Source organism: Nocardia sp. NPDC020380, from assembly GCF_044386975.1.
Classification (GTDB): Bacteria; Actinomycetota; Actinomycetes; order Mycobacteriales; family Mycobacteriaceae; genus Nocardia.
The window spans coordinates 230,686-288,356 of record NZ_JBIRVQ010000006.1; the positions used below are offsets into that span (position 1 = coordinate 230,686).

The 57,671-nt window shown below is 68.0% G+C and carries 40 protein-coding genes (2 of these 40 only partly in view); 28 read left to right on the forward strand and 12 right to left on the reverse strand.

The genetic code is table 11. From position 1 onward, the window contains the following. The 4 genes from ACH438_RS17850 to ACH438_RS17865 all read right to left on the reverse strand — a co-directional run. A protein-coding gene (locus ACH438_RS17850; RefSeq protein ID WP_397006411.1) for a hypothetical protein crosses the window boundary here: on the reverse strand, positions 1 to 152 show its beginning. Its footprint begins 1,159 nt before the window's first position; the window shows 152 of its 1,311 coding nt (coding positions 1–152); its start codon is at positions 150 to 152; its stop codon lies beyond the left edge, outside the window. Beyond that, positions 149 to 451 (reverse strand): WXG100 family type VII secretion target, encoded by a 303-nt coding sequence (locus ACH438_RS17855; RefSeq protein WP_397006413.1) that lies wholly within the window; start codon positions 449 to 451, stop codon positions 149 to 151. The genes ACH438_RS17850 and ACH438_RS17855 overlap by 4 nt, the downstream gene beginning before the upstream one ends. Continuing rightward, on the reverse strand, positions 448 to 774 hold the full coding sequence (locus ACH438_RS17860) for a WXG100 family type VII secretion target (RefSeq protein ID WP_397006415.1): 327 nt from the start codon (positions 772 to 774) through the stop codon (positions 448 to 450). The genes ACH438_RS17855 and ACH438_RS17860 overlap by 4 nt, the downstream gene beginning before the upstream one ends. A gap of 85 nt (positions 775 to 859) precedes the next feature. Beyond that, the gene (locus ACH438_RS17865) at positions 860 to 1,450 is read right to left on the reverse strand and encodes a Uma2 family endonuclease (RefSeq protein ID WP_397006417.1); all 591 of its coding nucleotides are present in this window, start codon (positions 1,448 to 1,450) and stop codon (positions 860 to 862) included. Between the two features lie 268 nt (positions 1,451 to 1,718). On the opposite strand from ACH438_RS17865, the gene rpsH reads away from it, so the two are divergent. From rpsH to map, 9 genes are all read left to right on the forward strand, one after another. Beyond that, positions 1,719 to 2,117: a 30S ribosomal protein S8 gene (gene rpsH, locus ACH438_RS17870; protein ID WP_397006419.1), complete on the forward strand. Its 399-nt coding sequence runs from the start codon at positions 1,719 to 1,721 to the stop codon at positions 2,115 to 2,117. A 14-nt stretch (positions 2,118 to 2,131) separates the two neighbouring features. Beyond that, positions 2,132 to 2,671: a 50S ribosomal protein L6 gene (gene rplF, locus ACH438_RS17875; RefSeq protein ID WP_397006421.1), complete on the forward strand. Its 540-nt coding sequence runs from the start codon at positions 2,132 to 2,134 to the stop codon at positions 2,669 to 2,671. 3 nt (positions 2,672 to 2,674) lie between these two features. After that, on the forward strand, positions 2,675 to 3,082 hold the full coding sequence (gene rplR, locus ACH438_RS17880; protein WP_397006423.1) for a 50S ribosomal protein L18: 408 nt from the start codon (positions 2,675 to 2,677) through the stop codon (positions 3,080 to 3,082). 31 nt (positions 3,083 to 3,113) lie between these two features. Then, complete coding sequence (gene rpsE, locus ACH438_RS17885) at positions 3,114 to 3,773, forward strand: 30S ribosomal protein S5 (protein WP_397006425.1); 660 nt, start codon at positions 3,114 to 3,116, stop codon at positions 3,771 to 3,773. Position 3,774: 1 nt separating this feature from the next. Further along, positions 3,775 to 3,960 carry a 50S ribosomal protein L30 gene (gene rpmD, locus ACH438_RS17890; RefSeq protein ID WP_364605587.1) on the forward strand — a complete coding sequence of 62 codons (186 nt, stop codon included), beginning with the start codon at positions 3,775 to 3,777 and terminating at the stop codon, positions 3,958 to 3,960. Then, positions 3,957 to 4,400 (forward strand): 50S ribosomal protein L15, encoded by a 444-nt coding sequence (gene rplO, locus ACH438_RS17895; RefSeq protein ID WP_397006427.1) that lies wholly within the window; start codon positions 3,957 to 3,959, stop codon positions 4,398 to 4,400. The genes rpmD and rplO overlap by 4 nt, the downstream gene beginning before the upstream one ends. 156 nt (positions 4,401 to 4,556) lie before the next feature. Beyond that, a complete protein-coding gene (gene secY, locus ACH438_RS17900; RefSeq protein ID WP_397006429.1) occupies positions 4,557 to 5,876 on the forward strand; it encodes a preprotein translocase subunit SecY in 1,320 nt (439 codons plus the stop codon). After that, positions 5,873 to 6,418 carry an adenylate kinase gene (locus ACH438_RS17905; protein ID WP_397006431.1) on the forward strand — a complete coding sequence of 182 codons (546 nt, stop codon included), beginning with the start codon at positions 5,873 to 5,875 and terminating at the stop codon, positions 6,416 to 6,418. Before secY ends, ACH438_RS17905 begins: the two co-directional genes overlap by 4 nt. Beyond that, complete coding sequence (map, locus tag ACH438_RS17910; RefSeq protein WP_397006433.1) at positions 6,419 to 7,219, forward strand: type I methionyl aminopeptidase; 801 nt, start codon at positions 6,419 to 6,421, stop codon at positions 7,217 to 7,219. A gap of 80 nt (positions 7,220 to 7,299) precedes the next feature. On the opposite strand, the gene ACH438_RS17915 is transcribed toward map, so the two are convergent. Together ACH438_RS17915 and dtd are read right to left on the reverse strand one after the other, a co-directional pair. After that, positions 7,300 to 7,899, reverse strand: a complete 600-nt coding sequence (locus ACH438_RS17915) for an AAA family ATPase (RefSeq protein ID WP_397006435.1) — start codon at positions 7,897 to 7,899, stop codon at positions 7,300 to 7,302. A 10-nt stretch (positions 7,900 to 7,909) separates the two neighbouring features. Continuing rightward, on the reverse strand, positions 7,910 to 8,353 hold the full coding sequence (gene dtd / locus ACH438_RS17920) for a D-aminoacyl-tRNA deacylase (protein ID WP_397006437.1): 444 nt from the start codon (positions 8,351 to 8,353) through the stop codon (positions 7,910 to 7,912). A gap of 119 nt (positions 8,354 to 8,472) precedes the next feature. Here dtd and ACH438_RS17925 point away from each other — a divergent pair, with 119 nt between their 5' ends. The 14 genes from ACH438_RS17925 (at position 8,473) to ACH438_RS17990 (ending at position 41,337) form a co-directional block, all read left to right on the forward strand. Then, a complete protein-coding gene (locus tag ACH438_RS17925; RefSeq protein ID WP_397006439.1) occupies positions 8,473 to 8,745 on the forward strand; it encodes a PLD nuclease N-terminal domain-containing protein in 273 nt (90 codons plus the stop codon). 135 nt (positions 8,746 to 8,880) lie between these two features. Continuing rightward, positions 8,881 to 11,007 carry a hypothetical protein gene (locus tag ACH438_RS17930; protein ID WP_397006441.1) on the forward strand — a complete coding sequence of 709 codons (2,127 nt, stop codon included), beginning with the start codon at positions 8,881 to 8,883 and terminating at the stop codon, positions 11,005 to 11,007. Then, complete coding sequence (locus ACH438_RS17935; protein WP_397006443.1) at positions 11,004 to 11,789, forward strand: ESX secretion-associated protein EspG; 786 nt, start codon at positions 11,004 to 11,006, stop codon at positions 11,787 to 11,789. The genes ACH438_RS17930 and ACH438_RS17935 overlap by 4 nt, the downstream gene beginning before the upstream one ends. A 116-nt stretch (positions 11,790 to 11,905) precedes the next feature. Continuing rightward, positions 11,906 to 12,235 carry a hypothetical protein gene (locus ACH438_RS17940; protein ID WP_397006445.1) on the forward strand — a complete coding sequence of 110 codons (330 nt, stop codon included), beginning with the start codon at positions 11,906 to 11,908 and terminating at the stop codon, positions 12,233 to 12,235. Further along, positions 12,232 to 12,726, forward strand: coding sequence for a YbaB/EbfC family nucleoid-associated protein (locus ACH438_RS17945; RefSeq protein WP_397006447.1), 495 nt, complete (start codon positions 12,232 to 12,234; stop codon positions 12,724 to 12,726). The genes ACH438_RS17940 and ACH438_RS17945 overlap by 4 nt, the downstream gene beginning before the upstream one ends. Before the next feature lie 29 nt (positions 12,727 to 12,755). After that, a complete protein-coding gene (locus ACH438_RS17950; protein WP_397006449.1) occupies positions 12,756 to 34,145 on the forward strand; it encodes a toxin glutamine deamidase domain-containing protein in 21,390 nt (7,129 codons plus the stop codon). Positions 34,146 to 34,244: 99 nt separating this feature from the next. Then, a complete protein-coding gene (locus tag ACH438_RS17955; RefSeq protein WP_397006451.1) occupies positions 34,245 to 34,559 on the forward strand; it encodes a hypothetical protein in 315 nt (104 codons plus the stop codon). Between the two features lie 15 nt (positions 34,560 to 34,574). After that, complete coding sequence (locus tag ACH438_RS17960) at positions 34,575 to 36,134, forward strand: hypothetical protein (protein WP_397006453.1); 1,560 nt, start codon at positions 34,575 to 34,577, stop codon at positions 36,132 to 36,134. A 61-nt stretch (positions 36,135 to 36,195) separates the two neighbouring features. Beyond that, on the forward strand, positions 36,196 to 38,013 hold the full coding sequence (locus ACH438_RS17965) for a hypothetical protein (RefSeq protein WP_397006455.1): 1,818 nt from the start codon (positions 36,196 to 36,198) through the stop codon (positions 38,011 to 38,013). Between the two features lie 4 nt (positions 38,014 to 38,017). Next, complete coding sequence (locus ACH438_RS17970) at positions 38,018 to 38,794, forward strand: ESX secretion-associated protein EspG (protein WP_397006457.1); 777 nt, start codon at positions 38,018 to 38,020, stop codon at positions 38,792 to 38,794. Between the two features lie 10 nt (positions 38,795 to 38,804). Then, positions 38,805 to 39,149 carry a hypothetical protein gene (locus tag ACH438_RS17975; RefSeq protein WP_397006459.1) on the forward strand — a complete coding sequence of 115 codons (345 nt, stop codon included), beginning with the start codon at positions 38,805 to 38,807 and terminating at the stop codon, positions 39,147 to 39,149. Between the two features lie 190 nt (positions 39,150 to 39,339). Further along, a complete protein-coding gene (locus ACH438_RS17980; RefSeq protein WP_397006461.1) occupies positions 39,340 to 39,657 on the forward strand; it encodes a type VII secretion target in 318 nt (105 codons plus the stop codon). Next, complete coding sequence (locus tag ACH438_RS17985) at positions 39,654 to 40,874, forward strand: hypothetical protein (protein WP_397006463.1); 1,221 nt, start codon at positions 39,654 to 39,656, stop codon at positions 40,872 to 40,874. The genes ACH438_RS17980 and ACH438_RS17985 overlap by 4 nt, the downstream gene beginning before the upstream one ends. Before the next feature lie 145 nt (positions 40,875 to 41,019). Beyond that, positions 41,020 to 41,337: a PE domain-containing protein gene (locus tag ACH438_RS17990; protein WP_397006465.1), complete on the forward strand. Its 318-nt coding sequence runs from the start codon at positions 41,020 to 41,022 to the stop codon at positions 41,335 to 41,337. 16 nt (positions 41,338 to 41,353) lie between these two features. On the opposite strand, the gene ACH438_RS17995 is transcribed toward ACH438_RS17990, so the two are convergent. Together ACH438_RS17995 and ACH438_RS18000 are read right to left on the reverse strand one after the other, a co-directional pair. Then, a complete protein-coding gene (locus tag ACH438_RS17995) occupies positions 41,354 to 41,806 on the reverse strand; it encodes a hypothetical protein (protein WP_397006467.1) in 453 nt (150 codons plus the stop codon). A 32-nt stretch (positions 41,807 to 41,838) separates the two neighbouring features. Next, on the reverse strand, positions 41,839 to 50,409 hold the full coding sequence (locus tag ACH438_RS18000; protein WP_397006469.1) for an alpha/beta hydrolase: 8,571 nt from the start codon (positions 50,407 to 50,409) through the stop codon (positions 41,839 to 41,841). Positions 50,410 to 50,563: 154 nt separating this feature from the next. On the opposite strand from ACH438_RS18000, the gene ACH438_RS18005 reads away from it, so the two are divergent. Then, positions 50,564 to 51,241 carry a hypothetical protein gene (locus ACH438_RS18005; RefSeq protein WP_397006471.1) on the forward strand — a complete coding sequence of 226 codons (678 nt, stop codon included), beginning with the start codon at positions 50,564 to 50,566 and terminating at the stop codon, positions 51,239 to 51,241. Position 51,242: 1 nt separating this feature from the next. Here ACH438_RS18005 and ACH438_RS18010 read toward each other — a convergent pair whose 3' ends face one another. Together ACH438_RS18010 and ACH438_RS18015 are read right to left on the reverse strand one after the other, a co-directional pair. Next, positions 51,243 to 51,761 (reverse strand): YbaB/EbfC family nucleoid-associated protein, encoded by a 519-nt coding sequence (locus tag ACH438_RS18010; RefSeq protein WP_397006473.1) that lies wholly within the window; start codon positions 51,759 to 51,761, stop codon positions 51,243 to 51,245. 10 nt (positions 51,762 to 51,771) lie between these two features. Beyond that, complete coding sequence (locus ACH438_RS18015) at positions 51,772 to 52,086, reverse strand: hypothetical protein (protein WP_397006475.1); 315 nt, start codon at positions 52,084 to 52,086, stop codon at positions 51,772 to 51,774. A 165-nt stretch (positions 52,087 to 52,251) separates the two neighbouring features. Here ACH438_RS18015 and ACH438_RS18020 point away from each other — a divergent pair, with 165 nt between their 5' ends. From ACH438_RS18020 to ACH438_RS18035, 4 genes are all read left to right on the forward strand, one after another. After that, positions 52,252 to 52,806, forward strand: coding sequence for a hypothetical protein (locus tag ACH438_RS18020; RefSeq protein ID WP_397006477.1), 555 nt, complete (start codon positions 52,252 to 52,254; stop codon positions 52,804 to 52,806). A gap of 15 nt (positions 52,807 to 52,821) precedes the next feature. Then, on the forward strand, positions 52,822 to 53,547 hold the full coding sequence (locus tag ACH438_RS18025) for a DUF6882 domain-containing protein (protein ID WP_397006478.1): 726 nt from the start codon (positions 52,822 to 52,824) through the stop codon (positions 53,545 to 53,547). Positions 53,548 to 53,618: 71 nt separating this feature from the next. Further along, positions 53,619 to 55,187, forward strand: a complete 1,569-nt coding sequence (locus ACH438_RS18030) for a hypothetical protein (RefSeq protein ID WP_397006480.1) — start codon at positions 53,619 to 53,621, stop codon at positions 55,185 to 55,187. After that, positions 55,184 to 55,966 (forward strand): ESX secretion-associated protein EspG, encoded by a 783-nt coding sequence (locus ACH438_RS18035; RefSeq protein WP_397006482.1) that lies wholly within the window; start codon positions 55,184 to 55,186, stop codon positions 55,964 to 55,966. Before ACH438_RS18030 ends, ACH438_RS18035 begins: the two co-directional genes overlap by 4 nt. Here ACH438_RS18035 and ACH438_RS18040 read toward each other — a convergent pair whose 3' ends face one another. Together ACH438_RS18040 and ACH438_RS18045 are read right to left on the reverse strand one after the other, a co-directional pair. Further along, positions 55,967 to 57,316: a hypothetical protein gene (locus ACH438_RS18040; protein WP_397006484.1), complete on the reverse strand. Its 1,350-nt coding sequence runs from the start codon at positions 57,314 to 57,316 to the stop codon at positions 55,967 to 55,969. Continuing rightward, positions 57,313 to 57,671, reverse strand: the end of a protein-coding gene (locus ACH438_RS18045) for a DUF6585 family protein (RefSeq protein WP_397006486.1). Its footprint extends 703 nt past the window's final position; only the last 359 of its 1,062 coding nucleotides appear in the window; its start codon lies beyond the right edge, outside the window; the stop codon is at positions 57,313 to 57,315. Before ACH438_RS18045 ends, ACH438_RS18040 begins: the two co-directional genes overlap by 4 nt.

Consider the following 57,671-nt stretch of genomic DNA (forward strand, 5'->3'; position numbering starts at 1 on the left):
GTGTCGTCGGTTCCGGCGCAACCCCAGTTGTCGTCCAGCGATTTCGCCAGGGCGGTGATGAGGCCGGTTACCGTTTTGCGTGCTGTTCCGAAAGTTGTTGCGGCTGAATCGAAGGCGGCTGGAAGGACGTCGATCGTGCCGGTGGGGCTCATGCGGGCCACATCTTCTTATTGGTGTTCACGACACCGGCGTAGACCGTGCGCGCTCGATCCGTGCCGGTGCGCAGATCGGTGAGTGCTTGGTGCAGTTCGCGGGCTGCCCTCATCCACCGGGCGTGGGCGTCCGAGTGCGCGGCCGCGCCGATTCCGGTCCAGTCGACATGCAACGCCTCGACTCGCCGCTCGATGTCGTCCAGTCGTTGCTCGATGGTCGTCTCGATTTGTGCGGCCCGGTCGATCAGCCGCTGCATCTCCGTGAGATCGGTACGGTATCCGTCGGAATCCCCGCTCACAAGATCGATCCGTTCGTCACGGAGTTGAACGGCGCCGCCGAACCGGTATCGGTTGTCTGGAAAGTTTTCGCGGCACCCTGCAACGCGCTCGCGTCGTCGGTCAGGCCGCTGACGAGTTCGCGTGCGGCTGCGGCCCACTCGTCCCATGCGGTCTGGTGCGTGTCTGCGGCGCTGCCCCGCCATTTCTCCATCAGCGATCGGACATCACGCATGAGCGATTCGACATCGTCGTGAAAGTCCTGCGCCGTCGTTCGCACCCAATCCGCTGCCGCGGAAATGGTGTCTGGATCTGCGCTGAGGCGCTCCCCGCTGCTCCCCGTCATGGAGGTCACTATGGCTCACCACGGCTGCAACCCGCAATCGAACGCTTTGTGAGCAGTCACACTGCGGATCTTGCCAACCGGTTGTCTACCAAGCGTTTTCGGGGTCGATCAGGTCGGCGGGGTCGATGCTGAAGGCGAAGGGGGATTCGATCCGAAGTGTCTGCCCCGCTTGCACTTTGGTCGGTGGTGCGTATGCACCCTCGACGAGTGTGTGCATGGCGATCTGGGGATGGGGCTCGAGGTCGATGATCCAATACGCCGCGATACCCGCCGCGGCGTGATCGAGAAGTTTGTCGACTCGATCCACCGGTTCGCTGCCACTGCGGCGAGATACGACCTCCGCGACCAGCTGGACGTCGCGACCGTAGAACGTGCGCATGTTTGCTTCGTGAGCGGCGCGGGCGGAATCTCGATCGATGACAGCCACATCGGGTTTACGCACTCCGGCCGGAGTCGAGATATCCATGGGGCCTTGGATGTGGACCTTCGCTCCGGCGGCACGCGCCGCGGAGCGAAGTCGGTCGCGCAGAATATCGGCAGCCATATCGTGGCGTGGGCTCGGCGACAACGGAATCAGCCACCCATCAGCCAGCTCGTAACCCTTGCCTTCGTCCGGTAGCGAGTCGAGGTCGTAGATCGTGTAGGGCCCGAAGGCGTTGTCGTGGGCGACACTCACGGCGTCCTTCCTTCCCGGCCGGTTCGCGGACCCTCACAGGCTAGCGTTCTGACCCCGATTTGGTCGCTGATCTGCCCTTGTCTACACTAGACCGGTTGCCTGGGCACCACTGTGTCCGCATGCGTCTGCGTGCGGCGTGTTCCTGGCACGAGCGAATGATCCGGTCGGGCACTCCCGGCTGGACCGCCCCGAATTGTCGTAGGCCCACGACCGCCCGTTGTGACGGTGCTGAATGGGAACCGCGGCGAGAAAGGTAACGGTCAAACACATGACCATGACTGATCCCATCGCAGACTTCTTGACCCGTCTGCGCAACGCCAACTCGGCGTACCACGATCAGGTGAAGGCTCCGCACTCGAAGATCAAGGTGAACATCGCCGAGATCCTCAAGCGCGAGGGCTACATCGCCGACTACCGCGTCGAAGACGCCACCGTCGGCAAGAGCCTGATCGTCGACCTGAAGTACGGCCCCTCCCGTGAGCGCTCCCTGCAGGGCGTGCGCCGCGTGTCGAAGCCGGGTCTCCGGGTTTACGCGAAGTCCACCAACCTGCCCAAGGTGCTCGGCGGCCTCGGCGTGGCGATTATCTCCACGTCCACCGGCCTGCTCACTGATCGTCAGGCCAAGCAGCAAGGCGTGGGCGGAGAAGTCCTCGCCTACGTCTGGTAAGGGAGGTAGGAACAATGTCGCGTATCGGTAAGAAGCCGATCCCGGTTCCCGCCGGTGTCGAGGTGAACATCGATGGCCAGACCGTCACGGTGAAGGGTTCCAAGGGCACCCTGTCGCACGTGGTCGCGGAGCCGATCACCGTCACCAAGGCCGAGTCCGGTGAGCTGGAGGTGATTCGTCCGAACGACGAGCGCCAGAACCGTTCGCTGCACGGCCTGACCCGCACCCTGATCAACAACATGATCGTCGGTGTGACCCAGGGCTACGAGAAGAAGATGGAAATCTTCGGCGTCGGTTACCGCGTGCAGGCCAAGGGCTCGAACCTCGAGTTCGCCCTCGGCTACAGCCACCCGGTTCCGGTCGAGGCCCCGGAGGGCATCACCTTCGCGGTCGAGGCTCCGACCAAGTTCTCGGTGTCCGGCATCGACAAGCAGAAGGTCGGCCAGATCGCCGCGGTGATCCACGGCCTGCGTAAGCCCGACCCGTACAAGGGCAAGGGCATCCGCTACGCCGGCGAGGTCGTTCGCCGCAAGGTCGGGAAGACGGGTAAGTAAGCCATGGCACAAACCGAAAAGCAGAAGGCCGCTCGCAAGCCGATCGGCAAGGACGCCTCGACCGCGCGCCGCCTGTCCAAGACGCGCCGTCACTTCCGTCTGCGCAAGAAGGTCGTCGGCACCACCGAGCGTCCGCGCCTGGTGGTCAACCGTTCGTCGCGCCACATCCACGCTCAGCTGATCGACGATTCCGCCGGCAAGACCATTGCCGCCGCGTCGACCATCGAGGCCGATGTGCGTGCCGTCGACGGTGACAAGTCCGCCAAGGGCGCGAAGGTCGGCGAGCTGCTCGCCGCCCGCGCCAAGGCTGCCGGTGTCGAGGCGGTCGTGTTCGACCGTGGTGGTCACGACTACCACGGCCGTATCGCGGCCCTCGCCGATGCCGCCCGTGAAGGTGGGCTGAAGTTCTGATGATCAACTCTGCGAACGAAGGGAACGTCTGATGCCGGGACGTCAGCGGCGCGACGGCGGAAACAACGGTCCCGCCGGACAGAACAACAGTGGTAGCGGTGACAACAACCGCGATCAGCGTGGCGGCGGTCGTGACCGTCGTGGCGATCGTGGCGGTCGTGACAACGCTGCCGAGAAGAACCAGCTCGAGCGCGTCGTCGCGATCAACCGCGTCTCCAAGGTCGTGAAGGGTGGTCGTCGCTTCAGCTTCACCGCCCTCGTGATCGTCGGTGACGGCAACGGTCTGGTCGGCGTCGGCTACGGCAAGGCCAAGGAAGTTCCCGCGGCCATCCAGAAGGGTGTCGAGGAAGCTCGCAAGAACTTCTTCCGCGTCCCGATGATCGGCTCCACGGTCACCCACCCGGTTCAGGGTGAGGCGGCCGCCGGTGTGGTCATGCTGCGTCCGGCCTCGCCGGGTACCGGTGTGATCGCCGGTGGCGCGTGCCGTGCCGTGCTCGAATGTGCCGGCATTCATGATGTTCTGGCGAAGTCGCTCGGTAGCGACAACGCCATCAACGTTGTGCACGCCACCGTTGCTGCCCTGAAGATGCTGCAGCGTCCCGAAGAGGTTGCCGCGCGCCGCGGTCTGCCGATCGAGGATGTGGCTCCGGCGGGCATGCTGCGTGCGCGCGCAGGACAGGGAGCGCACTGATATGGCACAGCTGAAAGTGACCCAGATCAAGTCCAGCATTGGCGCCAAGGCGAATCAGCGGGAGTCGCTGCGCACCCTCGGGCTGCGCGGCATCCGCCAGACCGTGGTGCGTGAGGACAACTCGCAGAACCGTGGTCTGATCAACGTCGTGCGCCACCTCGTTGTTGTTGAGGAGGTTTCCGCATGACCATCAAGATTCACCACCTGCGTCCGGCCCCGGGATCCAAGACCGAGAAGACCCGTGTGGGTCGCGGTGAGGGTTCCAAGGGCAAGACCGCGGGCCGCGGTACCAAGGGTACGAAGGCTCGCAAGAATGTTCCGGTCCGCTTCGAGGGCGGGCAGATGCCGATCCACATGCGTCTGCCCAAGCTGAAGGGCTTCACCAACCCGTTCCGTACCGAGTACCAGGTCGTGAACGTGAGTGATATCGCCCGGGTGTTCCCCGAGGGTGGCACCGTTGGCAAGGCCGAACTGGTCGCCAAGGGTCTCGTTCGCAAGAACGAGCTCGTGAAGGTGCTCGGCGAGGGCGAAATCGGTGTGGCCGTTCAGGTTTCCGCCGACAAGTTCTCGGGATCCGCCAAGGAGAAGATCTCCGCGGCCGGTGGCACCGCCACCGAACTGGCCTGACGGTAACCTGAATACGCAGAGGCACCGGGCGCGTCGAGAGGCCGCCCGGTGCCGCTGTTACAGTTCAGGTGTTGTCTGCCAACACCGTCATGGGTATCGGCGTAATTCCCTCGCTGAATCCGTGGCTTGACCCATGTCGTTCGCCCAGGAGGATCTGTGCTTTCCGCCTTCGTGTCGGCTTTCCGGACCCCGGACTTACGGCGGAAGATTCTCTTCACGCTGGGGCTGATCGCGCTCTACCGACTGGGCGCTTCGCTGCCGTCCCCGGGCGTCGATTACAAGAACGTCCAGGATTGCATCAAGCTGGTCAACGGCGGCGATTCCGCCGGCATCTACCAGCTCATCAATCTGTTCTCCGGTGGCGCACTGCTGCAACTGTCCGTGTTCGCGATCGGCATCATGCCGTACATCACGGCGAGCATCATCATCCAGCTGTTGACGGTCGTCATTCCGCGGTTCGAGGAACTGCGTAAAGAAGGCCAATCGGGTCAGAACAAGATGACCCAGTACACCCGCTATCTCTCTGTTGCGCTGGCAGTGCTGCAGGCGACCGGTCTGGTCGCTCTCGCCTCGCGTGGACAGCTGTTGCGCGGGTGCCAGAAGGACATCCTGGCCGATACCTCGATCTTCGGCATGATCATCATCGTGCTGGTCATGACCGCCGGTGCGGCCGTGGTCATGTGGTTCGGTGAGCAGATCACCGAGCGCGGCATCGGTAACGGCATGTCGCTGTTGATCTTTGCTGGTATCGCCGCCCGAATTCCGGGCGAGGGCAAGATGATCTACGACAGCCGCGGCTGGACCATCGCCGCGATGGTCGGTGTGGCCGCGCTGGTGGTCATCGTGTTCGTCATCTTCATCGAGCAGGGCCAGCGCCGGATTCCGGTGCAGTACGCGAAACGTGTGGTCGGCCGGAAGATGTACGGCGGCTCGTCCACGTATCTGCCGTTGAAGGTGAACCAGGCGGGCGTCATCCCCGTCATCTTCGCGTCCTCGCTGCTGTATCTGCCGAACCTGTTGGCGCAGTTGACGCAGAAGAACACGGGCAATCCGGCGAAGTGGCAGGAGCTGATCCAGAAGTATCTGGTCAATCCGAGCAACCCGGTCTACGTCCTGATCTACTTCGCGTTGATCTTGTTCTTCACCTACTTCTATGTCGCGATCACCTTCAACCCGGAGGAACGCGCGGACGAGATGAAGAAGTTCGGCGGCTTCATCCCGGGCTACCGCCCCGGTAAGCCGACCGCGGACTACCTGAACTATGTCCTCAGCCGGATCACCCTGCCCGGCTCCATCTACCTCGGTGCTGTTGCTGTGCTGCCGAACCTGCTCCTCGGCATCGGCGGATCCGGCGGTATGCAATCGCTGCCGTTCGGTGGTACCTCGGTGTTGATCATTGTGAGCGTCGGCCTCGATACCGTGAAACAGATCGAGAGCCAGTTGATGAACCGTAACTACGAAGGGTTCCTGAAGTGAGACTCGTACTGCTCGGACCGCCCGGCGCCGGTAAAGGCACGCAGGCCGAACTGTTGTCGGAAAAGCTCGGTGTTCCGCACATCTCCACCGGGAATCTCTTCCGTACGAACATCTCGCAGCAGACCGCTCTCGGTCGTGAAGCGCAGAAGTACCTGGACGCCGGCGATCTGGTGCCGTCGGACGTGACCAACCGCATGGTCTCCGAGCGGATCGCCGAGCCGGACGCCGAGAACGGTTTCATCCTGGACGGCTACCCGCGCACCGTGGATCAGGCCGACGCGTTGGAGAAGATGCTGAAGGAGTCGGGCCGCGAGCTCGACGCCGTGCTGTGCTTCGTGGTCGACGAAGAGGTTGTGGTGCAGCGCATGCTGGCCCGCGGCCGCGGCGACGACAACGAAGAGGTCATCCGCAACCGCATGCGCGTGTACCGCGAGGAGACCGAGCCGCTGCTCGAGCACTACGACGGGCATGTGGTTTCGGTCGACGGCGTCGGCGAGATCGCCGATGTGAACGCGCGGGCGCTGCAGGCGCTGGGCCGCTGAATGGTCTTCGGCCGTAAGAGCAAGAAGGTGGTGCCGTTCCGCACCGCCGGTGAACTGGACGCCATGGCGGCGGCCGGCGCTATCGTCGGCCGTGCGCTGGTGGCGGTGCGCGCCGCCGCCAACCCCGGGGTCTCCACCCTGGAGCTGGACGAGGTCGCCGAGCAGCTCATCCGCGAGGCCGGGGCGATCCCGTCTTTCAAGGGCTACCACGGTTTCCCGGGTTCCATCTGCTCGTCGGTGAACGACCGTGTGGTGCACGGCATCCCGTCGAAGGACGATGTGCTCGCCGAGGGTGACCTGGTGTCCATCGACTGCGGCGCGATTCTCGAAGGCTGGCACGGCGATTCGGCGTGGACCTTCGGCGTCGGCAACATCATCGAAGCGGACCGCCTGCTCAGCGAGGCGACCAAGTTCTCGATGGAAGCCGGTATCGCGGCGATGCTGCCGGGCAACCGTCTGACGGACGTCTCGTACGCCATCGAACAGGGCACCCATGCCGCCGAGGCCGAGCACGGCCGCCACTACGGCATCGTCGACGGCTACGGCGGTCACGCCATCGGCCGCGAGATGCACATGGACCCGTTCCTCCCCAACGAGGGCGCGCCCGGCAAGGGCCCGCTGCTCCAGGTCGGTTCGGTCCTGGCCATCGAGCCCATGCTCACCCTCGGCACCACGGAAACCAAGACCCTGGAAGACGATTGGACCGTCGTGACCATCGACGGCTCCCGCGCCGCCCACTGGGAACACACGGTAGCCGTGACCGAAGACGGCCCCCGCATCCTGACTCTGCGTCCGGAGTAGCAAGGCTTTTCGAAGCGCCGTGCCCTTCTTTCGAAGGGGCACGGCGTTTTTCGTTATCCGTTCCGCTGTTGCCGGGTCGCTCAGCCGAATCGCATATGCTGGACACCGACTTTCAGCCGTCTCCACTGCCGCAGCATCGGCCCGTCGGTGTTCGGTGCGATCGTGAGTCCCGCCGAGGTGGCGATGCGATCCGCCACCGCCCTGGTCGGGATGTCGTCGGTATGGATGTGTTCGGCGAATTCCTTGTGCTGCAACGCATCCAGGCATCGATCGACCTGCTCGAGCGCCCAGCTGTCGTGTCGTAGTCCGTACAGGCCGCGTTCCTTCAGTCGGTCGCGGACGGTTTCGGGCCGTGCGAGCAACGCGAAATGCCTTACGTCGTGGCCCATTTCGCGCAATCTGCCGACGGTCTCGTCGAAGTAGGCGGGCACGACCACGGTCATGGGCGCGATGACCGGGTCCTCATGTTTACGCAGCACCAGGTCCAGGGATTCGACAACGCCCTGCCGCCAGGCGGTGAGTTCCTGGAAGTCCGGTCGCAATGGCCGCGGTATCACGCGGTGCAGTCCGAATCCCACTTCCTCGGGATCGCACACCACACTGCCGGGCAGGCGCCGGTGCAACTCGAATGCGGTCTGTGTCTTCCCGCCGCCGAACGGTCCGTTGATCCACAACAGCATGCCCGCCACCCTAACCCTCGAGCAGAATGGTCACCGGCCCGTCGTTGACGAGTTCCACGTGCATGTGCGCGCCGAATTGCCCGGTCGCGACGGTGGCGCCCAGTTCGCGCAGGGCGGCGGCGAAGGTATCGACGAGGGGTTCGGCCACCGGCCCGGGTGCGGCCGCCGACCATGAGGGCCGGCGTCCTTTGGCGGTGTCCGCGTAGAGGGTGAATTGGCTGATCACCAGGATCGGCGCATCCAGATCGGCCGCCGATCGTTCCCCGTCGAGAATGCGCAGCCGGAAGAGCTTGTCCGCCAGCGCCTTCGCCGTGGCCTCGGTATCGGTGTGGGTGACGCCGACCAGCGCGACCAGCCCGTGCGGCGCATTGTGCGCGCCGGGATCGATCCGCCCGACGATCTCCCCGTCGACCGTGACCTGCGCCGAACTCGCCCGCTGCACCAGTACTCGCACGGCACCGATCCTTCCAGACGGGTAATTCCTTCGATGTACGCCGGTCGAGCTACCGTCACCGGCTAACTCGAGGCTAAAGCCTGATGTGCCCCGCGATTCCGGCTCATAGTGTCGTATCCATGATCATTTCTACCCTCGCGCAAGCCGAATCCAGCACCGGCGAGTCGGTGGCGTCCGTAGCCTTGGCCGTCGGCGTGATCGGCTTCTTCGCCGGCTGCATTGTCCTGTTCATCGCGGGTGTCGTCAGCGTGCTGCGCTCCCGCAACTACCTCAGTGGCGGCAAGGCCATCTGGGTACTGCTGATGTTCGTGTTCCCGTTCCTGGGCCCGCTGGTGTGGTTCATCTGGGGTCGCCGGTCCGCCATTGTTTCCCCACCACAGATGGTCGGCTGAGCAACGAATCGGCAAGGTTTCCCGATCGCCGAGCCTCTCCGCCCCCGAATTTCCTTGCGCGCCATAGTCGGTTCATGAAAGTAGGCTGTGCTGGCACAGATAGCTGAGAACTGGGCGGAGTGACAGTAGTTAGCGATGGCACCTGACACAAGCAAAGACAACACAGCATGGCCTGGGCTGAAGCAGCAAGCGGACGCGGGCGCCCTGAAGTACGACCCCGGCGCAGCTGAACAGGGCGCACAGTACTGTTCGACGCTGATCGGCCAGCTGTTGTATCTGAAGAACATTGCCAAGGGCAACGGTCTCGACAGTCTTCCCGTGATCGGCAATCTCTCTTCCGGCAACCTGATGGCCAGCGAGTTCAACAAGTCCGGTACGGCGCTGATGAATGTCTTCGACATCCATGCCGCCATCCTCACCGACATGGGGAACACCTTCGAGGCGGCCGGTAAGGAGTACATCAAGCAGGACGGGGAGAATGCCGACAACTTCCAGGGGCTCAATGTCGCGATAACGCAGTCGGCGTCAACGCTGGTGGGAGTGAACCCACCGCCGGCGGCGAAGGCGACCACCGACTCCAGCGTCGACGTCAAGCTTCCCGATGACCTGAAGAAGTTCCAGGGTGATTCGGGGAAGACCAAAGTGGGCGTCAAGCCCGACTTCATTCCCGCGAAGTCGATGACCTGGGATGGGCTCTACAAACTCGGCAATACACTGCAGCCGGACCCGTACGCGGCGGCGTCCGGTGTGTGGAACTGGCTTGCCGATCAGGTCGACGCGTATATCGGTGACTTCTCGAACAATGTGCAGGCGTTGAGTGGAACGTGGCAGAGCCCGGCGGCCGGCGGAGCCGATGCCGCACAGGCTGCGGTACAGCGCTACTGCTCGGATCTCGGGCCGCTCACCGATGTCATGCGCACCATGGGCGAGCTGCTGGACTACACCTCTCGATGGATGGTGCAGACCCGGAACAACATGCCGTACACGGATACTCCGGACAACACGGTGGTCTTCAGTAGCAACTACTCCTGGAACACCTACGGCGGCCTCAACACGTACCCGACTCTGGGCGACGGTTCCTACGAGTTGCCCACGTACCAGCAGCATTACAGCGATTACTACGTCGGGCCGTTGACGGACACCGCGTCTACGCTGCCGGTGGTTCCGGGACCGACCGCGGTGCAGGCTCCCGTGGTCAACCCCAACGATCCGAACAACCCTAATAACCCGAACAATCCGAACAACCCCAATAACCCGAACAACCCCAACAACCCCAACAATCCGAACAACCCGAACAACACGGGTGGGTCGAACACCGGCGGTTCCAATACGGGAGGGTCGAACACCGGCGGATCGAACACCGGCGGCTCCAACTCCGGTGGCAGCCAGAGCCAGTACAAGGCTCCGAACGTTCCGCCACTGCAGAACACGACAGATCCGAACGCCGCCAACGCGAACGGCTCCAATCCCGCCGGCTCCAATCCCAACGCGGCCAACCCGAACGGGGCGAATCCCAACGGGCAGAATCCGTACACCAACCCGTCCGGCACCAATCCGGGTTTCCCGAATACGTCGGTGCCGCAGTCCTCGCCCATCTCGAGCTCCAGCGGCTCGGGCATGGATGGACTGTCCACCGCCGCCAGCACACTGAGCTCGCTGGCCGGCGTGGCGTCGAGCGGCATGCAGGGACTGTCCGCACTGAGCCCGGCTCTGCAGCAGGTTCAATCCGCGCTGAGCACAGGGGATATCGCCAAGTTGGCCGAGGCGCTCGGGGTACCGCAGGACACGGTGACGAACGCGCTCACTTCGATCGAGGGATCGCCGGACAAGCTGAATCAGCTGAAGCAGCTGCTCGGCTTGCCCACCGATCCCACTCCGGCCGTTACGCCCGACCAGCCGGCCACGCCGGTGACGACGCCGGTCACCACGCCGACGACACCTGTCGGTGGGGCCATCCCGGCGCCGGCGAGCGCGCAGGTGGCCGGTGTGCCGTCGTTCACCAACCTGTTCGGCGGCGACAGCCTGTTCGGCGCCGGTCTGCTGCCCGACGGCGGTGTCGTCCACGCCGATCTGGATCACGGCGGGCTCGTGCGTGCGGGTCTTGAGCCGGATGACACGGTGCAGACGGTGGGTCTGACCGCCGCGCCCGGGGTGGCGATTCCCACCGAAACCGTCACCGCCGGAGCCGATCCCGTGGAGCCCGACTTCATCGATGCGCTGGCGCAGACCTTCGAGGCGCACGTGCCGGTGATCGAGCCGTGAGCCGGTGGGAGTTCACCGACGACGAGTTCCAGGTGCTGTGTGACAAGTACCTGGAAGGGGTGCTGCCCGCGCCCCTGACCTACCTCAGCCGTTCCCTGCTGCTCGAGGATTATGAGCGTGAAGTCGCCGCGATCCGCGACCGGCTGGACTTCGAGCTGGGCACGGAGCCCCGGTTGGCGATGGAAGTGGTAGCGCAGCCGGAGGTGCGGATCGTGTTGCGCGCCTGCGTCGATGGCGATTTCGGTAACCCGGCGCAATGGATCCGGATGCACGGTGCGCGGTCGGGGCGGCGGGCGCTGCTGATCCGCCAGGAGGCGGGTGAGACATTCGAGCACGGCGGGAACGTCACTTTGCTGGAATGCGAGCCCGAGGAGTTGCCGGGCCTGCTGGTGGCGCAGTTGCCGCCGGCCAAGGCCGGTCGGCGGACCTCGATTCCGATCGTCCCGGAGCCGACCGCATCGGAGCCGCACACTGCGTCGGGGGCCTTCGATAGCTTCGAGGATTCGGATGGATCAGCCGCCGCCGCATTCCTTTCCGAGCCTGTCACGCTCAACGGGATCGTGCGGATATCGCAGGCGCGGTCCAAATACGGCCCGCGTGGGGTCAGCGCGGTGATGCTGAACTGGCGGGATGTCGTCGATGACGGGCGCTATCTCATCGAGCTGGGTCAGCCCGAGATGCTGGCCGTGGGGGTGGACACCCGGCAGTTCACCGACCGGCTCGCGCAATCCATCGCACAGATCATCGAACAGATGGAGTGGCGGGGCGAGTACGACGAGTGACGGCCGGACGGCGCGGGGTTCCCGCGCCGTCCGTATCGCTCTCACCGCTCGAATCGGCACCCTCCGTTAAGATTCCGGCTACTGAGTGGTTGCCCGGGGCTGACAAGGTCGACGCCATGAGTGATCGGCTGGAGTCCTACCATGATCTTCTGGTTACGGCCTCGCGTAAGACCGGTGTGGTTCGGGACGGAATCCAGGGTGTGGTGAACACCTTCGAGTCCAGCGCCGACGGGCTGGGGCAGCCGTGGGGCACCGACAGTCTGGGCAGCCAGTTCGCCAATGGCGCACAGGGATACCTGGCCAGTAAGCAGAACATTCTCGACGGCGCCAAGAACATGGCGGGCACGTTCGGGAACTTCTCCAGTTCGCAGCATGATTCGGCCGTCAAGCTCGAGCAGACCGAGCAGGCCAATGCCGACGCGTTCAAGGGGGCGGCGCAGGCATGAGCAACGAGCAGGCCAAGACCGATCTCGCGGAGATCCTGGACGGTTTCGCGGATCAGATGCGCACTATCACCCGGCTGCAGCAGGAGCGCGCCGCTCTGACCGCGTCTGCGACGGTGAGCGGCAAGCGTGTCACCGTCACCGTGAACGCGGACGGCACCGTCATCGAGACCCGATTCGGTTCCGGTATAGAGGATCTCGACTATCCCGAGATCGCGAAGGCGGTGACGGCGGCCGCGCAGCAGGCGGCGGCCGAGGTGGCGCGGCGGGGTCGCGACATCATGGCCCCGGTATCGCAGAACCGGAACCGGTTGCCCAAGCTGACCGACATTGTGCCCGGAATGCCCGACCTGACCAAGGAATTGGCGATTCCGGAGCCGCCGGTCGTATCGACTGCGCCCCCGAAGTCGGCCGAGCGACTCGGTGGATTCCAGGGAGCCACCATCGACACCGAGCAGCCGCGGCGCGGCGGAGCCACAGATTCCGGATGGTAGTGCGATCTCGCGGGGTCAGGTAGCGCCGCATGGCTCTCGAGCTGCCCTCTGAACTCGAATGGCTGGGCTGGATCGTCGGGGTGCAATGGCCCGACGGCAACGAAGACCAGATGTGGGATCTGGCGAACTACTGGAAGACCGCCGCCAACGGTCTCCGCGGCCAGGTCTCGGCGATGGACGACGCCAAGTACGCGACGCTCGCGGCGTACGTGGACGGCGACGGTCGCGACGCCATGGCCAAGCAGTTCGATCTCATGGCCGGGGTCGGGGGTAAGCAGGACGGCAACACGTCCATCCTGGATCTGGCGGGCTTCTACGACCAGATCGGTGATTCGGTGCACGACACCGGCACCGAGATCGAGTCGACCAAGCTCATGTTCTATTCGTCGCTGGCCATGCTGGCGTTCGAAATGGCCGCGGCGTGGATCTTTCCGCCCACCGCGCCGGCGGCCGAGGCGGCGGCGCAGGCGGCCACCCGTGTCGCGGTGCGGATCATCGGCCGGGAGGCGGTCGAGAGAATCGCGACCTACGCCGCCAAGATGCTGGGCTCCTCGCTGGCGAAATTCATGGTGCGGCACTTCGTGCTGGACGCCGGATTGGGCGTACTGCAGGAAGCCGGCATCGAGGCGTACCAGGTGGCGGCCGGGCATCGCAGCGGCATGGACTGGGGCAAGATCGGAGTCACCGCGGTCAGTTCGGCCGCGGGTGGCGTGCTGGGCGGCAAGGTCGGCAAGGCGCTCGGCGAGCATTTCGAGAGTTCCACGATCAACCATTACCTGGCCGGTGCCATAACCGGTACCACTGCCGGGTTGGCCGGTGCGGCGGGCGGATTCGTGGCCGGTACCGCGGCTCAGTTCGGGCTCGATGCCTACCAGCACGGCTGGGGCGACGCTTTCAAGAACGCGGGCAGCGCCTTCACCAATTTCGATCCGCGCATGCTGACCGGCGGCGTCGCCAACGGTGGTCTTTCCGGGATCAATCACACTGCTTCCCATCAGTTCTGGGAGCCGCGCGTGGCCCGCATGCGCGCGGGCGTCAGCACCGACATGTCGAATGTCGGCCTCGTCCCGGATAGTCGCGGCACCGGGGATATGGCGGGAAACACCACCGGCGGGACGGACGTCGGCCACAATGGCGCGCCGAGTGGCGGCGACCTCGGTGGTGGGAGCTCGGACGGCGCGACCAGCGGCGGTTCCGATTCCGGCGGATCCAGCATGCACCCCGCCGGATACAGCGGTGACACAACCACTTCCGGACCGGATGGCCACACCGCCGGTGACGGCAGCACCGCCCGCCCCGAGGGCGGGGACCAGGGCGGCTACGGCGGCGGCTCGGATTCTCGTTCACCCGACCGCGGCGCCGAGCAGACCGACACCGGCGCGGCCGGCGGCGACCACGGCGGCCAGCCGCACTCGGCGACGGACGGCGCACCGGCCGCCGCGGGCGGCCCGGCCGATGCCGGCTCCCAGCCGCAGGCAGGAAGCCACGAAAACCCCGGTGGTGCTGTCGAATCCGGCGTCCAGGCGGGAACTCACGACGCGCCCGCGCCGAGCGTCACCGACCCGGGCAGCTCGGGTAACTCCGCTCCCGCCGAGTCCGGAAATGGTGTCGGCCCGGGGAATGCCGCCGCTCCGGCCTCGGGTCCCGGGAACTCCGCTCCGGCGTCGAGCCCGGCCGGCCAGTCCGCCGCACCTGCCGGGAATGCCAGCGGCGGCTCCTCACCGAGCTCCGCGCCGGCTGCATCCGCCGACAGCGGGGCTCGTACTACCGGCGGCAACTCGACCGACACGTCGTCGCCCGCGCCGGCCGATTCCGGCTCCACCACGCCCTCGTCCTCTGGGCCAGCCGACTCTTCCCCGAATGTCTACCCGGCGAGCGCGCCCGCCGATGCGCGCGCGGCCGTCCCCAGCGACACCGGTATGAATGCCGGCTCCGCGCCCTCGGTGTCGCACGATGCGGGGGCCGGTCCGTCCATCGCCGGCCCGGACCGCGCGGAACCCTCGATCGCCGCGTCCTCCAACGGAACTCAGGCCCCGGGTAGTGCGACTCCGGCCGCATCCGGGGGCGGGGCCACGACATCCGGTACCCCAGCGACCGGTGTTTCCCAGCACAGCGTCTCCACCGGCCCCGAAGCGCGTGGCGCCTCCGACGGTCCGCGTGCGACCCCGGACACCCGTGCGACCCCCGCTCGCGCAGGCGACGGCAGCGGCGCCCGCGCTGATGGACCGCGCGCCGATCCCGCACGCCCTCAGGGTCCGGATGCCCGCCCCACCGGCCCGGAATCCCGTCCCGCCGCAGGAGCTCAGGCTCGCGCGGCGGCGGCGGATACGGCCGCCGGCCGAACTCCCGAAGCATCCCCGCTGAAGGGTGATGCCGCGCCCGCCCATCCGGGCGCGGAAGCGCCGGTGGCACACCCGGAATCGCGTGATCCGCAACCGTCGGAAGCCGGGCGAGGCCCCGATGCGGCGCAGCCCGCCGACCCGAACACGTCCCCCGAGAGCGAAGGCCACGACTCGGCTGCACCCGCGAACGACGCGGCGGACAGCCACCCGGGTCCGGAACACGATGGGGCAGCACCGAGCTCCCGCGAGGCGGACCCGGCTGCCGAACCGAGCAGCGGTCGGGCCGGACTCGAGCCCGCCGCCGATCCGGCTGTCCGCCCGGACGCCGAACATCCTGCCGAGCAGCAGAATTCGCATGCCGATGAGCCGGAATCGGGTCGATCCGGCGATCAGCCCGAACCCGCTGCCTCTCGCGATCACGAGTCGCCCGCCGAGACCACGCGAGAACCCGAACATTCGGGCGAGGACCCCGCTGCGGCCCACGACGGGGAGCCGCACACCGATCCCGAGCCGCAGCGTGACGGTTCGACCGCCGAACATCCGTCGGAGCAGCCGGATTCCCACACACCGGAGCGTGGCGACACTGCCGATCCCGCGTCGCACGAACCGGCGGCCGGCGACGAGCCCGAGGCCGGTCGGCCGGACCGGGAGTCGGAGCCGCTCGCGAACCGCGATTCGGAGCCGGCGTCCGAAACTCCTTCGCAGCGTGACGAATCCGTTGTGGGCGGAGACGAGCCGGTTCGCGACGAGACCGATCCTGCGGCACGCCAGGGGGATTCGCCGCAGCGCGATGAATCGGCCGGGCGTCCCGATGAAGCGGTCGATCCTGCCGCGGCACGCGAGCCCGAGTCACAGGCCGAAATCGCCCCGCAGCGTGACGAATCCGTGGCGAGTGGTGCGGAGCCGGTCCGCGGTGAGACTGCTCCGGCAGAGCACGAGCACCCGGCGGAGAGCCATCCGGAGTCCGATGCGGGCGAGCCCGAGGAACGCGCACACGACGGGTCTCGACCGGACGACCGGCACGAGTCGGGTGCACCGGAGGATGGCCTGCTCGTACCGCCGATTCCGCTGGGCGATCACCCGCTCGGGCACCCCGGCGGAACCCGCGAGCATCGCGCACCGACCGGCGAGCGGCGGACCGATGCCCCCGAGGGCGGGCGCCCGGCCGAGCGCCCCACACCCGAGGCGCGCCCGGCCGGCCGCCGCGACGGTCAGCCCGCGCGCGGCGACGGCACTACCGCGCATCCGGGTTCCGTGCACGAACCCTCGGAGCACACGGAGTCGTCGCGCCCGGAAGAGGAGTCCGACCACACTGCGCCGCAGCGGGATCCGGCCACGGCGGCGGAAGCGCATCCGAACCGCGGCCGATGCGGTGAGCTCGCCCTGAAGCTGCTGCGTCAGATCACCGGCAATGATTCGATCCGAATTCCGGATCGTCGCGTCGGCCCGGAGGGCATGTCGGTATCGGAGGTCGTCGCGAAGGCGGGCGGCAAGCTGCGTCTCTTCGGCGATCACGAGGCGATCGCGGATCAGCTGCGGGAGCTGGGCCCGGGTTCGGCCGCGTTGGTGATCGACCAGTACGCCGGTCCCGCCGATGAGCACGGCGTGGGTGCACACGCCTATCTGCTGGTCAACGAGAACGGCAAGATCGTCGTGAAGGATCCGGCGGCGGGCCGCGAGCACGGCTTCCCGCCGGAGATCCCACGCGAGACCCAGGGCACGCGGGCGATCCTGTTCAACGACGATGGCAAGCCGGTGGATCCGCTCAGCGAGCAGACCCGGCACGCCCTGGAACCGAAGACTTCGGGGCACGGCCATTCGGGCGCCGCTGCGCAGCCGACCGGCATCCGTGCCGAGATCGGGCGCGCACACGACGTGGCCCGGCACGAGCTGCGGGAGGCGATCGCCAACCTGGAGCAGGTGACCGGCCTGAAGGTCACCGAATCCGATTTGGCCGCAGGCAAACTCGACGACACCATGCGGGATCTCGAAGGCAGCAAGGTGAAGGTGAAGAAGGGCGCCGACCCGCAGGCGGCCTTCACCGAACTGCGGAATGCCGCGGAGCGGTTCCACCGTACGGACAATCTCACGCGGGTGATGATCGAGGCGGATCTGGCGCACGCGGCCCAGCTCGCGCAGGCCGCCGACCCGGCACACGGACCCGCGGAACCAGTCCACGAGGAGACCCCCGCCGAGGGCGGTCGTCCCGTCCCGGCCGAGCCTCATCCGGAGTCGCCTGCGGGCGGTGAACATCCGAATAGTCAGCAGCCCAGCGAGAGTCGCCCGGACGCCCGGCGTCCCGACGAGGAGCAACCACATTCGGCCGACCGTCCGGAAGCCCCGGCCGAGGAACCTGCGCGGCCGTCGCCTGGGAAGGAAACCGCGCCCGCTGACGGTTCGGAGCGGACGCCCGCCTACGCGGAAGAGCCGAAGTCGCCCGAAGCCGCCGGTCCCGAGCATCCGCCGCGGGAAGGGCGTCCCGATACCCCGGGCGAGCTGCATGCGCAGTCGCTCGATCCGAAGGCGGCCGCACCCGCGCATGATTCGCTGCGTGAGCCGGGCCGCACCGACGGGTCTGCGGAACCGGAGCATCGTGCCGCCGATTCGCGCGCCGAGAGTGGGCACGAGATACCCGGCGGTGACCGGCACGAGAAACGGCCCGCCGACGAGCATTCCGCGACCCACGACGGCGCGCAGGAGCACCGACCCGATTGGACCTCTCAGGTCGATGACGAGTGGTCGGGCCTGGATGCGGAACATATCGTCGAGAAGCTCGAACAGACCTGGGACATAGACGTTTTCGGGTTCGATTCCGGTATTCCCGTCGAGGTGCTGCGCGAATACGCGCGTGCTGTCGACGCCATGATGGAGAAGTACCCCGCGACCAACCTGCGTTCGATCGGAATCGGGGATCTCCCCGAGGGCGTCTATGCGCGTTCGTCTCCGGAGAAGAGCAAGAATGTCGGCTGGTACGCCGAGAAGCTGACTCTCAACGCGGATCTCGCCCGCAATCCCGATGGCATGGCCCTGATGGCCCGTCTGGACGAGGGCTCGGGCCATCATGTGACGGGCGTGAGCGACCGTCCGATCTACGCGACGGTCCTGCACGAGTTCGCGCACGCCATGGACTGGACCGGCCAGGGCAAGGCCCGCCGGCGCATGATGGATGCGCTCACCCAGCACTTCGTCGCCGAGAACGGCAATATGGCCGGCTTCCGCCGCTGGCTGCAGCGAGAGCTATCGAGCTACAGCTTCGAAGGAAAGACCTCCCGCACCGAGATCCCCGAAGCCTTGGCCGAGGCCTTCACCGACGTCGAGCTCAACGGCGACAACGCCAGTACCGCCGCCAAGATCATCCACAACGTCCTCGTCGACGCCCTCACGGAACACGCCGCGACGCACCCCGCCGAGGGCGGCCCCCGAACCCGCATCGAACCCCCGGAAGGTGAAGCCCACGCCCCGGCGGTCGACCGCGAATCGGCAGGCGCACCAGGCCGTCCAGCCACCCGCGACCCGCAGGAAGCCCACAGCCCGGCAGCTACCCGTGATCCTGCCGAAGCCAGGGATGCGGCTGCGGCCCAGGATCGTTCGCCAAATGATGAGTCGAATTCCCGTACAGGGGTCGAGCTTCCGGTAGACAGCGCACCACGCGAGGAGCCCCTGCCGAGTGAGCGGCCTGGTGCGGAACGACCGGCCGAACACGAGTCCTCGGTCACTCCCGATCGGCTGGGCGAGGAGACGTCGACCGCCGAAGTCCGGCCCGCGCCCACCGACGCCGGCCGGCCCGATCGCGCGACGAATCCCCTTGCGAAGGACGAGAATCCGTCATCGGACAGGGGGCAGGAAACGCGCGGACCGGAGGAACCTCTCCCCGCGGAGCATCCGGCCGCCAGCTCGGTCCGCGGCGAGGACGCCCCGCGCGAATCCGCGTCGGCCGAACAGCGCCGTTCCGATGAAACAGACCCGCGGGAGACCCGCCCAGCCGGCGAGCAGTTGCCGGAAGGCGAGCAGCCCAGGGATTCCCGCTTCGGCAGGCGTTCCGAGCCGTCCGAGGGCGATCGTCCTGCTGCGCATCCGTCGCAGCCGCACGAGGGCGAAGCGCCGGCTCGCACGCAGCGGCCGACCGGTTACGACGACGGAAAGCCGATCCCCCCACCGGAATCGGAGCGGGGACCCCGCGTGCCCCGGGAGGAGTATCTCGCCGCGTCGCCCGAGGAGCGGCAGACCATCAACCTGCCGCTCGACGAGTGGTCGTCGAAGTCTCCTTCGGAGGTGGCCGAAGAGCTCGGCGAGCGTTGGGGATTGACGGTCACCGGGTTCGACGACACGACCGTCGAGCCGCACGTCGCACGGGAATTCGCGCGTGCCGTCGACGACATGATGCGGCGTTACCCCGCGGTCAGGAATCTGAAGCGGATCTCGATCGAGGCGATGGCGGACGACAACGTCTACGCCTTCTGCGAGCACGAGATTCCGGGGCGTTTCGAGGGCGGGTCGCGGGTTCTGAAGGCCGATGCGGTCGTGTTGAACTCGCGTTACGCACACGACTACGCGACGCTGCGGAAGGCGATCGCCGCCGAAGTGAAATCCGGTGTCACTCCGCGAGGCGCCGCCAGGCGGCCCGTGCACGCGGTGATCGTGCACGAGCTGGCCCACGTGATGGATGTCGAGGCCACCCCGGCCGGGTCGGTGCGGAATCGGCCGTCCCGGACCGCATTGCGGGTCCTGCGGGACCACTTCGAAGCGACTCGGCCCGATCTGGGCCGCAGGGAGTTCCGCGCCGCCTTCCAGGATTGGCTGGATCAGCTCAGCGGGTACAGCCGCGGCGGGTCGGAGCGGCTGGGCCGGTTGGGCCTCGGCGCCAAGTACGAGTTCCACAGCGGCGAGGCGATGGCCGAGGCGCTGCAGGAGGTCGAATACAACGGCGAGCGCGCGTCCGAGCCCGCGAAGGTACTGTACTGGCACCTCATGGACAGCATGGCCGGGCATGCGCGCATCCAGGCCGGCTATCACATGCCGCCCGAAGCGATTTCGCGGCCGACGGGCCCGAACCCGGTGGAGGAGCACGCTCCCGCCGGCCGCACCGCGCCGCCTCCGAAGATCGAGATCGCCGTCGATGAATCGCATGTCGCGGGTGCGCGACCGGAGTCGATTCCGTCGAACCTGGTGGGGGATTCATCGGATCGACCCGGCGTACAACGAGATTCGGGTCCGGTTGAGCCTCAGATCCGCCGCGGCGACGCGGAAGCCGCTGCCGAGCCGGTCGATCCGGTGAAGTCCGAGGGCGACGGTGACCAGGGCAACCCCGGCGTTCGCCAGAACAAGGCCGGGGACGGCGGCCGGAACAACTCCGGGGACGGCGGCCGGAACGAGTCCGGGGACGGCGGCCGGAACGAGTCCGGTGACAGTGGCCGGAACGAGCCGGAGGGCGGGCGCCCCGGCGATCCGGCAGCCGGTGGCTCCGGAGGCGAGCAACCGCCGACGCCACGCAACGAGGCCGGGTCGAATCCCGAGCCCGAACCGAACGGTGGCGATCACGGGACTCCGCCCGGACAGCCCGAAACCGGTGGTCCGGCAGCAGGATCCGCACCCGACAACCGGAGCCCCTGGCTGCGGCGCGAGGAGGCCATCCAGGCCGACTGGAATGCCGAGATGGAGGCGCAGAGCGCCGACTTCCTGCGTGAGATGGCCGACGGGATGTCCGAGGGCAGTCCCGAACATGCCATGCTCGAGGAACGTATCGCCGAGGCCGAGGAGCGTGCCCAGGCCGCCAGGAACGATGCGGATCGGTTGTGGGCGCAGGCCGGCGGCCGACCGGGCGAGCCGGCTCCGGATTCGAGTGCCGCGGCCCCTGGCACCGGGCCGGGTTCGACACTCCCGGATACGCAGCTGCACAACGTGTCCGGCGGCGAGGAGAACAGCTCCGGGGCCCCCACTCAGGAACTGACCTTGCCGTCGCCGGATGCGGTGCGTCCCGCCGATCCGGTCGACGCCTCGCCGGCCCTGCACGCGGTGGCCGATTACCTGGGCCGATCCGAGGCTCCGCCCAGCATTCGTGAGCACACGCCCGCCGAGGAGGCGTATGCCGGGCAGCTGATGGACGCGCTCGGTATGGAGCACCTCCTCGGTCAGCAGCGGGATCCGCTGGCCGCCATGCGCGATGTGGCCGAAAATGCCCGTGCCCATGGTGGTTTCGGTGATCCCGAAGCCGGTCTCCCGTCGCGCGCGTTGCGACCGGAGGACTTCCGTCCCCTGTCGGCCGAGGAGCGTTTCGTCTCGGGGCCGGTCGAGCGTCCCGAGGGGGAGACGTCTCCGGCACAACCGATGGAGCCCTGGTCCGAAGTGGATCACGGTCCCGCCGAAGGCGAGCCGCGCCTGTTCTCCCTGCCCGAGTTGCGGCAGGAGCTGGCCGATCGCCTGGGCCTGCGCCCCGAGGACGTCACCCCCGAGCACTTGTCCGAGCTGGCGGGTGACCTCCAGTACCGGAACCTGCTGCGCGCCGGTGGCATCGAGGCATTGAGCGATGCCGTGGACCGCCATGCCGCGTCGCCCACCCCGGAGTCGCGCGCCGCTTACGGAGCGGTCCGTGACGAGTGGGCGCGCCTGCTCGGCGTCGACCCCGAGCACCTGGCCCGTGATCCGCAGGGCACGCTGACCCGTTTGCGCGACGAAACCCTGCGCCGTGCAAACGATGTCGCCGACCTGCTGGCCGCCACCTTCCATCAGCCGGACCCGGCAGCGGGAGCGCGGCTGGTGCTGGAGGCCGATGGTCATCGGGTGCATCTCGAGGTCACCGCGGGGCCGGACGGGACACACCGGCTCGCGGTCACCGACCGCCCGGATGTGGCCTTCGAGCCGAAACCCGGTCCCCCGAAGGAGAAAGTCGGATTTCTCCGGCAGGCCTGGCGCGACTTCAAGGGCTACAAAGGCCAGTATCCCAAGTACATGTCGGGCTACGAACACGGCGACGGCGAGGGACAAGCCGACGTGCTCAAGGGCGCCGCGCACCTGCTCGGTCACGACTTCCCCACCGAGGTGGAAGTGGATCCGAACGAACACCTCGCCCCGGGGCAGAAGCCCGCGACGACGGAGTTCATGCCGGAGGCGCCCTTCGCCCGCATGATCAAGGAGAGCGCCACCATCTGGAAGGTGCGGGAGCGGATGCCGTTCCTGAAGCGCTGGACCAGCCGTGTCGCGGACATCGCCGCGGATGTCGTGCCCATGCGCGACCGCCGCGGCGTCGAGTACGAACCCTGGTTCTCCGAGGCGGATCCCGGACTCCGCGCCGCGAACGAGACCAGCTTGCGCCTGGGCGGCATGCCCACCGAAGCGGACTATATCCGCGAACGCGAGCAGCAAACGTCGGCGCTCCCCTCCGGCTCGCAGGTCCCGGAGCTGCCGGCCCCGCCGGAACACCATTGGGCTTCGAACTTGCCCGAGCCCGTGGCGCACGCGATCGAGGCTCGCGATGCCGCGCTGAGCGATCTGGCCCGCCTGGCTGCCGAACACGGGTACGTACTGTCCGACGACTCCCCGGCCGCGCTGCGCCGCGTGGTCGTCGACGAGGCGTACCAGCTGATCCGCCGAGCCGGTGCGATCGAGGCCCTGAACCATGTCGCGCATGAGTACAACGAGGTGGAGGCGAAGGTCCCCGCCCGGCCGGTCGCCTTCAAGGACAAGAATCCGCTGGGCCGCTTCGTCCGTGAGGTCCACGAGGTCAAGGAGCTGGAGCGCCGGCAGGCGCAAGCCGACCGGCGGCGGGAGAAATACGGTGCCGCGCCGGATGATCCGTCGAAGAGATTCCAGCCGAAGCCGCCTCGGAAGACCTTCCTGGACGCGGTCGGCACCAATAACAACGGCGAGTGGGCGAGGCACTTCGACGATGCCGACGAAGGCTTCCGGCAGAGCGAGCGGGGTGATCTGTTCCAGGACGCCCTGAAGCGAGATCAGCTCGCAGAGGAGCGGTCGAACTGGGCGCAGTTGCTCGGTATTGGTCTGGACGAACTCGGCCCGAGCCAGGCCGAACTCGACCGCACCATTGCCGCGCACCGGATGGAGGTGCGGGACGCGCGTGACCATCTGAATGAATTGTCCGCTGCGATAGAGCATTTCATCGAGCTGGACAATGCTTCGAAGCAGCAGGGCCGCGAGCTGGTCGACGGCACGGCGCACGACTGGATGGACGCCAACGGCGGTGCCATGCTGGAGTCCGGGATCGGGGTACGCCCGGGCGAGCTCCTCGACAAGCCGAACCGTCTGGTCGTGATCAGCGGTGACGACGACCACCACGCCCGTCTGGCGGAAGCCCTCACCAAGTATCCGGAACTCGCCGGCATGCTCAATCGCGGTGAGCTGCACCTGGATTACCGCACCGTCGGCATGAACGACGACGGCGTACTGCACGTCGTCGACGAGGCCACACCGCAGGTCCGCTTCGCGAATCTGGAACCGGGCGGCGACCGCGCCCCGGTGCTCATGGTGCGCGGCGACCAGGGCACCTGGGATGTCGTCCAACCCGAGCCGAGGCACGTCACACCTGAGCCCGAGACGCCCGTTCAGAGTGAAACGCCGAGTGCGCCACGCGATCCGGCCGTGGTGCGCGCCGAGCGCAATGCGGTCGCGGCCCGCCTCGAAGGTGCCTCCCGGATGGACTTGGGCGAGCACCTCGAGGAGACCATCGCCGCACTACGCCAGGACAATATGTTGCGAGCCGCGCAGATCGAGGGCGCGGCGGACTACATGCGCAGCAGTGACGCGATCGAGAAATTCCACAAGCTGAGCGACAACCTCGGCGATCTGGGGCATGTGCTGGGCATCGACCCTGAGCGGATGTCGCCGCAGCGCGTGGGCGAGGCGATCGCCGATCCGAAGCTGAAGCGCGCACGTCGCGCGCAAGCCATCGGCGACCTGGTGGACTACGCGAAGGAGCTGACCAAGACCGATAAGGCTGCGGGGATCGCGGCGCGGGACCGGCTGGCGCGGCGGCTCGGCGTGGAGCCGAAAGATCTGTACGGGCCCAAGTACAAGAAGAGCGAGATCAAGCCGGAGATCATCGGGTACGGGCCGGATCCCGCCAGCACCCACAAACCCGCGCTATTGCGTGCCGTCAAGGCTGCGCTGGGTCGTGAGGGGGAACGCCCGCACGTGGCCGCGGCGCTCGCCGAGTACGCGCACGCACTGGGCGCCATCGATCCGTACCACCCGGACCTGCGCTTCGATCCGAGTACCGATCCGCGCGCGGCCGACGGCGTCGTGCCCATCCATCCGGGGTCCGCGCCGGAACTGTTGCACAGTCTGTTGAGCGAAACCGTCGGTGAGCACCCGCTTTCCGGGAACCCCTCACAGGCGACCGGTGTGTGGTCGCATCTGCTCGGCGTGGACGTCAACGATATCGACCGCATGGTCAAGTCCTATGACGAGCAGCTGCCCGACTTGCAGGACCGGATGTCGCCGGATCAGATGCGAAAGGCGTTGCAGTCACTGCCGGAGCCGCTCCCACCCGAGAAGCCCCTGCCGAAGCACGCCACACCGGCGGAGGTCGCAGAGGCGAAGGCCGCGCGCGAGAAAGTCGTGCAGGCGCACCTGGACGCGGTGCGGGTGACCTACGCCGAGTACGTGATGGGTATGGATCCCGAACATCGCCCGTTGTCGGTGGGTGATGTCGTCGATCTGGTCCAGGGTGTCAGAGATGCCCGCTTCGCCGACGTCTACGAGATCTACCGCGACGGCGAGATCGAAACGGAGGAGCGGCCCAAACCGGACGACCTCGCGAAGATGCTCGACGACATGCGCGCTGAGGTCCGCGCCCGCGAGGCCGATATCAACGACCTGCAGCGGCTGGCCGCCGAGCACCACGCGCTCACTTCCACGCCGGAACCACCTGCGCCACAACGGAGTCCGCTCGAGGCGGCGGGTGATGTGGTCGAGGCCCGTCAGGAGCGGGACTCGGCCCGCAACCGACTCGACGCCGCTCTGGGCCGGATCGACACCGGCTCGGACCGGCCGCTGCGCGAGGGTGACCTGAGCCCGCAACGGCTGCCCAGCACGCTCGAATACCTGGCCACCCGCGCCAGCGAAGACGGGGGCCATCTGCTCAATTCCGAGCAGCACCTCCAGGATCTGGCGCACGCGGCGACCGAGTTCAACGCGGCGGATGCACGGGTGAACGACCACGAGGCGCAGCTGCGCGCGGCCGTCGAAGCCGCCGATGACACGCCGGCCGAGGTATGGCAGCGCGAAGTTGACAGTGCGCGAGCCGATCTGGTGGCCGCGGCGGCCGATGCGCCGGGGACCTGGCCCGAGCACGCCGATCAGATCGTCGGCCAGTTCGACCGGCTCTCGCGCGGGGCCGATCACAACGGTCTGGTGCTCGACCCCGAGCTCGATCCGCTGCGCGAGGCCGTGAGCCGCTACCAGACCGCCCTGGACTTCCAGGGCGCGGTGCGGCCCGAGCCGATCGAGGCGGTCCGTACCGGCGAATCGCCGCAGGCGCAGGCCGAGCGCGAACTGCGGTACGCCGGGCAGGACGCCGACATCGCCAAGCTGGCTGTGGAGTCGGGCATGATGGGCCTCCCGCTCACCGAGTCCGACCTCACCCGTGACTGGATCGCCGCCACCCGAGCACAATTCGGCGACATCCCGCGCGATCAGCTCACGCCCGACCAGCGCAGCCGCCTCGACCTGGCCGACTACGCCGAACACTATCTCGACAAGCAGGAGCACGTCGCCCGCTGGCAGGCCCAGCTCGACCGCCTCGCCGCCGATGCTCGCAACGCGACCGACACGCCCCGGGCCGCCGCGACCCGCGCCGTCGCGGCCGCCCGCCCCGAACTGCAGACCGCCATACGCGACCTGTTCGAAGCGACCGGCCTGCCGACCGACGAATCCCGGCTAACCGGCCCCGGATTCCGCGATGCCATCACCGAGCTGGAAGGCCAGACCATCCGCCGTAACAACGGCGACCCGGCCACCGCCTTCGGAAAGCTCCGCACCGCGGCGGAAAACTGGAACCGCGCAACAGATTTCGCCGCCTGGGTCGAGGAACACCTCGCCGGCAACAAGCCAGGAGGCGGCCCGGGCGGCAGCTCTGGCGACGACGGGGGCCCCAAGCCGCCCCCACCGCCGCCCGACGGCTCCGGCGGATCCGGCGCCGAGCCCGGCTCCGGCGGCTCCGGTGGCAAGGATCCCGGTGGCAACGGCTCCGGCGCAAAGGAACCCGACTCCGGCGAACCGGATCCCGGCGGATCCGGCGGCAAGTCCGGCTCCGGCGGCTCCGGCAAGGGCTCCGGCGGCAACGGCACCGACCCTGGCTCTGGAGCAGGCACCCCCGACCCCGAAGAACCTTCGGGCAGTTCAGGACCAGGCGGCAACGCGGGCTCCGATGACCCGACCGTCGAGCTCGAACACGGCTCGGCTCCCGCAGGTTCGGAAGACCCGACCCTCGAACTCCCGCCTGGCTCTGTCCCAGCAGGTTCCGAGGATCCCACGCTCGAACTTCAGCATGGTTCGGGTCCCGTGGGCGCCACCGATCCGACCGTGGAGCTCCCGCCGCGATCGACCCCGTTGGGCTCCGAGGATCCCACCCTGGAACTGCCCGATGGGTCGGGTCCGGAGGGCTCGGGCGATCCGACAATCGAACTGCCGCCGAAGGGTTCTGGCGATCCGACGGCTGAGTTGCCGCAGGGCTCGGGTCCTGCGGGTTCAGGGGAACCGACGGTTGAACTCGAGCATGGCTCGGGTCCTGCCGGTGCGGGTGATCCGACGGTCGAGTTGCCGCCGCCCGATCCTGACGGTGCGCATGGCGGGGGCGGGGCTGGGTCGTCTTCCGAGGCGCCGACTGTCGAGTTGCGGCGTCCGGGTGGTGAGCCGGAGTCGGTGAATCCGGCGGTGGCCTCGCCGACGCTGAAGGCTGTGGCGGACTTCCTGGCGGATGCGCCGCTCGAGCACAATGCGCGTCAGCGCAGCCCTGAGGAGCTCGCTTATCTGGCCAAGCTGGCCGATGGGCTGGGCATGGTCGAGCCGTTGTCGAAGCGTCCGGACGCGCTCGCCTCGCTGCAGGAAATGGCCGAGATGGCCAAGGCGCGCGGCTTTTTCGGCGATCCGGATACTGGCGCCGGGCCCGGGTCCATGCGGGGTGCGGAGGACTACCGCCCGCTCACGTTCGACGAGCGTTATGCCGGTGAGGAGCCTTGGCGCTCCGAGGTCGACCCGCGCGAGCTGGCCGCCATCGAGGCGGAGCATCGTGCCCTGGGGCTCGACGATCGCCTGCGGCAGGCCGAGGCAGCCGAGACCGCTGCCGCCCGGCCGGCACTGGACCAGAATGCTTCTCACCCCGGCGCGGCGCGCGATCTGCCGCTCGCACCGTGGTCGGATCCCACGCATCAGCCGGGCGGTCAGCCCCGCGCCATGACGCTCGACGAGATGCGTCAGGACATCGCCACCCGCCTCGGCCTGTCCGATGCCGATCTCACGAAGGCGCGCCTACCGGAGGTCGCGGGCGAGCTGCAATACCGGAACATGTTGCGCGCCGGTGCGATCGAGGCCCTCGACGATGCTGCCGCCCGCCACGATGCGGCGACCGATCCGCTGGAGCGCGCGCAGCTGGCCGCCGTCCGGGACGAGTGGGCGCGTCTGCTCGGTGTCGACCCCGATCGGCTCGTCCCCGAGCATCGCGCGGCGACGCTGGCCGGCCTGCGTGACGAAACCGTCCGCCGTGCAAACGATGTCGCGGACCTGATGGCGGCGACCTTCCACGAGCCCGACCCGTCCGCGCCCCAGCGTCTGGTCCTCGAGGTCGACGGCGAGCGCGTCCACGTCACCGTCCGCACCGACGCCGACGGCACCCGCCACCTGGAACCGGCTGCCCGCCCGGACCTGCCGGGCGACCGTCTCCCGGCCGTGAAACAGCAGGTCCGCCCGCCGTTCCTGCGCCGGCTGTGGGACTTCGTGCGTGGCGGATTCAAGGGCCAGTACCCGAAGTACGCCTCGGGTTCGGGTCTCGACGGCACCGGTCAGAAGGAGATCATCAATGAGATCGGCGGCTGGCTGCACAACGACTTCCTGCACCATCTGGGCATAAATCCGTCCCGGCTCGGCAAGGAGTTCGCCACCTTCTGGAAGGCGCGCGAGAACCTGCCGTTCGTCAATCACCTGACCGCGCGGGTTCCTGACGTGGCGTCCGAGGCCGTGCCCATGCGCACCCGCGACGGCGGCGAGTACCAGCCTTGGATCAGCGAGGTGGATCCCGCGACAGTGGCGCGGGCGGCCGAGGACCTGCGCCTGGCCGGGATCGACCAGGAAAGCCCGGTGACTGCAGGTCAGCGGCCGGGCACCGATCCGGGCACCGATCCCGCCGCGGTCACCCAGCGTGAGCCCCTGCCGCAGCTACCGTCCGGCGAGCACACGGCCGTATCCTCCGGACATACCGGCGCACAGCCGGATCCGGCGGCAGCCCACCCAGCGCAGCATCAACCGGCCTCGCGGGACGCGTTGCCGAAGACCCTCGCCGACGGACTCGATGCCCGCGACGCAGCGCTCCAGGAAGTGCTGAATCAGGCTGCGCGCCAGGGCATCGACGTGCGCACGGCCGATCCTGCGACCTTGCGTCGCCTGGTCGACGAGTCCGCGTACGTGATGCTGCGCCGGGCGGGCGCGATCGAGGCGCTGGCCGACGTCGCGCTGCGCTACAACACCGAGCACGCGCGGGTCCCCTTCCTCGACAGCATCAATTTCTTCGACAAGGATCCGCTCGGCCGGTACCTGCGTGAGCTGGTGCACAGCGATCCGACCCGGGTGGAGGGACTGCTCGGCAAGGCGGCGCGCAAGCTCGGGCTGTTCGGTAAGGACGATCCGCTTTCGAGCTTCCTGGATTGGGAGGGCACACCCAACGGCGGCGAGCCGGCCCGCAATTTCGACGATCTGTCCCCGGACGAGCTGGATACCCGCAAGGAGGGCGTGCTCTTCAAGAGCGCCCTCGAGCGCGACCAGATTCGTGAGGAGCGTTCGAACTGGGCGCAGCTGCTGGGTGTCGGTATCGATGATCTGAGCCAGGAACGGCTGGGGCATACCGTTTCCGAATTGCGGATGGCGGTGCGTGAGCATGCCGCCCAGGTCGCCGATCTGGGCCGTGTCGTCGACGACTACCTGCGTGCCGACGACCAGGTCCGCAGCACGGCAACCGATCTCGCCGACGATGCGGCACGATCCTGGGCGAACGAAGAAGGTGGCGCGCCACTCGACAACGGCATCGCCATCCTGCCGGGTGAACCGCCGCGCCTCACCGTGATTCGCGCCGACGGCGAGCATGCCCGGGCGCTCGCCGACTATCTCGCCGAGCACCCCGAGATCGGCCGCCAGCTCAATGACGGCCGGCTGCGCCCCGATTTCCGCACGGTCACCATGGATGACCAGGGCCGCCTGAGCGTCGTGGCGGAGCACACCCCCGAGGTGCGCTTCCACGAGCCCGAAGTGAACGGCGAGCAGGTCCAGGCCACCACGGTGCGCGATCATCCGGCGGACCACTGGCGGGTCGTCGAGCACACGCCCGCGGATCCGGTCCCGCACGAAGCGCCCGAGCCGCCACGCTCGCTGGCCGAATTGCGCACCGCGCGTGATGAGCTGGCGAAGAAGATGGCCGTGTACCGGGAGGACCTCACTCCCGACAAGCTGGCCGACACCATCAAGGCCCTGCAGCACGACAATGCACTGCGCGCCGCGCAGATCGAGGGCGCCGCCGACTTCATGCGCAGCAGCGACAGCATCGAGTCGTTCAACGACCTGAACGATGCCCTGCAGCAGCTGTCGAACCGGCTGGGTCTGGACCCGGCCGAGCTGAGCCCCGAGAAGATGGTCGAGGCGCTGACCGATCCGGGCATGCGCAATGTGCGCCGCCTGCAAGCGGTTCAGGATCTGGTCGGGTACGCGTCCACCCTGCGCGGTGTGGACGAGCCGGCCGCGCTGGCCGCCCGCGACCGGCTGGCGGAGCGGCTCGGCATCGAACCCGCGGACCTGTACTCCGACAAGTACAACAAGGTCGCTGATCGGTTCGAGCCCGACCGCAAGAGCATCGCGGCGCCCGCACTGCTGCGGGCGATCAACGACATGATGCACCGCTCGCTCGAACGGCCGGAACTGGTGGCCGCGTTGACCGAGTACGCGCACACCCTCGGCGGTATCGACCCGTTCCACGAGAACATGCGGTTCGATCCGAACACCGATCCGCGCGTGGCCGAGGGCGAGTTGCCCATCCGGGACGCGGCCGCGGTCGCGGCGTTGCGCGACTTCAACCACGAATTGATCGGTGAGGCACCGAGTTCGGACGATCCGTCGCTCGCGGGTTCGGCCTGGGCGAAGCTCCAGGGCCTGGAACTCGGCGACGATCCGAAGCGCTGGGCCAAGGCCTACGAGGCCTACCGGGACGGCAAGATCGAGAAGTTCGAGCGCCCGGACGACGCCCAGACCCAGGCGAACGTCGACGAGCTGCGGGCCGCGGTACGAGATCGCGCCGCCGAGATCGCGGCGTTGCAGCGGCTCGCGCAGGAATACAACGACATCACCACCGCGTCGCGGCCCGAGCGCCCGCCGGTCCGCCCGACCGTGGCCGCGGCCGAACTGGACAGCGCGCGAACGGCGTTGGAGTCCGCGGGTAACAGTCGCGACTACGCGCTGTCCCGCATCACGCACCCGGACGCGCACGAGCCACATCTCGAGGGTGCTCCGGGCCGCCGGGTCGATGCCCGGGATCTGACACCCGGCCGGTTGGCCGCCACGATCGAACACCTCGAACAGTTGCCCGTTCACGAGGCCGTGCGGCCTCACCATGAGGCCATGGTCGCCGAACTGCGCACGGCCGCCGAGCATTACAACGACGCGGACGCCAGGGTTCACGCTGCCGAGCGGCAGCTGGACCACTCGCTGATGGCCGGCGCCCGCCCGGATGAACCGCCGGTCGACACCTTGCGCCGCGAACTCGACCAGGCCGTCCGTGACCGCAAGCGCGCCATGCAGGGCGTGCGGGTCAACGAATCAGATCTGACGCCCGAGCATTTCCGCAATGCGCTCGACGAGGCCGCGCAGCACGCGCGCACACCCCAGGAGCAGGCTGCGGCGACGCCGCTCATCCACCGTCTGCACGACGCGACGGTGCGGGTGCATCAAATCCAGGAGCTCATCGCCGGTCACGAGGCAGCCGCCGAGGCGCACGCCCGCGCCGCCGAGTCCCCGCTGGACGCTGCCCGCCGGGAATCTCGTGCGGCGCAACAGGAACTGCGTGCGGCCCTGGCCGATGAGGCCGAGTCGGCCGCTACTCCACCGAAGTCGGGCAGCGCCGCGGATATCGCGGCTCGCCTCGATGCCTTGCGCGCAGCGGGCGAGCGGGTCGAGCAGGCCAAGGCCGCCGCCGGTCCGTGGTCGGACGAGCTGAAGCGACTCTGGGCCGCCGAGCAGCGGGCCGCCGTCACTCCGCACGAGGCCGCGGCCTCGTGCCGCGATGCTGCCCGCGCCGCCCTCGAACAGGCCATCGTGAAATTCCGCGCGGCAACCGAGTTGCCTGTCGCCGCGATCGATCTCACCCCCGACAAGATCGAGCCCACCTTCGAGTATCTGGAGGGCAAGACCGTCCTGGCGAACGGCCCCGGCAGCGGCACCGCTTTCGAGGACCTGCGCCGCGCGGCCGAGGAATCCCATCGCGCCGACGCCCTCGCCCGCTGGGTCGACGAGAACGTCCCGCGCCCCGGCGACCCCGCCACCGGCTCGACTTCTGGCGCCCGGGGCCCGGAAACCGATAATGGCGACCCGAATTCGGGCACGGACGGATCCGGGCCGGACGGCAACGGGTCCGATCCCGCCGCGGGCGGTGGCCCGAAGCCGGACACCGGCTCCGGCGACGGCGCGGCCGAAACCGGACCCGACCCCGATTCCGTTGTCACCCATGTTCTCTCCACCGGCGAGACCCCCGATGTGCACGGCGCGGTGCTGTACGAAGGCAATCTGCCACCCAACGACGACGCGCTCTACCGCGGCATCCCACGTCTGCTGCCCGACGGCACGGTCAACCCGGCCTACCTCCAGGGACTGCAGGGCATCGTGCCGGCGCGCGGCGAGCTCGACCTCGACTACGAGGGCCACACCTCGCATCTGGGAGAGCAGAGCGACGCCACCTCGTGGACCAGAAACCCCAAGGTGGCAGAGGTTTTCGCGCACGGTGACGGCCTGATCATGGAGTGGCGTACGGGCGCGCCCCCCGAAGGCGCCGGCTGGCGCTTCAAGCCGATCTACGACCTCCCCGACGAGTTCAGCCAGGTCCTGATCCAAGGCACCCTCACCGACGCCCGCGCGGTGCGCTACCTTCCCGAGCCGGCGCTTCCCGCCCCGGCTCCGGTCCCGGACGGGGAGCCATCGGCCCCGCGGAACGAGCCGGAGGTGCCGAGCGCGAACCGGATACCCGGCGGCGCTACGCAATCCGGCCACCCGGACGGCGAGGAGCCGAATTCCGTAGTGCCGGAGGCCGATCCGAGCGAGCAGACGCCCGATCATTCGTCCGGTGGCAAGACGCCGCCGGTCGTCCGGCCAGAGCCTGAGTCGCCGACCGGCGCGGTGCCCCCGGACAGCGGCGACGACGATTCGGCGAAGCACGGCACCACCGCGGGCAAGATGCTGCCGCCCAAGGCTTCCGGGGCTTCGGGCGAGGGCACGGTTCCGCCCGCCGATCCGGCTTCAGGTGGGACCGGTGCTGGTGCCGGCGGAGCGACCGGCGAGGGTAAGCCGGGTTCCGACGGCAGTGGAACCGACCCCGGGGCCGGCACGAAGGCTGTGCCGGATCCGGATCGATCGGGGCTGAACTGGGAGCATGTGCGGTCGCATCTGCCCAAGGTGCCCCGGGAGTTCGATCCGCAGTTCCCGCAGTACACGCCACAGCCGTCGCAGGAGGCGGCGCCGTGGTCGCTGCCGCCGGACGCGAATCCACCGCAGCCGCCGAACCCACCGCAGCCGCCGAATCCGATCGGGCCCGGCGGACCTGGCGGATCGCCGTATCCGCAGGATCCCGGGATGCCTGGCGGCGGGATGCCCGGTGCCGGAATGCCGGCACAGCCGCAACCGCCGGTGCTGCCGCAGCCCCCGGTGATCCCGCCCTACCCGATGCCGCCGGGTGGTTCGTATCCAGGCGTTCCGACGCCACCGGACCCGGGCCGGCCGGGTGGTCAGATGCCACCGAACGGTCAGCAGCCGTGGGATTCGTGGCCCGGTTCGCCGCAGGATCCAGGTGGTTCGCCGCAGTGGCCCAACGGATCTCAGCAGTGGCCCAACGGGTCGCAGCAGCCGCCGAACGGTGCTCCGCAGTGGCCGGGTTCGCCCGACGGCCGGAATTCGGGCTACCCGGGTTCGCCGTCGGCTCCGGGCGGGATGCCGCACGGGCCGGGTGGCCCGGGCGCGCCCGGCGGACCCAACGGTGCGCCGCCGCAAAGTCCGAACGGCGCACCGGGCTGGAACGGCTCGCCGGACTACCCGTCCGGTGGCTATGGCGATGGCACGAACGGCCATGGCACGAATGGGGCGTCCGGCGCTCCGGGCGGATTGCCCGGCGGCCCGATGGGTAGTGGCGCTCCGGGCGGGCAATCGCAAGGCGGGGCGAATGGCGGTCGTGCGAAGGGCGGCAACCGTTTCCCGCGCGCATCGGGTCCGGCGTCGTCCGGCACCGGTGTGTTCTTGCGGTCGCATTCCGGTTTCGGTGAGTTCGCCATGCTGAATCCGCTGACCGGTGAACTGAACTCGGTTCCGGTGGGTGCGGGTTCACTGGCGGGTGTCTACGACGACCTGGACGGTCTGCGGGTGATCCTCTACCGGGATCAGCAGGCCGGGCTGGTGTTGCGGGTGGGCGATCAGGCCTTCGAGGTGGATCGGCTGGGCGCGGATGTGCACTGGGAGCGCACTCAGCAGGGCTTCAATCGCCTGCTGGTCGGGGTGGGTGGCGCCGCACAGTGCGAGGTCCGGTATCGCACCGTCCCGCAGGATGCCGACCTGGGTCTGCTGATTCGCGATGTGCTGTCGGATCCGGCGCGGCGGGCGGGAATCTTCGGGTGAATCGTGAGTGAGTTCGCTGATTCTTACGGTTCCTGCAACCGCGCGGTCGTTCGGGATATGTGATGCTGGGTTCCGGCTCGGCTGAGGGAGGAGAGGAACATGCGGCACGGTGATCCCAGCGACGATGAGTTGCGGGCGAACTTCGACGAGGTGCTGTCGGACGTGTTGGCCGGCCGCGGTGTTCACACCGCCACCGGTCTGGACGACGACACTCAGGACGCCCTGTGGGCGATCGCAGAGGCCTACCCCGACGCCACCCCCGAGCTGATCGAGGCGGCCCGGCACGCTCTCGCGGGTCAGCTGGACGGCAGCAATGCCGAGCGCTGGCGCGAGGAAATGGACAACTGGTTCGACGAACGTGAAGAACGCAAGGCCGCGCGCGAGCAGCAGCAGGGGTCGGCGGAGCAGGGCTGACGGAGAAGATTGCGTGTGACCATTCCCGACAAGAACAGCGACCTACCCGAATTCGACGGCCTGGCCGCTGTCATCGGCGTGGCGGACCCGGACGGCCCGTCGGCCGCGATCGACGGACCCGAGTCGCCCGAAAACCTCGGCCCGTCAGCGGATCCCGATCCGGACATCGGCTTCAGCCTGACCGACTCGGTGCCCGACGTTCCCCAGCGCGCCCGTGGCCTGGCGCACCGCATCGCCCAGGACCTGTTCGCGCTGGGTCCGGAGGGCTGGGTGCGCCTGCGTGCCTCGTTCGCGCTCACCGCAACCGGCCAGCGTTCCCGCGTCGTCTTCTCCGATGATCGCGACCGCGAGGCCCAGGTGCTGCCGTCCGCCGAGACCCTGGCCCTGGTCGCCGAGCATCGGCGGCTCTCGGCCGGTCTCGGCGACGGCCCGTGGTGGCGCCTGGAATTGGAGCTCACCGCGGCGGGCGAGCTGAGCGTCGACCACGATTACGGTGACGAGCCTTTCCCGGCCGACCAGATGTTCGGCATCCAGGACTACCTGGCCGACCTCGAGGCCTATCCGCGCGACGACCTGCCGACTTGGCTGGCCGCCTACGTGCGCCACGACGGCAGGCAGTCCCGCACCCCGCAGCAGGCGGCCGCGGCGGCCCGCGCCGAGCGCGAATCCGGTTATCTCCCGGTGGTTTCCGAGGACGACTTCCCGAATTTCCCGGTGCTGTGGTCGCGCTGGGCCGCGATCTCGGCGGCGTTCGTCGCGGTCGGCTCCGATTGGGGTCCGCGCGTGCTTCCGTCCTTCGCCTGGTTCGAAGGCTCGCGTCGTTCCGGTTCCTCCTTGTACATGCTGCCTGGCGGCCGGGCGGTGCTGTCCGGGGGCGTGTGGAACACGCGGGAATTGGCGGCCGCCTACAACGGCACGGCCCCGTTGCCGCGCCTGTACGCGGGCGCACCGGAGTGGGTCGCCAACCCGGTGCTGAACACCCGCGCGGGCGGTGGCCTGCTCACCTTCTGCTACTGGTGGGAGCGCGGACGCTGGTACCGGGGTGAGTCTCCCTCGGCCACCGATCTGGCGGTCGCCGTGCCCGGTATCTGGACCACGGGCACCGTCACCGACGTGGTCAGTGGCTTGGTCGCCGAGCATCCCAGTCCCGAACAGCGTTCCGCGGTGGCAGAATTCGTCGCCGCCGCCGAACGCCGCGATGTCACCCGGGCGGTGCTGGCCGCGGCCTTCGGCGGGGTCGGGGATCTGGATGCCGCCCACTATCAGCTGGCCTTGGCGGGCGTGGCCCGGATCGGCCCGGATCCGCTACCGGAAGGCGAGGCGCTGGACGCAGTGCGTCACCAGATTCGCGCGGAGGGGCTCGAATCCGCTGGCCTTCCACTCGATGACCTTCGCGCCGAACGGCTTTCGGTCGGCTGGCTGGTGTATGTTCCGACCGACCCGGAGGAGATCGTGATAGACCGCGCCCTCTTCTACGTCGCCGATGACGGAGTGGTCGAGCGAGCGACGTCCAGCACGCCGGCCTCGGTCTACCTGCCCGGATTCGAACAACGCTTCCGTCGACGACATTCGTGAAAGAAACTGGGCGGCCAGGGTGTTGGTGATCTTCGACGCGATCGGTGAGTGAGGGACGGACATGGGTGACAAGGTGGACAACCCCTGGATCGGGCTGTCCCGGCAGGCGCACAGCGGCCATCTGCACCTCGACGAGGGCTCCGCGAAGGAGGCGGCGAACTTCGCCGCCGAGTGCGTGAACGCATTGGTTGCGGCCAAGGGACACACCGACAAGCTCTTGGACAAAAGCGGTTTCAGCACCAAACTCCAGTCGTCGCTGAATCTCGCCGATCGCTTCGCCACGCAGGGCAAGCAGGTGAGCCCGATCATCGACGGCTACATCGACCTGCTCAATTCCATGGGTGACACCTTCGTCACCGCGGGCAAGCTCTATAAGGCGCAGGAAGGGGATTCGACGGCGGCCTTCGACCGGTTGAAGACCGACGCCGCCAAGAGCACCCCGGTTCCAGGCTTTCCGGCCGACCTGACGACCGACGTCCCGTACGTATCCGACAAGTCGACGTCGACACTGAGCGACAGCGGCAATCTGGGCGATCTGAATACCGTCGCCGCCCGCAAGTCGGGATGCGACACCACTCCGGTTCTGTTGGAAGACCCGAACTCAAAGGACGGCGACTGGTTCCTGGCGGTTCGTCAGGGCATGAATCCCTCGGCGATCGCGGCGCGCAGCACGGTGTGGAAATGGATCGCGGACCAGATCACCACGAACTTCGAGCAATTGACCGGCCGCATCGAACGTCTCAAGGCGAACGACAACTGGACCGGTGAGGGCATCGACGGGGCCATCGGTGCGGCCAAGCGGTTCGAGGGCCAGGCCACGGATTTCGCTACCGACCTGCACGCCATCGCCGAGAACATGCTGCACACCTCGGGCTGGATGAACCAGACCATGGCGGGCATGCCGACCTCATGGCAGCCGAAGTGGAGCGGCACCGCCCAGGGCAACGCCCTCGTGACCGTCGCGCGCACGGCCTTCAAAACCTGGTACCTCCCGAATATCCAGCCGGCCGCCACCACGATTCCCATCCTGGTGAATCCGACCGATCCGACGAAGCCCGTGACGAACACCGCCAACGGTGGAGGCGGCAACAGCGGCAACGGCAACGGCAACGGTGGTGGCAGCGGCGGCAATGGTGGCGGTACAGGCAACGGCGGCGCCGGCGCACCGCCGAGCTCGATGAAGGCCGTCCTGTCGACGGCGCCGAACGGCTCGACCACGAATCCGGACAAGGCTCCGGGAACTCAGGACAAGACCGGCCCCGCCGGTGGCGATCAGGGCAATGGCAACCAGAATGGCGCCAACCCGAACGGCGGCAACCAATCCGGCACGAATCCGTCCGGCACGAACCAGGATTCGGCGAATCCGAGCGCGTCCACGTCGAGTTCTTCGCCCGATTCGGGAATGTCGCAGCTGCAGAGTGCCCTGCAATCGGGCATGCAGGCGCTGCAATCGACGACGCAGCAGAACCCGCAGCAGAACCTGGCGAATCAGTTGCAGAACTCGCCGTTGGCCGCCATTCCGAGCATGCTGGACGATCTCGCGAAGGAGAAGCTTCCCGGTGGCCTCGGCGGTCCGGGGGGCGGACCCGGCGCCGCGCCTGCCAAGGTGGAACCCATGCAGTCCAAGCTGTTTCCGCGCGCCGCCGTCGCTGCCGAGGCGACCGAGTCGGTCTCCGGTGTAGCGAGTGCGGGTGTCGCGGCAGGGAGCGCTACTCCTATGGGCGGCATGGGTGGCGGCGGTATGGGCCATGGCGGTGGCGGACACGGCGGTGGGCAGGGCAAGGAACACAAGCGCATGGAGGCCCTGGAATCCTCGGAGTATCTGGACGCCGCCATGGGAACCGCGCCGATTGTGGCGAAACCGGTGGTGGAGGGCTGATTCGGTGCTTCGGACCTGGAAGTTCACCGATCTCGAATTCCTGGCGTTGTGGGAGGACCTGGGGGAGGAGTCGCTGCCGTTCCCGTTGGTCTTCTCCAGCCGGACCGAGTGGTGGGACGACCATCTGGCGAACATGGCCCGCGCCCGGCAGCGGTTGAGCTTGCGCGAGGACGACTTCGACGAGGTGCTGCGCGCCCTGCGGATGCCTGAGATCCGCATCGAGGTGCAGGGCTGGGACGGCCGGGATCGGCTGGCGGCGGAGTCGAGTATCCGCCTGTATGGTGTGCGGTCCGGGGAGGCCGGGTTCCTGGTGACCCAATGGCCCGGTGAAACCGTCAGGCACAGTGCGGGTTTCACGGTGGCCGAGTATTGGGCGTCGGAGCTCACGGATGCGGTGGTGGCCGCGCTGCCGGAGACGGCGGCCGGGCGCGGGCCGGAGATGGTGCTCGCCGAGGCCGAGGACACCGAGGACATCGATTTCGGCTTCGGCCTGTCGCCTGCGCACGAGCGGCTGGAGGGCACGGTCGTCGATCGGGCGGCGGATTTCCTGGCTGTCCCGGTGCCGAGTATGGGCACCATCGATATCGTGCAGGGCCGTTCGCGGTTCGGGCCGCGCGGTATCACCCGGCATCGGATCGAGTGGCGTGATCTGGAGGATGACGGTCGTTACGTGGTGACCGGCGAGCATCCGCCGGTGGCCGCGCCCGCGGATCGCCGGCGGATGGTCGCGACTTTGGAGGCGCACCTGTCCGAGGTGGCGCTGGTGATTGCGGACGAGTGAGCGGAGCAGCATGACAGCGGAGCAGATGCCGTTCCCGACCGAGTTCACCCTCTCGTCGCGGACGGGGTCCATCGTGGTGACCACGACCGAACAGGGTCTGCCGCGGGCGCTTTCGGTGGATCGGAACCGGCTGCAGGATGATCCGGAGCTGCTGGCGGGGGAGATCCTGCGGTTGTGCCGGCAGTCGGCCATGCGGGCGGGTGTCGAGCGGCGTGCGGCATTGCGGGCGGCCGGGTTGTCGCCGGAGCTGCTGGCGTTGACGGGATTGCCGACGGTCGATGAGGTGACCAAGCAGGAGTACGAGGCGGAACAGGACTATGAGAACGAACCGGACAGTTGGCTCCGCCCCATCTGATCGTGGTGAAATAGACCGCAGGGCAAGATATTCGGCGACGAGGCCGAAAGTCCGGTGAAGAAGTCATCGATAACCCGGGGAATACCTGCCGTTCATTCGGAGGTTGCGGAGTTCGTGCACTTTTCGCTATGCCGGTCGAATCTCCGCTCTGTATAGTTCGATTTGAAATGATCTTCATGATGGGGGTCCTATGAGCAACCTCGTCGTCACGCCGGAGGCGCTCCACCGCTACGGGGACGCTTCGGCCGCCATGGCCTCGACCGTGGCGGGCGCCGCGGCCGTCGACCAGGCCGCCACCATTGCCGGGCTGGTCCCGTGTTTCGGCCTGATCGGGCAGGATTTCCTGCTGAGTTATGCGGGCGCGCAGGGCAATCACCTCGCCTCGACCGCCGAGCTCGCGGCCGTGCACGCCGGCACCGCGGCGACCGCCCACGAGGCCGCGGCCAGCTACGAGAACACCGACGCCCATTCGGGTGTCGACTTCCTTTCCCTGTCGCAGGAGATATGAGCACTCCGTTCGACGCGAACGCCACCGCGGCCACGGTGGCGGATACGCTGCGCGACACGGATTTCGCGCCGCTGCTCGCCAGCCCCGTCGGTGATGTCCTGCAGCATCTGGGCCTGCCCGCGCTGCCGCAGTTGCCGCCCACGCCGCCGCTGCCCGAACTACCCCCGCTGCCGACCCTGGATCTGACCGCCCTCACCAAGCCGCTGACCGATCTGGCGGCTTCGTTCGGCACGGGCACCGTGGGTCAGGACGCGACCAATGCGCTGCAAGGTGTTTCGACCGCGCTGCAGCAGGTCATGTCGATCGCCTCCACCTTCGCGTCGCTGGCGAGCCAGTGGCAGGGTTCCGGCTCCGACAGCGCGGCCGAGAAAAGCACTGCGGCCCAGTCGAATGCGGTGGAGCTGGGCGCCCAGAACGTCGGCCAGAAGGCGGTGCTGGGCGGTGCCGCGACCACGGTCGGCACCGGCGCGGCCCTGATGTCGGCCATCATCGCCAAATTCGTCACCGGCGTCACGGTTTCCGCGCCGTTCCTGGTGACCCCGCCCGGTCAGGCCTTCCTCTTGTCGCTGGCGAGCGAGACGGCCGCGGAGGCCACCTCGGTGGTCGCCAAGACCCGCGCGGAACTGACCGTGCACAGCGCCAAGATGACCACCGTCGGCCAGAAGGTGAAGGTCACCGCACCGCCGACGGGCGTCGCCCCGTCGGGCGGGGACTCGAGTTCCTCGCTGTCGCAACTGCTGAACTTCGCGCAGCCGCTGTCAAGCGTGGCGAGCAGCGGGGTGCAGACGGCCCAGCAACTGCAGTCGATCAGCCAGCCCTCCGAGGCGCCAGCGCAGGTCCCGTCCGTCGATCCGGTCGCGCAACCGCTCAATACCGGCGGCGGCCTGCCCGGCGGTCTCGCGCCGATGAGCGCCGGTCCGGGCGCCGCACCCGCCCCGAGTCAGATGGCGAACCCGCGCACCATGAGCGCCACCACCACCTCGCCCACGAGTCCGGAGGCGGCGCCGTCGGCGCGGTCCACCGCGGCGGGTCCGGGCATGGTGCCGCCCATGGGTATGGCCGGGGGCGCCCGCGCGGGTGACGCCGGCGCGGATGAAGAGGTCCGTACCCACATGGTCACCGCCGAACACGGTGACGAGGTGGTCGGTGAGCTCGGCAATACGGGTGTGGCGGTGGTCGGCGCCGCGGGCACCACGGGTCCGCGCACCGCGCAGTGATGTTCATGCGCACCGCGCAGTGATGTTCATGCGCACCGCGCAGTGATGTTCATGTGCAAGGCTCGGTGATGTTCATGCGCACAGCGCGAATCACGTTCATGAACGTCACCCCCACGCGGTAGGATGCCGCTGAGAGGGAGGGATCATGAGCGATTTCACTACGGGGACGGTACGTTTCGACCCCACCACGGTCCGATCCGCCGCGGCGGATCTGGATGCCTTGGCCGATCGCCTGGAAGCCGCGCTGAGCTTCGAGTCGCCCACCCTGTCGCCCCAGGCGGCGGGCACGGACGAGGTCTCGACGACGGCCGCGACCACCCTGCACACGGTAGCCGCGTCCTTCGTGGCGCAATCCGGTCTCGGTGTCGACGAGCTACGCAAACTGGCCGCCGTCGTCCGCGATCAGGCAACCACTTTCGGTCAGGTCGAGCAGTCCAACCAGACGGACTTCCTCAGCCTCTGATTCGGCGGCCGCTGATTCAGCCGACTCGGGCCGGCAGTGCGCTGCCGGCTTCGGAGTCCGCGGGGAACGGCGGCGTGGTCCCGGCCATGCTGAGATAGCCGTTCACGCTCTGTGTGAGGGTGAGCCCATACCCGTCGGGGGTCTCGGCATAGCCGGTGCGCGGGCGGGCTTCCCGATCGGTGCGCGTGGCCCAGCCCTTTTCGTCCCAGCCGCGCAGCACCAGGTCGAAATACGCGTCCGAGGAATCGGGAGTGGCGCCGAGCATCCAGTAGCGGATGTCGAAGAACTCCAAGGCGTCGTCGGGATCGCTCGCGTTCCAGGGCAGTGTGATGCCATTGTGCAGCGCCGCCCGCGGCAGGTCGGGATGCCGTAGTACCAGCGCGGTTCCGGCAGGCAGGGCCTGCAGCGTCGCGGTGAAGTGCCGCAGCAATTGCGCGCGGACCGTGGCCTGCGTGGCTGCCGGTGGCATTCCGTCCTCGTTTCGTCGATGCTGCGCGGTGGTCAGCGGAGCAGGTCCTCGTTGCCGGTGATGATCAGTCCCAGACTCCGATACGACCGGTTGTGCGAGCCGAAGTAGTGCTTGCCCACATGGTCCGACGGATTCCACCCTTCCCGGGTATCGGAGGGGGAAGTGTCGGACTCGAAAACCGTAGCGCCGTACTCCGGATCGGTCGGCGCCGGGCCGTGGGTGGCGGGCATGGTCTGGACCGAGTCGTATCCGGCCATGGTCGCGAAGACGTGGCCGGCGGTGTCGGCGGGGGCGACATCGGTCAGGCGCAGATCCGCGACGCTGGCGGCGCCGGTGCCGAAGCTCCCGACGAATACCAGCGCATCGGTGTTCAGTTCGTGCCCGTGCCCGGCGGCATGCCCGCCGGTGACGCCGCCGTAGGAATGCGCGATGGTCGTGGTGTGCGCGGGCGGCCCCTGATGGGTGGCCCGCAGTCCGTCGTGGAACTCCCGGACCTTCGCCGCGCCGTCCTCGGCATGGCTCGAATGCAGTGCCGAGACAAGCGAATTCGGGTTGTCGTACGCGCCGAACAGCAGCACCGACGTCTCCGCGGTGGGGTCGATGGCCAGCGCGGCCTGCCGCACCTGTTGCAGGGTCTCGAGCGCGTAGCCGACCCCGCTGCGCCGCCGGAACGCGCCCGCGAGCTCGACCACCACATGGTGCGCGGTATCGGGATCGCCGAGGGCGTAGATGTATTGCAGATCCCTGTTCAGATAGGACAGATAGACATCCGGCATCCCCTCCGCGGTCGGGGCGTCGAGGTACTTCCGCATATCGTCGATGATGCTCAGCCGATCGGCGTCTGCTCTGCGTACCGCCTGTTCCCGCAGCATTTCCAGGGTCTGCCGGTTGTAGTGATCGCGGTCGGCCTGCGGGATGCCGTCCCGGTTGCCGATGTACGGGTCCGCACGATGCCAGGCGTCCTTCTCCGCGGTGGACAGCTCGGACCAGGCCTCGTGCAGCTGATGCGGCTCGGTCGGCAGCCGGTGGTCGGGATCGGACGGGATTCCCACATCCGGCACCGGCGCGCTCTCCGCGACCTCGTTCGTGTGCGGCGGCCACCGGAACCACCGCGCACCGGTTTCGGAATCCTCGACGACATGGTCGTTCACCAGGCGCAACCGCCGGGGTACGGCGTCGGCCGTGTCCGGGTCGCCGGCCCGGGCGAGGTGCTCGGCCATTTCCGCCCGATAGGCCATGTGGGCCTTCATGACCGCCTTGTGGAAGGGCAGGGACAGGAAGTCGAGCGCATCCGAGGCCCGCGCCTCGAGCCGGACATGCTCGACGAATTCGCGGTCGGCGGCGGGGAGATCGGACTCCCGGCGGCCGACATCGTCGAGCAGTCCCGCTATCTGCCCGCGGCCCGGTTCGCCCGCGTGCTCGGCGACCAGTGCGCGCCGTTCGGCCGCGCCGGGTGTGTCGTCCCGCAAGCCGAGCTTCTCCACCAGCGCGAGGGCTTCCCGGCGCACCGTTTCCGCGTGTTCCGGATGTTCGGCGAGATGCTCGGTGAGCCACTGCAATTGCCGGATCCGGCCCAGATCGTGCGGCGTCGGCACGGCGTCCGGGGCCATTTCGCCGGGCCGCAGCACCCGCTCGGGTGGTACGTGCGCGAGTTCGACGCGGCGCGCGAGGTCCGGATCGTGCCCGGCCAGTAGGCGTTCCACGGTCGGCGCGTGCTGCGGATCGCGCAGGCCGACGTGCTCGATCAGGTCGTGCATATCGCGCTGCAGCCGCGGCAGTTCCTTCGAATACGCGCGATCGTTCATGGCCCGGTCGATATGCGCTGTCAGCACCCGCATTTCGGCGAATCGCCCACCGAGATGCGTGGTCATCTCCGACGGGCGATCGTCGTGCGGATCGAGGAGAACGTTGTCGTCCTGCGACAGCCGGATCTCGGCCACTTCGTGCGCGACGGCACGCAGCACGTCCTCGTCCCGGGCGCGCGGCGATACCGTGATGTCGTAACCGCCGGGGCGCGAGTGGAATTCGGCGACGGCGCCGTCCGCGGTCGGTCCGACGCCGATGCGAACGATGGCGCCGTTCTCCAGTACGAAGTGCTGCCGATCGGAATCCCAGGTGACGTCGTCGGGCTTGATCAGCTGCGCATTGTTCTCGACCTGATCGACGACGGACTCGCGCGTCAGATCCGCGGCGCCGGAAGGCCGGGCGTCACCGTGGAATTCGCCGATCGGGCTCGCGGTGCCGTGTTCGGCAATGCCTCCGCCGTGCGGGTCGTGGACGATCACCATCCGGTGGTCCGGTAGTGGCGGCGCGAAGGTGGCCATGCGCGCCGTATTGAGCTTGTTGCTCGCGCCGGCGTCGATCGTGTAGTCGTAGTTGTTGTTGCCCGGGTGCGGGAATTCGTCGTAGTCGCCGACCCGGAACGGATTCCCGTCCGGATAGCGCCGCTGCAGTGCTTCCCACAGCTTCGTGCCGTCGATGTGCCCGCGGTCGCCGGGTTCGCCGCCCTCGACGCGTTCCGACTTCATGTCCCACTGGATTTCGAGCTGACCACCGGGCGCGAGCGCGTCACCCAGCCGGGCGGCCATGGCGTCGTAGGCGGCATCGGGCAGGTGCGCGCTGACATTGTTGATGTAGATCCGGGCTACTTCGCCCGCCGGGGTGTCGCCGAGCAGGTGACCGTTGAACAGCAGATCTCCGAACACCATGACGGTGCCGGGCTCGGTGAGCGGGCCCGGGTCGAGAATGCCCAGATCGCGGCGTCGTTGTGCGGCCACGGCGAAATCGGAGGCCAGTTCGGTCTTGATGACGAGCCCGCCGCCGGAACGGTCCGCTGCGGGTGTCATTTCGACGCCGAAGGCGCTCCGGCCCACGCCGACATCGACGGTGTGCCCGCCGTCGACCGCCGCGGGAACCGACGACAGGGGCTGGTGCTCGATGCGCTCGTTGCGGGGCCCGAAAACATTCCGGTCCAAGGGCAACCGGTGTTGCGGCCGCGGCCGGGAGAGCACCTCGACCGCGGACCTGCCGCCGACCGGATCGTGCACGACCACCACGTATTCGGCATTGAGCCCGTGCTCGGTGGCGCCGCGGTTGGCGCGGTCCACATCGCGCAGGAAGTCGCCGAGCGTGGTTCGTTCCCCGTCGACCGTCAGCTGCCCGGTCTCGTGATCGATGGCGCCGGTGAGCCGGTCCGGCGCTGTGGCCAGAGCGTCCGCGGCAGCGTGCATTCGAGCGAACGAATCTGGGCCGAGCGCATCGCGGAAGGCCTCCGGCATGGCGTCGTGGAAGCCGTCGATGGTCCGGTGCAGGGCGTCGGCCCGCTCCGGCCCGCTGGTCGCCGGATCGTTGACGGCCTCGTTGATCGGGTCGAGCGCGTCCAGCAGGTCGCCGGTCGGGACCAGTCGCCGCGCGGCTTTCGCGCTCGGGTCGAAGAGTGGATCGAAGACCCGGCGCGCGAGCTCCTCGCGCATCCGGCCGTCGAGGGCCTGCCGCTCGGCGCGCAGTACATCGGCCGCATGCTCGCCGGTGAGCAACTGCCGCAGCTGATTCAGATGTTCGGCGCTGGAATGGTCGAAGCCGGAATCGGTCAGTCGCCGGTCGAAGGCCGGCCGGTGTTCGGAGAGTCCTTGTTGCTCGAGGTCGAAGCGCCGGGCCAGTGCCGGATCGTGGTCCGTGAGCAGCTGCCGTGCGGTGCCGGCGTGCGCGGGATCGTGCAGGCCGAGCCGGTCGCCGAGGTCGTGCAGGTCCTGGCGCAGGCGCGGAAGCTCGTGCGCGCGAGCCGGATCCAGGGTGGCCCGGTCGATATGGGCGGTGAGCACTCGCATCTCGGCGAACCGGCCGCCCAGGTGGGTGCTCATCTCGGCGGGGCGATCATCGACCGGGTCGATGAGGATTTCGGGGTCCTGCGACAGCTTGATCTCGGCCAGTTCGTGGGCGAGCGCGCGGGTGACGTCTTCGTCCCGGGCGCCGTCGGACAGCACCACGTCGTAGCCGGAACCGTCGGGCCGCTCATGGAATTCGGCCACATTGCCGTCGGTGGTCTCGCCGACGGTGACGGTCACGGTGCGATCGCCGGGCAGCAGGAAATGCTGCTCGTCGCGGTTCCAGGCGACGCCCTCGGGGGTGATCAGTCCCAGGTTGTCGCGGATCTGGTCGAGGACGAACTCGGGGGCGAGCCGTGGTGCGTCGGCCGTGCGGGCATTGCCGTGGAAGTCGCCGACCGGTGCGGCCGCGCCGTGCTGAGTGGTGTCCTCCGGCGGGTTCGCCGTCTCGGCGGCCGAATGCTCCGTTGTTCCACCGGAATCCGGCCGGAATTCCATGATCCACCGATGTTCCGGCTGTGGTGGCGAGAACTTCTCCATGCGCGCGTACGGCCGATCGTTGCTGGAGCCGGCGTCGATGGTGTAGTCGTAGTCGCGGTTGCCGGGATGCGGAAAGTCCTCGGGGTCTGCCAGCTGGAACGGATTGTCGCTGCCCTCGTAGAGCTTTTCGATCTCTCCCCACAGCTTGTCGCCGCGAATATGCCCGCGGCTGTCCCGCTCGCCGCCCACTTCGTCCGGCTTCATATCCCACTGGATCTCCACGCGCCCGCCGGGCGCGAGGATCCTCGAAACAGACTCGGCAATGGGGTGATACGCGGAGTCGGGGAGTTTGGCGCTGACATTGTTGATGTAGATCCGGGCGATGTCGCCGTTGAGCAGGTGACCGTTGTCCAGCAGGTTGCCGAAGACCATGACGGTGCCGGGTTCGACGAGCGGTCCGGGGTCGAGGATGCCGAGGTCACGGCGGCGCTGCCCGCCGAGCGGCGCTCCGTCGGCGAGTTCGGTCTTGATGATCAGTCCGCCGCCGGCCCGGTCCGCGGCCGGGGTCATCTCGACGCCGAAGGCGCCGCGGCCGACGCCGACATCGATCGTGTGCCCGCCCGCCGCGGCGGCCGGCACCGAGGGACGCTGTTCGTGGGGGAGGTGCTCGTTGTCGGGTCCGAAGACCAGCTGGTCGATGGGGAGCCGGTGCTGCGGTCGCGGCCGGGGGAGCACCTCCACGGTGGACAGGCCGTCCACCGGATCGTGCAGCACCACCGTGTATTCGACGCTGAGCGCGTTCTCGGCCGCGCCCTGGTTGGCGTGATCGATGTCGTGCAGGAAGTCCGCGAAGGTCTTGTGCTCGCCGCCGATGTCCATGAGTCCGGTGGCGTGGTCGATGACGCCGGTGATCCGTTCGGGCGCGTCGGCGAAGGCGTCCGCGCAGGCGTGCATGTGCGCGAGCAGGTCCGGCCCGAAGGCGGTGCGGCCCGCTTCGGGCATCCAGTCGTGGAAGCCGTCGATCGCGCGGTGGATCGCCGCGGCTCGCTCGGGTCCGTGCAGCGCGGGGTGGTTGATGGCGGCGTTGATGGGGTTGAGCGCGTCCAGCAGCCCCGGTACCTGGTCGCGGGCGGCCTTGGCCTCTTTGAGGAAGATCGGGTCGAAGAGCCGGCGCGAGAGTTCTTCGCGCATGCGGCCGTTGAGGCCTTGTTCCTCGGCGCGGAGGAGGTCCTCGGCGTGCTCGCCGGTCACCAGTTCGCGCAATTGGTTCAGGTGGTTCTCGGTGCCGTGCCGGAAATCGGATTCGGTGAGATCCGGATTGAAGGTGGGCCGGTCGGCGAACACGCCCTCGTCTTCGAGGGCGAGGCGCCGGGCCAGCACCGGATCGTGTTCGGCGAGTAGTCGTTCCACGATCGGCGCGTGCTCGGGATCCCGGAAGCCGAGATGTGCCGCGAGGTCCTCGAGATCGCTGCGCATGCCCGCGAGCTTGGTCGCCTGGGCCGGATCCATGACCGCGCTGTCGATCGAGTCGGCGAGCGCGCGCATTTCGGCGAAGCGGCCGCCCAATTGCGTCGACATCTCGGTGGGCCGGTCGTCGTGCGGGTCGATCAGGATGTCGTCATCCTGGTTCAGCCGGATCTCGGCCAGTTCATGGGCCAAGGCGCGCATGACATCCTGGTCGCGGGCGCCCTTCGAGATGCGGATGTCGTAGCCGTCGGCGCTGGGGCGGAACTCGGCCACATTGTTGTGCTCGGTATCGCCGATCTCGAGCCGCACGACCTGGCCGCCGTCGAGTACGAAGTGCTGTTCGTCCCGATTCCAGCCGACGCCCTCGGGCGTGATGAGCCCGGCGTAGTCCTTGATCTGGTTGAGGACGAACTTCATCTCGAGCGGATCGCCGACGCGGGCATCACCGCGGAACTCGCCGACCGGTCCGGCGGCCGCGAGGTCGTAATTCCGGGGATCGTTCGCGGCGCGCGGATCGGGTAGGCCGGCGCGATGCGGACCGTCCAGGGGAATCGGCACCACTGTGGGCGCGCCGTCGTGCTCGTCGCGCTGCTGAGAGTCGTGTCGCGGCAGGTCCGTATGGGCATCCGGCCGATCCAGCGGATTGCCGAATTCATCGGTGCGGCTGCGCGATTGGGCGTTCTGCTCGCGGGGGAGGTGAGTCTCGTCCGACGGCCCGGTGTGTTCGCTCGGCAGCTCATTGCGGTCGCCGGGAGGGGTATCGCGCCGGTCGGTCGCTTCACCGCTGCCGTCCGGTTGCCGATCGTTCGGCGTGCCATCGGTGTTGTCCGACTGCTGATCGTGTTGTCCGGGTAGCGGATCGCGATCGCCGGGCTGCCCTTCGAGCGGGCTGAGCAGGTCCTCGCTGTTACTGGGCAGTCCATCCCGGGTGAGCAGCCCGTCGAGGCCCGTCAGGCCTTCCTGGATGCCTGCGAGGCTGGTGAGCGCGTCCAAGCCGGCGTTTTCCGCTGCGCCGGCCGGAGTATCGGCTTCGATACCGGTTCGGCCCGACTGCAGCGGCGCGGTGCCGGGCCGGGTGGCGCGGTCACCGCCGGCGCGGGAGTCGGTGGCGGCGGGCTTGGCCGCGGTGCCGTCCGCCGGACCGGCGGCGCGGACGTCACGCGGGGCAGCTGCGGCTCGGGCCGGATCCGCCTGGGATACGCGGGAGTCCGGACCCGCCATACGAGTGTCGGCGGGCGAGACCCGAGCATCGGCTCCGGGTGCTCTGCTGTCGGCGACAGGTGCACGAGTGTCGTTCGCCGCGACGGTATTCGAATCGGCGCCATGGGTGGGCGCGGCGCCGCCGAGCGAACCATCCGGTGCGACCCTGCCCGTCTCGCCCGTAGGCCCGTCGAACCCATTGTGCGAAACATTGCCCGCTGCTTGGGGGTTGGTGTCCTGGGGTGTATCCGGGTGGCCGCCCGAAGGACTGTCGCTCAACGGGCTCATACCCGGCCCCGATGTCGTCGAGGACGTCTGATCCGTGCCCCCGGTGACTTCCTGCGCATTCGGGTCCGGCCGGTCCCGCCCGCCTCCGACGGTCATGCCACCGTTGTCAGTCGGAGCGGGGCTGTTGTTCTGGTTCGACGTGTCCTGTCCGGGAGCGTCCGCCGGTGCGGTGTCCACTGCTGAGGAGCTGGTGGGATGCAGCTGCGGCCCACCGGGCTGTCCGGCTCCGGCGCTGCTCCCGCCGCCGGCATCCCCGTTCCCGCCGCCCGGATTCGGGGAGACGCCGTCCGAGTTCGTGGAGACGCCGTCCGGATTCGTGGTGGCGCTCGGGTTTCCGTCGACGGACGGCTCGTGGAAGGTGGTGACGCTGCCGTCCCGCGTCCCCATGGGTGCGCCCGCATGGTTGGAGTCGCCGACGTAACCGTGCAGCGCACTCGCGCCCGCGCCCATGAACGCGCCGCCGGTCAGCGACCGCGGATCGAATTGCCAGTCCCCATTGACGAGCCCGCCCGTGAGCCAGGCCGCCCCCGAGCCGCCCAGCCCCGAGAGTCCGCCGGTGAGCATTCCGTTGAACGACCCTCGCAGACCGCCCATCTCGGTCGGGAACAGATGGTTGGCCCCGAGTCCGACCATGCCGCCCGCGCCGCCCGATACCGCGGAGACGAGCGCGTTCTTCCCGATCGCGCCCCAGTCGTAGCCGTGCCCGTGCCCGGTCGCGTCCTGGATGGTGTCGACGAGCAGTTCCTGCGCGGTGCTCTGTGCCGTGGCGATGACGGCTTGTTTGCCGATCTCGTAGATGAGCTTGGGCAGCACCGCCTTCAGCACGTCGTTGGTGATGGAGCGCTCGATCATCCCGATGATGCGCTCGGAGAAGGCCTCGCCGAGTTCGCGGAAGGTGACCCGCGCGATACTGATGACGGCGGTTTCGGATTCGGGCGCGAAGGGTCCGGTGGCGGCGGCCCACGCGAGTTCGCCGACCAGCCAGGCGCCCGCGATGTAGAAGTTGAGTTTGGCCGATTGCAGCTGATCGCCCATACCGTCGGCGGCGGTGGACAATTGCCGGAAGTTGTCGCCGAATTCGCGGATGGAGCCGTGCCCGGAACTGTCGCCGTCACGCAGCGGCGTCAGCCATTGGAGGATGTTCTGGCCGCCGTCGCCATTGGGGTAGGCGTCCCCGATGGAGCCGATCAGTCCATCCAGATCGCCGAGCAGATCATCGGCTTGACCTGCAACAGAATCGAGGTCGCGGGCCATCTGCCACATCAGGTCCTCATTGCCGTGCGGCCATGCGGAGCCCACCAACCAGCCCATCCACTCGAGCCATGATGGGAACTCCAGCGCCACAGGCCACCTCACGCCGATCTGATCTGATCTGATCTTGGCCAGAACGACTGTGCCACAGGGGTGTAGGTGAACTCAACACGAACGCTCGATGGGTTGCCGGTGGCCGGGGTGCGTACACCCGGCGGTGATAGGGTCCGGCGGAGAAGGAGGCGGCATGAGCGACATTCCCGGCGCACGCGATGAACTGCACCGATTGGGCGGGATCCTGCGCACGCAGCTGGTCGAGCTCATCACCGCGCTCACTCCTGCCGCGGATCTGCGCCTGCTGTTTTTGAACGACCCCACGGTCGCCGACTGGAGCGAACCTCCGCGCTATCACTACTCGGTCGTCTTCCGGGGTGAACGGCCCGCGGGCGTCACCGCCGCCGCTCTCGCCGAGCATGCCGCTTCTCTGCTCGGCTCGGGCGGCTGGGCGGTGACGACGTCGGAGCGGATCGCGGGTGAGCAGCGTCGGTTGGTGGTAGCCGGTAGCCGGGAGGGCATCGGCATCGAAATCCGCACGGGCGAGAACAATTCGGGCGTGATGTACGAGGCCGCGACACCGGCGCTGGTACTGGAGACGAGCGATTTCCAGCGTCCCGACCCGGTGCGGACTTCCGAAACCGTCACTCCGGGATACGTGCTCTGCTATGAGTGCGACGGCCTGGGCTGGTGCCCCGAATGCGGTGGCCGCGGCTGGCTGGCCGGTCCGGACGGCAAGCGCAGGCGCTGTCCGGAGTGCAACAGCGAGCGGGTGTGTCCCATCTGCCGTGGTGGCGGGGAGCTGGCGATCTCGCAGCTGCAGCCGTTCCAGCGCGACTTCTACCCCGAATTGCGCCGCGCGCCCGAGTGATTCACCAGCCGGAGCTGGTGGCTCCCCGGTCGTTCTGCTCGGAGCTCCATTCCTCGTAGTCCACGGCATTGCGGAAGTCGGGCGCCGGCTCGGTGAGCCGTGCGAGCCGTTCGCGGGACTTGGGCGGTGCGAGCGAGGCGGGCTCGACGGTGGGCGCCGTCGCTTCCAGATCGGGCAATCCTTCGAAGAGCTCCGACAGTCTGGGCATGGCGGCGCGCTTGTCGCGCAAGGGCCGCAACAGCTCCTGGCCCTGTCGTCTCACCTGCTCGGCGGCCTGCTGTGCGGCGCTGGTCACCGCCTTGGCGATCTCTTCGTACGACAGCTCGTCGATATCGGAGCCGAACCGCGTCGCGATCACCACGCCGTCGGCGTTCACCGTGACCGTGACCCGCCCGCTCGCGGCGCTCGCGCTGGCGACGAGCTGTGTCCGCCGCCGCGACGCCTCCGCGATCTCCTGCATCTGCTGCGTGAGGCCTTCCAGAATGGCGGCCTTCGCGAATTCCCCTTGCTCCCTTACCATCTGGTGCCGCCTACCCGAAGCTGCCGGTGTTGCCGTGCTCCATGCCGGTGAGGTGTTGCGAGGACGTGCTCAATCCGTCCGCCAGATTCCCGAACGACGTCCCCAGATTGTCGGTCCCCGAAGTCAGGTTGTCGGCGCCGGTCACGAATCCCTTGGCCCCGTTGGCGAAGTTGCTCCCGAAACTGTCGTCGCCCCAGGCGGATTTCCCCGGCGCGACGGCCTGCCGCGCCGCATTCGCGATCGCCGTCAGCCGTGCCTGAATGTCCCCCGCGATGGTCGCGGCCGACTGCACCGCGGCCGGATCAGCGTTCAATCTCCCGGTCATCACATGCCCCTACCGAGTAGCTCCGAGCAACAACGCCGTGACCAGCACAGCAAAACCGACTGTCCCACAGCCGATCGGTGAACACAACATGAACGCGACACATCCGCCACCCGCCTGGCAAGATCAACCCCGACCGCGCTCGCGCCCCCGGCCGAAAGGAGTCCCATGCCCGACACCCTCCCGCTGGCCAGAACCAACGCCGAGGCCCGCCTCTACCTCACCCTCCAGCCCTGCCCCACCTGCGGCGAATCCCGTTGCCAATTCCGCAGCGCCGTCATAAACATCAACGGCGTCCTCGCCAGCCGCTACACCGGCCAATGCCCCACCTGCGCCACCCCTCGCCACTACGAATTCCTCCTCCCCGAAGAAATCCTCCCCCCACCCGCCGACTCCGTCCGCTTCGGCGCCACCGACCCCTCCCAACTCCTCGACCCAGGCGAATGGCTCTGGTACTCCGACATAGCCATCCGCCAAGCCCCCGCGGATCTGACAGGCCTGGACGACGCGGCCCGCCGCAAAGCCCGCCACGCTCTAGCCACCGCCCTGGCCGCCGTCGAGGAAACCCTGAAGTTCATCCCCGCAACCGAAGGCCGAATCCCCCACTCCGCCTTCACTTCCCAGCGTGGCTTGGACACCTACAGCCAAGAGCCCGGCCGCTTCACCCGCCCTCGCCTGGAAGCCCTCCGCGACACCTACGCGGCCGCCCTCAACCGTGAGTAGGCCAAGGTAGACAACATGTCTGACGCGATTGTCTTTGCCGACCTGATGGATGATGCGGCGTTGCTGTCGTATGAGCATCAGTTGCATCTGGCGGAGGTGCTGGGTGAGCATTCCTGGGATGTCGACCTGAACGAGGGCCGCTTCGCCTTCGAGACCGAGTTCGGGACGAAGGTGTGCACGGACTTCCATCTTCTGGGGTCGGCGGCGCCGGGGCCGAGTTCGTGGTTGTGGTCGTGGGCGAATCCCGCCGGGTATCCGGAGGAGGTGGTGGGGCTGGCGCGGTCGCTGCGGAACTTCGGGATCGCGCACGATATCGATGAGTTGGCCGATGAAGAGGTGCCGTTCGATGCCTTCTGGTTCGAGGAGCCGACTCCGGTTCTGGTGGCGGGCGCGATGATGGAGGCGTCCAAGGTGCTGAGCGGCCGTTGGACGAGTTACAGCGGCGGTGTGAATGCGGCGGGTACACGTGCCGCGTTCCTGGTGGAGCATCCGGACTTCCAGCTGCCGCCGCCGTCCGGGCCCCGGGTCATGCGAGTGCTCAATGCCGGTCTGGCCGAGATCGTGCTGCGGGATCACCGCCGTGCGCTGCACAGCTACCTCAGCCGGCGCGGGCTCAACCCAACCTTCACCGCGGACCTCGCGCACCTCACTTTCGACCATGCGGTCATCGGCGGAACGGTCGATTTCGACGAGTTCGGACGGGCTTCCGCGCTCAATGCGCGCCTGGGCCCCGGACAGTAGCGTGGGCGTCCGGTAGGCGTCGGATTGTCCGAATCGCTAGGCTGCGAACGGGATCCAGCAGGAGGGCAGCCGTGGGCGACGATGCGTTGACCGGGCTCGCGAGTGATGCGCGGGCCGGGGTTTCCTTCAATTCCGGTGCGGCGACGGTCATGGCGCAGCAATGCGCCGAGATGCTGCAGGTGGTGGAGTCGGCCATCGCGACCATGACCGCGCAGGATGATGTGCCGGCGTTGAACCAGCGGAATTCCGGGGCGCGGCTGGCGGATGCGTTCAATGCGGCGGCGAAGCAGCTGGTCGACAGCATCTTGCCCGGCCATCGGAGTGTGCTGACGGAGATGGGGGAGACGTTCGTCGCGGCCGGGGGGCTGTTCACGCACACCGACGCGGAGTCCGCACGGAATTTCACCCAGCAGCAGGTATCGGAGAAGTTCACCAGTATGGGTTCCGGCGGCGGGCAGTCCGGTCTGGCGGATTCGGCGGGCGGCCAGCCAGGGCTCGTATCACCCTCGAAATCCGTTGACCAGGTGCCACTTCCGGGATGGGGAGCGTCGCAATGGAGTGGGACCGATAACGGCTACTCCTGGTCCGGCACGGCCAAGAAGGATTACGGCAACCTGCTCGCCGGCACTCAGGAGCAGATCGACCTCGCGGGCATGACAGGCAAGAACGGCACCGTCATGCAGGGGACGTCGATCGTGCCGGAACCGGGTGTGCAGTACGAGTGGGACGACTTCCACAATCATTGGGAGTACATCAACGCCTCGAAGGTCCTCGACAAGCTCAGCTCCCGTGCGCAGGAATGGCACACGGCGGGACAGCATCTGGGCGCACAGCTGAGCGGTTTCTACGCGGCCGCCAACCGGTATCTCCAGGAGTATCAGGCCGGCGCCGCCGAGGATGTCTGGGCTTCGGAATCGGCGAAACTCGCCAAGACCGCGGTCAAGAAGTACCTCGAGAACGTGGGAACGCTGGTCAGCTCCGTCGAGATCATGAGCGCCAACCTCGCGTTCGCCGAAGGCTGGCTGAAGAAACTCCAGACCTTCCTCCCGCACACCGGCATTGCCGACACCTACGACACCGGCATCGGCGGTGGACTGCACCTTTCGCAGTCCGCGGTAGACCAGGCCCTGCGGGACCTGCGCCGGGCCTGGGACGACTGGTACGGCGAAGGCGTGAAGGACTCGAGCTCAGCGATTCCCGTCCTCCCGGACCCGAGTTCGACCATCGCGGGCCAACCGAAGGCTCCCACCCAGGACAAGCCCCCGACCCAGGAAAAGCCCGCCCCCGCGCCGACCGACACACGCCAATCACCGGACACGCACCCCGCACCGACAGTGGAAACCACCTACCACCCGCAAGCCGCCGAGCCGAGCACGACCGAGCCAAGCACCACGGACCCCAGCCAGACCGCACCCACCACGGAGAACCCGAGCACCCCCTCGACCGCCACCGACCCGATCACGTCGTCGGTCAACACACTCGTCCAGGAAGGCGCCAAGGCCGTCGAGTCGCTCGCCTCCCAGGGCTCGAACATGGTGCAGTCCATGGTCTCCGCTCTACAGGAGGCGGGTCTCCTCCCGAAGAACCCGCCACCCGATAACCAGAACCAGCCCCCCGCCGACTCTCAGGCGGACCAGTGACTTCCAACTGGCAGCTCAGCGAGGCGGAGTTCTACGTACTGTGGATGGACCAGCTGGGCGAAGATCTACCCGACCCTTTCATGTTCACCTCCGCGACTAGAACCGCCGAGGAATTCGAAGCCGAACTACGCGCCGCGCGAGAAACCCTGAGCCGCCGGTTCGACCGCGACTTCCGTACGGCCTTCGACACCATCTCCGACCCGGACCTCTACCTCACCGTCTACGGCTGGGACGAGCAGGCCCGCTGGACCGTGGGCCCGATGATCCGAGTCCGCGCCCTCCGAAAAGCCCGCAAAGGCTATGTAATACAACAACTTCCAGGCCCGACCCACTGGCGCCGCGGCGGCTACACAATCCATGAATGCGACCCCTACGACCTGGCCTCGGTCGTCGTGGCATCCCTACCGAGGGTCGACCGAGGCACCCGAGGCGATATCGAACTGGTAACCGACGAAGAAGACCTGGACCACGACTTCCGCCACTCCCGCATAGCAGCCGGCATAGAAACGGACGCCTCGAAAACCAAGGAATTCCTCACCGCCCCCGCCACCACCGCAGGCGAAATCCACATAGTCCAAGGCAAATCCGCCTACGGCCCCCGCGGCATCACCCACCACCTGATCCGCTACCGAGACCTCGCCGACGACGGCCGCTACGCCATCACCGAAAACCCCGCCCGAGCCCTCCCCGCCGACCCCGCCCGCCTGACCTCGATCCTCGACGACCGCATCGCGAAAGTCCTGCAAGCAATGGACGAGGAAGGCTTGGACGCCTGGTAATCAGGCACTCGTAATAACCCGAACCGCCGCCTGCCGAGCCGATTCATCCACCAGCCCCATCTGATACCCACGATCAGCAATGTGCCGCACCAGATCCGGCTCCGGCGGCACCCCATGCTTGATCAGATAATGCGGCACCGCCCCGGCCCACACCCACACCCCATCGGTCCGGAAGTTGAGCGGCACATCGCGCTCCCCCGGAACGAACTCATCCGCATCGAAACTGCGCGCCGCCAGCACTATTGGCGCAGATTCCAGGTAGGCGAGCAAGGCCGCCCGAATGTTCGGATTGAGTTGCGGGCGACTGACGGTGGGCCGACCGTTCTCATCGCGGCCGTCGTACACGCGGGCCATCCGAGGGGGCTGTGTCGCAAGCGGTTGCGGAGTTCCGAATGGAACACCCTGCGCGGCAAGGTGGCTCGGCTGCTGCGCGGCGGCCGCCATATGTCTTGGCTGCTGGACCGCTTGCGCACGAGGCGTTTCGAGATCAGCGACCAGACTGGCGACGACAGCGGCGAATGACAGCGGGATGGCCACGGCATACATCCAGCCGTCCTTCCCGATGTTGCCGATCTCCCCGACCTGGTAGCCGATCTTCCAGAAGATCGCTGTCAGCGCATCGGCCAGCGCTATTCCGAAAAGTGCTGCTGCGGTGACAGATCCGGTAATCCGCACCGCCCTGCTCCGTGACGCCAGACCTGCCAAGAGTGCGATTGCGACGCCGATCGTCGCCACACCGACGAGGATCAATACCATCCCGGCCAGGTAGAACGGGCGGCCATCGAAAAGGTGCTGCAGCCAGTCGCCGAGTGGAAAACCGAACTGACTCACCGTTGCCAGTGGAGCGAGGATGATCAGAATGCCCGCCGGTGCCAGAAATGCGCCCGCGATTCTGCTCGCGGCTCGCCCGCCGCCGATATGTGACACCCGCCCGCTCTCGCCCCGTGCCAACATGACCAGGGCGGCGATGGCGAGTAGATCGGCGAGCATATACGGCCAGAAACCAGCATCGGTTCGCATGCGAACGTATCCACCACCGGTGGCGAAGCCCGCTATCTGATCGACTTGGTCGGGAAACGTGGTGCCGAGTACTAAGCCCACCGAAAGAGTGCCGAGCCACGGCACGATTCGACTCCGAGACCCCTTTCCCGCAACCAGCAGGACTCCCGCAATGCCCGAAACTACGATGCACAGACCAGCTGCGACGACCCAGATCCGCGCAGCGAGGTCCCCGAAAATCAGCACAGTCCCGAGGAGAACCAGTACGGCAACGGCGATGAGTAACGCACCCGCCGCCCGCTGACCACCGGAGTTGCGCCCCGAAACGCCGCTCTGCACCGCGTGTGTCACTGCTGTACCCCCGAAAAGCGCTTGATCAGCGCATAGACCAAGTTGAAGTTCGAAACTGCCCGAATATCGGTCAGAATGGCGGGACGATTGTCAGCGGTCTTGACCAGCAGACTGCCCTTCGTGATCTCCAGTCCGGAGATCTCCGCCCACGGCACGACTGTGTTGCGCTGTCTTACCTCGTTGACATTCATGGAGATTTCGCGGAAGTCGAGTTGCCGCCCGGCCTGCAGAGCGGCCAAGGCGGCAGGCATCTGGTGCACGGCCACAGCTTCCTGGATCCGCGGCCCCCACTCCTCGGGCTTGGCCAGCCCTTCGCGCATTGCGAAGTGGTTACCTTCGACGTCCCGAAGCGTAT

Coding starts and splice junctions, on each gene's coding strand:
- ACH438_RS17860 (WP_397006415.1), bottom strand. CDS start 774: ATGACGGGGAGCAGCGGGGAGCGCCTCAGCGCAGATCCAGACACCATT.
- rpsH (WP_397006419.1), top strand. CDS start 1,719: ATGACCATGACTGATCCCATCGCAGACTTCTTGACCCGTCTGCGCAAC.
- rplF (WP_397006421.1), top strand. CDS start 2,132: ATGTCGCGTATCGGTAAGAAGCCGATCCCGGTTCCCGCCGGTGTCGAG.
- rplR (WP_397006423.1), top strand. CDS start 2,675: ATGGCACAAACCGAAAAGCAGAAGGCCGCTCGCAAGCCGATCGGCAAG.
- rpsE (WP_397006425.1), top strand. CDS start 3,114: ATGCCGGGACGTCAGCGGCGCGACGGCGGAAACAACGGTCCCGCCGGA.
- rpmD (WP_364605587.1), top strand. CDS start 3,775: ATGGCACAGCTGAAAGTGACCCAGATCAAGTCCAGCATTGGCGCCAAG.
- rplO (WP_397006427.1), top strand. CDS start 3,957: ATGACCATCAAGATTCACCACCTGCGTCCGGCCCCGGGATCCAAGACC.
- map (WP_397006433.1), top strand. CDS start 6,419: ATGGTCTTCGGCCGTAAGAGCAAGAAGGTGGTGCCGTTCCGCACCGCC.
- ACH438_RS17915 (WP_397006435.1), bottom strand. CDS start 7,899: ATGCTGTTGTGGATCAACGGACCGTTCGGCGGCGGGAAGACACAGACC.
- ACH438_RS17925 (WP_397006439.1), top strand. CDS start 8,473: ATGATCATTTCTACCCTCGCGCAAGCCGAATCCAGCACCGGCGAGTCG.
- ACH438_RS17930 (WP_397006441.1), top strand. CDS start 8,881: ATGGCACCTGACACAAGCAAAGACAACACAGCATGGCCTGGGCTGAAG.
- ACH438_RS17940 (WP_397006445.1), top strand. CDS start 11,906: ATGAGTGATCGGCTGGAGTCCTACCATGATCTTCTGGTTACGGCCTCG.
- ACH438_RS17945 (WP_397006447.1), top strand. CDS start 12,232: ATGAGCAACGAGCAGGCCAAGACCGATCTCGCGGAGATCCTGGACGGT.
- ACH438_RS17950 (WP_397006449.1), top strand. CDS start 12,756: ATGGCTCTCGAGCTGCCCTCTGAACTCGAATGGCTGGGCTGGATCGTC.
- ACH438_RS17955 (WP_397006451.1), top strand. CDS start 34,245: ATGCGGCACGGTGATCCCAGCGACGATGAGTTGCGGGCGAACTTCGAC.
- ACH438_RS17965 (WP_397006455.1), top strand. CDS start 36,196: ATGGGTGACAAGGTGGACAACCCCTGGATCGGGCTGTCCCGGCAGGCG.
- ACH438_RS17975 (WP_397006459.1), top strand. CDS start 38,805: ATGACAGCGGAGCAGATGCCGTTCCCGACCGAGTTCACCCTCTCGTCG.
- ACH438_RS17980 (WP_397006461.1), top strand. CDS start 39,340: ATGAGCAACCTCGTCGTCACGCCGGAGGCGCTCCACCGCTACGGGGAC.
- ACH438_RS17985 (WP_397006463.1), top strand. CDS start 39,654: ATGAGCACTCCGTTCGACGCGAACGCCACCGCGGCCACGGTGGCGGAT.
- ACH438_RS17990 (WP_397006465.1), top strand. CDS start 41,020: ATGAGCGATTTCACTACGGGGACGGTACGTTTCGACCCCACCACGGTC.
- ACH438_RS17995 (WP_397006467.1), bottom strand. CDS start 41,806: ATGCCACCGGCAGCCACGCAGGCCACGGTCCGCGCGCAATTGCTGCGG.
- ACH438_RS18005 (WP_397006471.1), top strand. CDS start 50,564: ATGAGCGACATTCCCGGCGCACGCGATGAACTGCACCGATTGGGCGGG.
- ACH438_RS18010 (WP_397006473.1), bottom strand. CDS start 51,761: ATGGTAAGGGAGCAAGGGGAATTCGCGAAGGCCGCCATTCTGGAAGGC.
- ACH438_RS18015 (WP_397006475.1), bottom strand. CDS start 52,086: ATGACCGGGAGATTGAACGCTGATCCGGCCGCGGTGCAGTCGGCCGCG.
- ACH438_RS18020 (WP_397006477.1), top strand. CDS start 52,252: ATGCCCGACACCCTCCCGCTGGCCAGAACCAACGCCGAGGCCCGCCTC.
- ACH438_RS18025 (WP_397006478.1), top strand. CDS start 52,822: ATGTCTGACGCGATTGTCTTTGCCGACCTGATGGATGATGCGGCGTTG.